The organism is Mycobacterium sp. SMC-21 (assembly GCF_045310825.1).
GTDB lineage: Bacteria > Actinomycetota > Actinomycetes > Mycobacteriales > Mycobacteriaceae > Mycobacterium.
In genome coordinates this window covers 56,445-114,115 of sequence record NZ_JBJIAO010000013.1, presented here as the reverse complement: position 1 = coordinate 114,115, position 57,671 = coordinate 56,445, and the positions used below count along the sequence as shown (strand labels likewise).

Below are 57,671 nucleotides of genomic sequence, written 5' to 3'. Positions count from 1 at the left end.
CGATCGATGATCGCGTGCGCGTCGGCCAATTCGGCTGCGGTCAATGCCATCAGTTACACGCTCCTATCGGCAGGGCGGCCACGGCGCGCCCGGCGGCGTCCAGCCGCACATCGATCGATACCCCGAACGCCGGATCGCGGTCCGGTCGGTCACTGCGGTGGTGGCAGCCACGGGATTCCGCACGGACGGCTGCCGCGGCAGCAACCGCCGACGCCGTCACGGTCAGGGCCGCATCCTCGACGGCCGCCCGGTCCGACATGGCCATACCGCGGGCGCCGGCGAGCAACTCGCTCAGCCGGTCCAGTCCAGCGGCGTCGCGCACCACCGAGGCGTACCTGGTCATGTCGCGTTGCAGGGCATGCCGATCCAACGCGGGCCGCTTGCCCAGATCCGGCTCCGGCACGCGGTTTCCACCGGCATCGCGGGCCTGCTCGGCCGCCGCACGACCGGCGCGGCCGCCAACCACCAGTCCTTCCAGCAGGCTGTTGGAGGCCAGGCGATTACCGCCGTGCATACCGGTGCGTCCGACCTCACCGGCGGCGTACAGGCCGGCCATCTCGGTGCGGCCGTACACGTCGGTGACCACACCCCCGCAGCTGTAATGGGCGCCCGGCACCACCGGAATCGGTTGGCGCGCAGGGTCGATGCCGGCCGCCAGGCATGCGGCCGTGACCGTCGGGAATCGGGCGGCGACGTCGGGGACGCCACGGGCATCGAGGAAGACGTAGTCGTCGCCGGTGGCCGCGAGGCGGGCATCGATGGCGGCGGCCACGACGTCGCGCGGGGCCAGGTCGCCCATCGGGTGCACGCCGTCGGTCACCGAGTCGCCGCGAAGGTCACGCAGGATGGCCCCTTCGCCGCGCAAGGCCTCGGTGATCAGCGGGCACCGGCCGCCGGCCGCGCCGGTGTACAGCATGGTCGGGTGAAACTGGACGAATTCGATGTCGCGGACCGGCAATCCGGCGCGCAGCGCCAGGGCGATGCCGTCGCCCGTCGAACCGTCCGGGTTGGTCGTCGCGGTGTACAGCTGCCCCAGGCCACCGGTCGCCAGGATCACCGACGGCGCCGTCAGCACGCCAGGTCCGTCCGGGCTCAGCACCAGCAGGCCGCTGACCGCTCCGTCGTGGTGCAACACCTGCAGCGCAACATGATTGGGCCGGATGTCGAGCGTCTGGGTGGCGGCGGCCAGGGCACGCTGCACCTCGGCGCCGGTGGCATCGCCACCGGCGTGGATGATGCGGCGGCGGCTGTGTCCACCCTCGCGGGTCAGGGACCAGGCCCCCGGCCCGACTTCGTCGAAAGCCGCACCGGCACCGACCAATTCACGCACGGCGGCATAGCCGTCGGCGACGATCGAGGTGACCGCGTCGACATCGCACAAGCCGGCTCCGGCCGCGACGGTGTCCGCGACGTGCGCCTGCACCGAGTCATCGGTGTCGGGGATGACGACCGCGATGCCCCCCTGGGCGTAAGCGGTGGCCGTCTCGCCGGACTTGCCGACGACCACGACGCGGCTGCCGGCCAGTTGGGCGGCACGCGCCGCCGCCAGGCCCGCGACCCCCGTACCGACGACGATGACGTCGGCGCGCTGGCGCCAGTAGCCACGGCCGCCGCAGGCGACCGAACGGCCCGCGTGGGCGCTCACGCTATTCCCCGCCGCCGGGCTGCCCGATCCCGATCATGCGCTGCACGCTCAACCGAGCTGCGGCCGCGACATCTTCGTCGACGTGAACTTCGTCAGCACCGTCCCGCAGGCAGCGCAGCAGCGCGGCCGGCGTGATCATCTTCATGTACGGGCAGGAGGCCCGATCGTTGACGGCGAGGAACTCGGTTTCCGGTGCGGCACGGCGCAACTGGTGCAGCATGCCGATCTCGGTGGCGACCAGGACCTGCTTGGCGTGGGTCTCGCGGGCGGCGTCGAGCATGCCGCCGGTCGACAGGATCTTCACGCGGTCGTCGGGTACGGCACCCTCGCCGGCCAGATAGAGAGCCGAAGTGGCGCAACCGCATTCGGGGTGCACGAAGAGTTCGGCGTCGGGATGCGAGCGGGCCTGGTCGGCGAGTTCGTCACCGTTGATGCCGGCGTGTACGTGGCATTCGCCGGCCCAGATGTGCAGGTTGTCCCGGCCCGTCATGCGGCGCACGTGCGCGCCGAGGAACTGGTCCGGGCAGAACAGCACGGTCTTGTCCGCGGGGATCGAGGCGACGACCTCGACCGCGTTGGACGAGGTGCAGCAAATGTCGGTGAGGGCTTTGACGGCCGCGGTGGTGTTCACGTAGGACACCACGACGGCGTCCGGGTAGTCGGCCTTCCAGGCCCGCAGGTCGTCGGCGGTGATCGAGTCGGCCAGCGAGCAGCCCGCCCGCTGGTCCGGGATCAGCACGGTCTTGGAGGGCGAGAGGATTTTCGCGGTCTCGGCCATGAAGTGCACACCGCAGAACACGATGGTGTCCTCGGCGGCGTCCGCGGCGATGCGCGACAGTGCCAGCGAGTCGCCCACGTGGTCGGCGATGTCCTGAATCTCGGGCAGCTGGTAGTTGTGCGCGAGGATTGTGGCGTTGCGCTCCTTGGCGAGGCGACGCACTTCGTCTGCCCACTGCCCGTCGGCGACCACGTCGCCGAAACCTTCGAACTCCGCCGCACGGTCCAGAACCGTCATGGCCGTCTCCTTTGAACCTGGCCAGGTTTTCGACTTATGATCGAAAACATGCCACATACTAGCACTGCACACGGAATGTTCACCTTCGTGTACCGCGTGCGACAGCAGCCGGCCTGACGGTCACCCGCCCTACCAGCAAAGACGGCGCCGGATGACCGGGCCGATCCTCATTCGGCGTCGATCTCGGGACGATTCCGATAGTTCTGCCAGGTCTGCCGGGTCTGGGTCGCGATGGCGTCGTTCGCAGCTCCGCTGCCGTCCCATAGTCCCCGGGCGGAAACCAGCACGATGGGCCAGAAGTACGCCGCGACATCGCGCACCTGGCGGATCGGGATGCCCGTGGCCACGGCGGCGTAGTGCAGCCAGTAGTCGTCCGCGCGGGGGCACACGTGGGCGAACGCTTCGCCCCGATCCCGCAGCGCCCCAAGCAGTTCCGGCGGATAGGCCACACCGGATACACCTGTCGCGAACACCGTCTCGGAGGCTTCGGTCGTGGTGCACATCGGCCACGTTCGGTACGGACCGTCGCTGCGCATGCGCGCGCGGAAAGCGGTGACCTCGCCGGGCCGGTGCGCTGCGAGCAGCTCCGCGAGCCAGGTGGGCGGGTAGTAGACGTCGTCGTCCGCCGTGACAAGGGTGCGGCCGGGTTCGTCCGGCAGTACCTCGTTGGTATACGGGAAGTACTTCTTGTGCGGCCCGTAGTCGCGGCAATGACGAATTTCCAGCCCACGTGCCTGCAACCGCTTCAATGTCGCCGGCGGATCGACGCACGCGTCGCGGTCATCGAGCCACAGAATCAGCCGACGCGGCTTGACGGTGCCGGTGCCGATGGTCTCGATCGTTTGCCATACGGTGGCAATCCGCTTGCCATAACTCGTCAATGACACATTGGCGGCACCGGTGCCGACGACCGGCTCAACGGACCTGTGGTTTCTGGCGAGCAGGCGCGGGCCGAGTGTGCCCAGCTCGGCGAGGGTGCAAACCCACCCCAGCGGGTCTCTTGGCTGAATGCCGACATTGCGCATGGCCCACCGGCCTTCCCCCGCACGACGAACACGAAGCTTTGCTGCAATCGAGCGTGAGTCTACTGGCTGGGCGGAGATTCTTCTTTTCGAAGATCACGCACCTTGACTCGCCGGGATTGCCGTTTCGCCCGGCCGCCTCTCCCCGTGCGCCACTTTTGATCTCCCACGTTTTCGACTTAAAATCGAAAACGTGACGGATGTGGGTACTGCGCATGAAGTGCTCGCCGTCGTCTTCCAGGTGCGCGACCTGGACAGCAAGAGGCCGCAGCTCAGCGTGCTGCTCTGGGAGCGCGCCATGGAGCCGCAACGCGGCGCGTGGTCCCTGCCCGGCGGTCAGCTGCGGCACGACGAAGACATGGTCAGTTCCGTCCGGCGTCAGCTCGCCGAGAAGGTCGACCTGCGCGAACTGACGCACCTCGAGCAGCTCGCGGTCTTCTCCGAGCCCAAGCGCGTGCCCGGGCCGCGCACCATCGCGTCGACCTTCCTGGGCCTGGTGCCCTCCCCCGCCACACCGGAACTGCCGGGCGACACGCGCTGGCATCCAGTGTCAGCGCTGCCACCCATGGCCTTCGACCACGGCCCGATGATCACGCACGCGCACGCCCGGCTGGTCGCCAAGATGTCGTACACCAACATCGGATTCGCCTTGGCGCCAAAGGAATTCACCCTCACCACCCTGCGGGACATCTACGCCGCCACGCTGGGCCACCAGGTCGACCCGACCAATCTGCAGCGCGTGCTGGCCCGCCGCGGCGTCATCACCCCGACCGGCACGACGGCCCGTTCCGGCCGCAGCGGCGGCCGACCGGCCGCGCTGTACCGGTTCACCGACTCGACATACCGCGTCACCGACGAGTTCGCCGCGCTACGCCCACCTAGTTAGTCGCCCTACGCACCGTGACGTAGGTCACTTTCCGGCCACATTTCGCGAGCCGGAATTGGTTTTTAAGGGTTCCTTAAGACATGATTTCCCGATGACCATGGGCAATGCAGCCAGGGCGTTCGACGCCGAGTGGATCGGCCAGCCGTACCACGAGGAACTCCAGTCCGGCATCCGCCCGCTGCGGCCCAGCGACGACGCGTTCTACGTGCCGCCCGTCGGCTTCGAACTCACCGCACCCGGCACCGTCCTGCGGTCCCGCGACGTCGAGCTCGGATTCATGGGCGTCATCCCCCAGGGCGTCACCGCCACCCAGCTGCTGTACCGCAGCACCGACCTGAGCGGCAGCGCGCAGGCCGCCGTGACCACCGTCCTGCTGCCCGTCGGCCACAACGCCGACACGCGCTGCCCCATCGTGTCGTACCAGTGCGCCATCGACGCCGTCTCCGACGCCTGCTTCCCGTCCTACGCCCTCCGCCGCCGCGCCCGCGCCCTCGGCTCGGTCGCGCAGCTCGAGTACATGCTCGTCGCCGCGGTCCTGGCGCAGGGCTGGGCGGTGTCCATCCCGGACCACGAAGGCACCGACGGCATCTGGGGCGCGCCGCACGAGCCCGGGTACCACATCCTCGACGGCCTGCGCGCCGCCATCAACACCGAATCACTCGGCCTGCACGCCGACGCGCCGATCGGCCTGTGGGGCTACTCGGGCGGTGGCCTCGCCAGCGCCTGGGCCGCGGAGGAATACGCCAACTACGCGCCCGAGCTCAACGTCGTCGGCGCTGCCCTCGGCTCGCCGGTCGGTGACCTGGCCGAGGTGTTCCGCCAGCTCAACGGCACTTCCAAAGCCGGCCTGCCCGCCACGGTGATCGCCGCCCTCATGCACATCTACCCCGGCCTCCAGCGCGTCATCCATGAGCACGCGACCGAGGCCGGCAAGGCCATGCTGCGCAACATCGAGGGCATGACCACCGGCGAGGCGGTGCTGCGGCACGCCGGACTCGACTTCGACACCTTGCTGAAGTCGCCGCTGCAGGAGGTGCTCGACACTCCGGAGGTGCAGCACGTCTTCGAGAGCATCAAGCTCGGCAAGACCGCGCCCACCCCGCCGCTGCTGATCATGCAGGCCGTGTACGACCAGATCATCTCCGTCGGCAACATCGACGAGCTGACCGACACCTACGTCATGGGCGGCTCGCACGTGACCTACCACCGCGACATCCTCAGCGAGCACATCGCGCTGCACCCGCTGGCCGCGCCGATGACGCTGAACTGGCTCGCCGAACGGTTCGACGGCAAGCCGCTGGGCCCGACGGTGCGTACCTCGTGGCCGGCCCTGCTGAACCCGGCGACCTACCTCGGCCTGCTCAAGCTGGGCGTCGTCAGCACGAAGGTTCTGCTGGGACTTCCGATTGGGCGTCGGTAGCCACCGGAGCGGCGGCGGCCGGTAGCCGGACCGGCGCCGGCTCCACCGGCGGCCAGGCGCCCAGATCGTCGCGCTTGGTCGCCAGCGTGCAGAACAGGTAGACCAGCGCGGCGATGCCGGCCGGGAAGATCAGCGTCGTGGCGATGACCCACGGCGAGTGGCCGAAGAACACCGGCGGCGCCTCGACGAGGTAACCCACCCGATGCTCGGGAGACAACGGCGCGCCCGCGAGATCCGGTGTCCCGTAACGCCAATGCGCGACGACAGCGCCCACGCCCGTGAGCGCGCCCGCGGCAGCCACATTGCCGAGCGCCAGCGCGCCGGCCAGCAGCGGCCCGCGATGCGCGCGCCACTGCCACACCAATGTCGCGGCCACGACGGCGATCACCGTCAGCAGACCGACCGCCAACGCACCGCCCAGGAACACCCGGTCCGATTCGTCACCGAAGTAGCCGTGAATGCGCTGACCTTTCTTGGTCAGCGCAACGACGGCGTCGACCGGCGGCGCGAGAAAGGCCCACACCACGCCGCCGAGCGCACCGGTCAGCGCCAGGCCGATGACGACCCGCAGCGCCGCGGCGCGATGCGAAAGCGTTGGCGCCGAGGCTGTTTCAGCGGGCTGAGTCACCGTTGAGTTTCCAGGTCCTTCGAGTCCACCACCCCGTGCCGCGAGCACTTGGCCCACCAACCGTCGGGGCGCACCTGCACCACCATGCGTCGGCCGCATTCGGCGCACCAGCGGGGCGCCTCCAGACCGAGCTGAGCCGTGGTCGGCATGACGGCGCCGTCGACGGCATCCGCCGCGACCCCGGTGTACACGTTGAACTTGCCGGCACTGACGGGTGCGGGCAATTCTCTGGTCATCACGTCTAGTTCTACAGGGTGGCGTTCAGAGCCTTGATCGGCATCTGCAGATCGTCCAGCAGTTCCAGGTCCGACTCGGCCGGGCGACCCAGCGTCGTCAGGTAGTTGCCGACGATGACGGCGTTGATGCCGCCCAGGATGCCCTGCTTGGCGCCCAGGTCGCCGAGGGTGATCTCGCGGCCGCCGGCGAAGCGCAGCATGGTGCGCGGCATGGCCAGACGGAACGCGGCGACGGCGCGCAGCGCGTCGGCGGCCGGCAGCACCTCGAGGTCACCGAACGGGGTGCCCGGGCGCGGGTTCAGGAAGTTCAGCGGGACCTCGTGCGGGTTCAGCTCCGCGAGGTTCGCGGCGAACTCGGCACGCTGCTCCAGCGTCTCGCCCATGCCGAGGATGCCGCCGCAGCAGACCTCCATGCCGGCTTCGCGGACCATCTCCAGCGTCTTCCAGCGCTCTTCCCAGGTGTGGGTCGTGACGACGTTGGGGAAGTACGACTTCGAGGTCTCCAGGTTGTGGTTGTAGCGGTGCACACCCATGGCCTTGAGGCGGTCGACCTGCTCCTGATCGAGCATGCCCAGCGAGCACGCGATCTGGATGTCGACCTCGTTGCGGATGGCCTCGATGCCGGCGGCCACCTGGGCCAGCAGCCGCTCGTCGGGCCCGCGCACCGCGGCGACGATGCAGAACTCGGTGGCACCGGTCTTGGCGGTCTGCTTCGCGGCTTCGACGAGGCTCGGGACGTCCAGCCAGGCGCTGCGCACCGGGGAGGCGAACAGACCCGACTGCGAGCAGAAGTGGCAGTCCTCCGGGCAACCGCCGGTCTTGAGGCTGATGATGCCCTCGACCTCGACCTCGGGGCCACACCACTTCATGCGCACCTCGTGCGCGAGGGCCAGCAGGTCCTCCAGTCGGTCGTCGGGCAGCTGCAGAACCTCGAGCACCTGCTCCTGGCTCAGGCCTTCGCCACGCTCGAGCACCTGCTCGCGGGCTACACCCAAAACATCGGTCGCGGCCTGAGTCATCGGCACTCCTTACTTCAGGCCGACTGCGGCCTACAACTTGAACGGTGTTTAGGATACAGACGTGCAACTGCACCGAAGCGACGTGGTGGCCAAGGCCGCCGAAATCCTGGACAACTACGGGATCGCCGACCTGACCATGCGCAGGCTGGCTCGTGAACTGAGCGTCAGCCCTGGCGCTCTGTACTGGCATTTCGCCGACAAGCAGGAGCTGCTGGGCGCCGTCGCCGACCGCCTGCTGGCCACCGCGGCGACCGTTCCGGCCGGCGGCGAATGGCCGGACCGCATCGTCGGCCTGTGTTCGGCGCTGCGCGACGCACTGCTGTCGGCGACCGACGGCGCAGAGCTGGTCTCGGCCAGTTTCTCCGCCGGTCGATCAGCCGAGCTGAGCCGCATCGTGGCGGCCCTCACCGACGCCTGTGTCGAATCGGGGCTCACGGCGCACGACGCCGACCTCGCCGCGCGCACCATCGTCTACTACGTGCTGGGCTTCACCGCCGACGAGCAGTCCCGCATCCAGTGGGACGCGGCGGGTGCCACGGTGGCCGACAGCGACACGGTGTGGTCCGAAAATGCCGGTGGCCGTTTCACTTTCGGCCTCGGCCTGCTCGTCGACGGGCTCGCGGCCCACGCCATCAGCCGCCGCGGCTGAGGCGGGCTGTCGGGGTCACTCCCACTCCCGGACCGCAACGAATCCCGTTGGAAAGTACGTGATTTCAATCGACGGGCGATCCACCGGGGGTCACTGAACTCAGGGACGTCTGACGCACACAAACTGTCCCTGGCTTCAGCCAAAGTGGCGGCAACCGCCTCGTGCTTGACGTCACGCACGTTTCCGGCCGGCATGGGCACGTCAGCCGAGCAGAATCTCCGTGCGGGTGTCACCGTTCCACAGCCGCAGTCGGGTCGCGGTGGCGCTGATCTCGGCCGGCCGGCCGGCGACACCGAGCGCCCGGGCAAGCCGGTCCGGCGGGATGCGACGCGCCAGGGTGACGTGCGGTGTCCAGTCACCCGGCTCGGTGTGCGGCATGGGGCCCGGCCGTAGATACGGCGCGGCGAGCGCACAGACCTCGGCGTGCAGGTCGAGCAGGTCAGCGCTGGGCACCACGAGACGGGCCAGAACTCCGGCGGAGCGGCCGAACACCAGCGTGGCGCCGAGACGGGCCCGGAACGGGAACCTCCCGGCGACACCGGCCAACGCCGGCACCACCGCTTCGTCGATCCGCTGGGCGACACACAACGTGGCGTGCGGACGGGCGGCGGGCGGCTGAGCGGCGATCCCCACCGCATGCAGGTCGTCCCACGCGCGCCTGATCACGGCCTCGGTGTCGAGGTCGAACAGCAGCTCGACCGAGTGCACCATGTCAGCCGACCAGGCTCGAAACCCATTGTGGATCAAACGCTTTCGCGCTCACGGCAGCGAACTCCCCGGGCGCCAACCGGCCTGCGCCGGCGGGCAGCACGGCGCGCACCGGCGCGATGTCCTCGAGCGCACCCCGGTTGGACGATTCCGCGAGCCCCGGCTCCTGCGGCCAACTGCCGATCACCAGTCCGGCGCACGCGATGCCGTGTGCGGCAAGCGACTCGACGGTCAGACCGGTGTGGTTGAGGGTGCCCAGGCCCGGTGCGACGACGACCAGGACCGCGGCCCCCAGTTCGACGGCCAGGTCGCGCAACGTCGTGCCGTCGGCACCGAGTTGGACGAGCAGTCCCCCGGCGCCCTCGACGAGGGTCAGCTGACGGGGCCGGTCGACGTTGCGGACCAGAGCGACCAGCTCGTCGCGCGTCGGCAGCTCCATGCCGGCCAATTCGGCGGCCGCGACGGGCGCGAGCGGTTCGGGATAGCGCCAGCCCGGCACGAGCGACGTGACGTCGGCCAGGCGACCCACCTCGGCCAGATCGTCATCGCCGTGGCCGGCGGCCGGCGAGATGCCGGTCTGCACCGCCTTGCACACCGCGACGTCCAGACCGGCCTGGCGGGCGGCACTGGCCAGCGCCGCGGTGGCGATGGTCTTGCCGACGCCGGTGTCGGTCCCGGCGACCAGCAGCAGCGTCACGACTGCACCAGCGCGAGCACCTCGCCGAGCACCCGCCCGGCCAAATCCAGTTCGGTGTCGTCGAGCGATGCGCGCGCCGTCAGGCGCAGGCGCGAGGTGCCGGCCGGCACCGACGGGGGCCGGAAGCAGCCGACCCGGACCCCGCGGTCCAGGCATGCCGACGCCGCGGCCAGCGCGACCTCGGGGTCACCCAGGATCACCGAGACGACGGCCGAATCGGGCGTGTGAACGGCGCCGCCGAACCGGGCCAGCGTCGCGGCGTGCGTCAGCACGGCCTGCGCCCGCCAGGGCTCGGCGATGAGGACGTGCAGCGCGGCCTGGGCGGCGCCGACGGCGGCCGGAGCCAGACCGGTGTCGAAGATGAACGTGCGCGCGGCATCGATGAGGTGCGCCCGCACCGCGGCGGGCCCGAGCACCGCGCCACCCTGGCTGCCCAGCGACTTGGACAGCGTCGTCGTCACCACGATGTCGGGCTCGCCGGCCAGGCCGACCTCGTGCACCAGGCCGCGGCCGCCCGTGCCGCGCACGCCGAGACCGTGGGCCTCGTCGACGATCAGCAGCGCGCCGTGCCGTCGGCAGACCTCATGCAGGGCACGCAAGGGTGCGAGGGCACCGTCGGTGGAGAACACCGAATCGGTGATCACGACGGCCCGCTCCTCGGACCGGCTCACCAGCGCGGTCTCGACGGCGCCGACGTCGTTGTGCGGGGACACCACCACACGGGCTCGGGACAGCCGACAGGCGTCCACGAGTGAGGCGTGGCTGTAGGCGTCGGAGACGACCAGTGCGCCCGGCCCCGACAGCGCCGCCACCGCCGCGATGTTGGCGGTGTAGCCGGACGAGAACACCAGCGCCGACTCGGCGCCCATGAAGCCGGCCAGCTCGGCCTCGAACTCCTCGTGCAGTTCGGTGTTGCCGGTGACCAGGCGCGATCCGCCGGAACCCGCGCCCCAGGTGTGCAGCGCCGTCACGCCGCCCGCGATGACGTCGGGATGCTGCGTCAGACCGAGATAGTCGTTGGACGCCAGGTCCAGTTCGGTGGCCACCGCGGGCCGGACCCGCAGCGACCGGCGCAGCCCCGCGGCCCGGCGCTGGCGTTCGACCTCGGCGAGCCAGGCCAGCGGCGAGTGATCGGTCATCGGCGCGCTCTCCTGACTCCAGTGCAATTGAACGGTGTTCAGGTTAACGCACGGGCAACGGCGACCACAGCAGAGGTGACCTGGTCGATCTCGTCGGACGTGCAGATGAACGGCGGCATCACGTACAGCAGCTTGCCGAAGGGCCGCAGCCACACACCGTGCTCGATCGCGGTGACCGTGGCCAGCGGCATGTTCACCGGCTCGCGCATCTCGACGACGCCGATGGCGCCCAACACGCGCACGTCGGCGACAGACGGCAGGTCGGCGGCCGGTGCCAGACCGCGCCGCAGCCCGTCCGCGATGGTCGCCACGCGCGTCTTCCAGTCCTCGCTCAACAGCAGCTCGACCGCCGCCACCGACACCGCGCACGCCAACGCGTTGGCCATGAACGTCGGCCCGTGCATGAGTGCGCCCGGCTCGCCCGCGCTGATCACCCGCGCGATCTCGGCGGTGCACAGCGTCGCTGCCAGCGTCACATAACCACCGGTCAGCGCCTTGCCGACACACATGATGTCGGGGCTGACGCCCGCGTGGTCCGCGGCGAACAGCTCACCCGTCCGCCCGAAACCGGTCGCGATCTCGTCGAAGATCAGCAGCACGTCGTGCCGGGTGCAGATGTCGCGCAACGCCGTCAGGTACCGCGGGTCGTGGAACCGCATGCCGCCGGCGCCCTGGACGACGGGCTCGACGATGACGGCTGCGAGCTCATCCACATGGGCGGCCAGCTGGGCCTCGAAGGCCTCGACGTAGGCCGGGTCGAATTCCGTGGGCACCCGCGGCGCGAAGATCTGCGGCATCAGGACATCGGTCCAGATCGAGTGCATGCCGCCGTCGGGGTCGCAGACGCTCATCGGGGTGAAGGTGTCGCCGTGGTAGCCCCCGCGCCACGTCATCAGCTTGTGCCGGCCGGGACGGCCGCGGCTGCGCTGGTACTGCAGCGCCATCTTCGCGGCGACCTCGACGGAGACCGAACCGGAGTCCGAGAAGAACACCGTGTCGAGACCGGCCGGGGTGATCTCGACGAGCAGCTGCGCCAGGCGCGCCGCGGGCTCATGGGTGAGGCCGCCGAACATGACGTGGTTCATGCGGCTCAACTGCCGGGTGATCGCGGCGTCGAGCACCGGATGCCCGTGCCCGTGCACCGCCGTCCACCACGAGCTCATCGCGTCGATGACCTGCACCGGCCGGCCCTCGTGGATGAGGGTCAGCATGATGCCGTGCGCCTCGGTGGCAACCACCGCCGGCAAAGCCTCGGCGCCGATGGTGCTGTACGGATGCCAGATGTGGGCGGTGTCGATCGCCGAGATTTCGGCAGGGTTCAGCGCTGGCACGAGGACCGAGCCTAATCGCCCGCCGAGCACGTCGAAACGGGCGTGCTCAGCACGCGGGCGACTCGCCATTACATGAACGTGGCCTGGATCTTGGGTAGATTGACATCCGACCATGACGACTCTTGCAGCACCGCGGCCGGCGTCGCAGCCCGGGTCGGGCAACGCCGCGCGCGTCACCGACAGCGGTGCGGACGCCACGGCGGGCAATGCGCCGAGCGCGTTCTACCGCCACGACCTGGACGGCCTGCGCGGCATCGCCATCGCCATGGTCGCGGCCTTTCACGTGTGGTTCGGCCGCGTCTCCGGCGGTGTCGACGTCTTCCTCGCGCTGTCCGGCTTCTTCTTCGGCGGCAAACTCCTGCGGATCGCGCTGACCCCGGACGCGCCGCTGTCCCCCGGTCCGCAGCTGCGCCGCCTGGTCCGTCGCCTGCTGCCGGCACTGATCGTCGTGCTCGCCGCGGGCGCCGTGCTGACCATCGCGATCCAGCCCCAGACCCGCTGGGAGACGTTCGCCGACCAGAGCCTGGCCAGCCTGGGCTACTACCAGAACTGGGAACTCGCCGAGACCGCGTCGAACTACCTGCGCGCCGGCGAATCCGTCAGCCCGCTGCAGCACCTCTGGTCGATGTCGGTGCAGGGCCAGTTCTACGTCGCGTTCCTGGCGCTGATCTTCGGCTTCGCCTACCTGTTCCGGCGCCGGCTCGGCGACCGGCTCCGGCCGGCCTTCATCGCGCTGCTCAGCGTGCTGACCGTCGCGTCGTTCGTCTACGCGATCTTCGCGCACCAGGCCGACCAGGTCAGCGCCTACTACGACAGCTTCGCCCGGGCCTGGGAGCTGCTGCTCGGCGCTCTCGTCGGCGCGCTGGTGCCGTCCGTCCGGTGGCCGATGTGGCTGCGCAACGTGGTGTCGGCCGTCGCGCTGGCGGCCATCCTGTCGTGCGGCGCCCTGATCGACGGCGTGCGGGAATTCCCCGGCCCGTGGGCGCTGGTTCCGGTCGGCGCGACCATGCTTTTCATCCTCAGTGCCGCAAATCACACCGAGCGGCTGCCGGCGCCGAACCGGCTCCTGGCCACCGGCCCGTTCCTGTCGCTGGGCACCATGGCGTACTCGCTGTATCTCTGGCACTGGCCGCTGCTGATCTTCTGGCTGGCCTACAGCGGCCACAGCCGGGCCCATTTCGTCGACGGCACCGCCGTGCTACTCGTCTCCGGGGTGCTGGCGTGGCTCACCACCCGCTACGTGGAGAACCCGCTGCGCCGGCCGTCGACGGCGGGTTCACCCGGACTCGCCGGGCTGCGGCGGCCCACCGCGGTGCTGGGGACGCTTGTCGCGGTGATGGGTGTGACGCTCACCGCGACGGCCTTCACCTGGCGCGAACACATGAACATCGAGCGGGCCAACGGCAAGGAACTCGCCACGCTCAACCCCGTCGACTACCCGGGAGCGCGCTCGCTGCTGCGGCACCTGAAGGTGCCCAAACTGCCCTTCCGCCCGACGGTGCTCGAGGCCAAGGACGACGTGCCGGCCACAACCGCAGACAGCTGTATCGCCGACTTCGACGACCTGTCGATCCGCAACTGCTCGTACGGCGACACCGCGGCCACCCGCACCGTGGCGCTGGCCGGCGGCTCGCACGCCGAACACTGGATCACGGCACTGGACCTGCTCGGCAAGCGGTATCACTTCAAGGTCGTCACCTATCTGAAGATGGGCTGCCCACTGTCGACCGAGCAGAACCCACTGGTGATGGGCGACAACCGGCCATACCCGAAGTGCTACGAGTGGAACGAACTCGTCATGCCGAAGCTGGTGGCCGACCACCCGAGCTTCGTCTTCACCACCTCGACACGCCCCTGGAACATCAAGTCCGGTGACGTGATGCCCGGCACGTACATCGGTATCTGGCAGCGCCTGTCCGATGCGAACATCCCGATTCTGGCCATGCGTGACACTCCGTGGCTGGTCCGGGACGGTAAGCCGTTCTTCCCGGCCGACTGCCTTGCCAGCGGCGGCAATTCGACGTCCTGCGGCATCGCCCGCTCCGAGGTACTGTCCGACCACAACCCGACCCTCGATTTCGTCGCGCAGTTCCCACTGTTGAAACCGCTCGACATGAGTGACGCGGTGTGCCGCCCTGACATCTGCCGCGCTGTGGAGGGAAATGTGTTGCTGTACCACGACTCTCATCACCTGTCCGCCACCTACATGCGCACCATGACCGCCGAACTCGGCCGCCAGGTCGGGGCTGCCACCGGCTGGTGGTGAGCTGCCTTCATGGTTGTTGGCGTCTGGCCGGGTAGCGCCTATCCCCTCGGTGCGACCTACGACGGTTCCGGCACCAATTTCTCGGTGTTCTCGGAGGTCGCCGAGCGCGTCGAGCTGTGCCTGATCGCGAAGGACGGCACCGAGGAACGCGTCAACCTCGACGAGGTCGACAGCTACGTGTGGCACTGCTACCTGCCGGCCGTGACGCCCGGGCAGCGCTACGGATTCCGGGTGTACGGGCCGTGGGACCCCGCGAACGGACACCGCTGCGATCCGAGCAAGCTGCTGCTCGACCCCTACGGCAAGTCCTTCCACGGCGACTTCGACTTCGGCCAGGCGCTGTACTCGTACGATCTGGCCGAGCCGTCGGCCACCGGCGAACCCGCAGGCGTTGATTCGCTGGGGCACACCATGACCAGCGTGGTGATCAACCCGTTCTTCAACTGGGACAACGACCGGCTGCCGCGGACGCCGTACCACGAGACGGTGATCTACGAGGCCCACGTCAAGGGCATGACGCAGACGCACCCGGCGATCCCCGAGGAACTGCGCGGCACCTACGCGGGACTCGCCCACCCGGCGATCATCGAGCATCTGCGGTCGCTCGGCGTCACCGCCATCGAGCTGATGCCGGTGCACCAGTTCCTGCACGACCACCGGCTACTGGACCTCGGGCTGCGAAACTACTGGGGCTACAACACGTTCGGCTTCTTCGCGCCGCACTACCAGTACTCGTGGAACCAGCATGCCGGCAGCGCCGTCGCCGAGTTCAAGACCATGGTGAAGTCGTTCCACGAAGCCGGCATCGAAGTCATTCTCGACGTGGTCTACAACCACACCGCCGAAGGCAACCACCTCGGCCCCACGCTGAACTTCCGCGGCATCGACAACGCCGCCTACTACCGGCTCGATGACGACGACCTCTCGCTCTACAAGGACTTCACCGGCACCGGCAACAGCCTCAACGCCCGCCACCCCCACACCCTGCAGCTGATCATGGATTCGCTGCGGTACTGGGTACTGGAGATGCACGTCGACGGCTTCCGATTCGACCTCGCCTCCACGCTGGCCCGGGAGTTCTACGACGTGGACCGCCTCTCGGCGTTTTTCGATCTCGTGCAACAGGATCCGGTGATCAGCCAGGTAAAACTGATCGCCGAGCCGTGGGATGTCGGCGAGGGCGGCTACCAGGTCGGCAACTTCCCAGGTTTGTGGACCGAGTGGAACGGGAAATACCGCGACACTGTGCGCGACTATTGGCGGGGCGAGCCCGCGACCCTGGGCGAGTTCGCCTCGCGGCTGACCGGTTCCTCGGACCTGTACGAGGCGACCGGCCGGCGGCCGAGCGCGAGCATCAACTTCGTCACCTGCCACGACGGCTTCACGCTGACCGACCTGGTGTCCTACAACGAGAAGCACAACGAGGCCAACGGCGAGGACAACCGGGACGGCGAGAGCCACAACCGCTCCTGGAACTGCGGCGTCGAAGGCCCGACCGACGACCCCGAGATCCTCGAGCTCCGGGAGCGGCAGCGCCGCAACATCTTCGCGACGCTGATGCTGTCGCAGGGCACCCCGATGATCAGTCACGGCGACGAGATCGGGCGCACCCAGCAGGGCAACAACAACGTCTACTGCCAGGACAACCCACTGTCGTGGATGGACTGGACCATGTGCGAGACCAACGCGGCACTGCTGGAATTCACCCGCACCGTGGTGGCGTTCCGGCGCAAGCACCCGGTGTTCCGGCGCCGCCGGTTCCTGGCCGGGCAACCGGTGCGCAGCACCGGGCAGGTGCGCGACATCGCCTGGCTGACCCCCGCGGGCGACGAGATGACGCTCGAGGACTGGGATTCCGGCTTCGGCAAGAGCATCACGGTGTTCCTCAACGGCGACGCGATACCCGAACCCAACGCCCGCGGTGAACGGGTCACCGACGACTCGTTCCTGCTGTGCTTCAACGCCCACGACGAGGCACTCGATTTCGTGGTTCCCGGCGCGGACTACGGAGCGAGCTGGGCGGCGGCGCTGGACACCGCGGACCCACACGGCCACACCGAACTGGTGGCCGCCGCCGGTGAGACGATCTCCCTGCAGGCCCGTTCACTACTGGTGTTGCGTAAGACGGCGTGATGACAGTGCCGGTCTCGCCCGTAGTCGCCACGTACCGGCTGCAGATGCGCAGCGACGGAATGACTTTCGACGAGGCGGTGGCGCTACTGCCCTACCTCGACGATCTCGGCGTCTCGCACCTGTATCTCTCGCCGGTCCTGACCGCCGTGACCGGCTCGACGCACGGCTACGACGTCACCGACCCCACCGCGGTGTCGGCGGAACTCGGCGGGCCAGAGGGCTTTTCCCGGCTGTCCGCCGCGGCGCGGGCGCGCGGCATGGGGCTCGTCATCGACATCGTGCCGAACCACGTCGGCGTCGAACAGCCCGAGCAGAATCCATGGTGGTGGGACGTCCTGACCCACGGCCAGGCATCGCGCTTCGCCCGGTACTTCGACATCGACTGGGACCTGGACCCCGACGGCCGAATCGTGTTGCCGGTGCTGGGTTCCGACTCTGACGTCGACGATCTCGCCGTCGACGGTGACGTGCTGCGGCTGGGTGACCGGACCTGGCCGATCCGTCCCGGCACCGGCGCGGGCACATCCGCCGAGGTCTATTCCAGGCAGGCCTACCGGCTGACGGGCTGGCAGTCCGGCTCCTGTGGCTACCGGCGGTTCTTCTCCATCACCTCGCTGGCGGCGGTGCGCCAAGAGGACCTCGACGTGTTCGACGCCAGCCACGCCGAGATCGGGCGCTGGTTCCGCGAGCACCTGGTGGACGGGCTGCGGGTCGACCACATCGACGGGTTGACCGATCCCGCAGGCTATCTCGCCCGGCTGCGCGAACTGGCCGGAGACGACGCCTGGATCGTCGCCGAGAAGATCCTGGCCGCCGACGAGCCGCTGGACCCCGGCCTGCCCATCGCGGGCACCACCGGCTATGACGCGCTTCGGGAGATCGGCGGACTCTTCGTCGACCCCGACGGGGCCGCCACGCTCACCGAGCTGGCCCGCGAAACCCGTTCCGATGCCGGGGAACTCAAGATCAAGGTCGCCACCGAGACGCTGGCGAGCGAACTGGCCCGGCTGCATCGCGCGATCGTGCGGGCAGCCGGGGCCGACGATCCGGCCCTACCGACTGCCATCGCCCAACTGGTCAGCCGCGTCGGCGTGTATCGCACCGACTATCGGGTGCTGTCCGCGGTCCTGCCCGAGGCCATCAACGAAACCATCGAAGCGGCACCAGAACTGGCATCGGCTCTGCAACTGGTCGTCACCGCACTCGAGCAGCCCGAACCGGCGGCGCGGTTGCAGCAGTTGTGCGGTGCGACAACGGCCAAGGCGATCGAGGACACCCTGTTCTACCGCGACGCTCGGCTGGTGTCGCTGAACGAGGTCGGTGGCACACCGGAACGATTCGGGATGAGCACGGCCGAGTTTCACCAGCGCGCCGCCGCGCGCGCCCGCGACTGGCCGACGACCATGGTGACGCTGTCCACCCACGACACCAAACGCGGCGAGGATGTGCGGGCCCGCATCACGGTGCTGTCCCAGTGCGCGGAGCCATGGGCCCAGCGCGTGAACCGCTGGAACACGGTGTGCGTGCCGCCGGACGAGGGCACCGGATTGTTCCTGTGGCAGAACATCATCGGCGTGTGGCCTGCCGCCGGCGAAGTCGGAGACACCGTCCGCGCGCGGCTGCACTCCTATGCCGAGAAGGCGATCCGCGAAGCCGAGCTGCACACCAATTGGGAACAGCCGGACCGGGAGTTCGAAGATGCTGTCCACGACTGGATCGATGCGCTGATCGACGGGCCGATAGCGGGCGAGGTCACCACGTTCGTCGGCCAGCTGGACGAGGCCGCGCGTTGCGACGCCGTCGCGCAGAAGCTGCTCGCGCTGACGGTGCCGGGCGTCCCCGACATCTACCAGGGCACCGAACTCTTCGACGACAGCCTGGTGGACCCCGACAATCGCCGTCCGGTGGATTTCGCTCTCCGACGGAGTGAGCTCGACACCTTGCACCACCCCAAGATTCGGGTCGTCGCGGCAGCGTTGCGGTCACGCCGGGAGCGGCCGGCGACGTACCTGTCGGGCGAGTACACGCCCGTCACCGCCGACGGTCCCGCCGCCGACCACGTGATCGCGTTCCAGCGGGGTACCGATGTCCTGGTTGTCGTCCCCCGCTGGACACTGAAGCTCGACGAATCCGACTGCACCGAAACCACTCTCGCACTGCCCGCCGGCGACTGGACCGACCGGCTGACCGGCCGCACCTGGTCGGGCACCGTCACCGCCGACGCACTGTTCGCCGAACTGCCGGGCGTACTTCTGGAGAAAGCCCGTGGCTGACCACGAATTCTCGGTCTGGGCGCCCACGCCCGACAACGTGACTCTCGACGCCGACGGGGGTCGCTACCCCATGACCCGCTCCGAGGACGGGTGGTGGCGCGTCACCGTCGACGTGCCGGCCGACGCCCGGTACGGCTTCGTCGTCGACGACTCCGAACCGCTGCCCGACCCCCGCTCGCCGCGGCAACCCGATGGCGTACACGGACTTTCACAGCTGTGGACGTCCGCGCCGCCGGCCCCCTGGCCCGGCCGCACCATCGACGGCACGGTGATCTACGAACTGCACGTCGGCACGTTCACCCCGGCCGGCACGTTCGACGCCGCCATTGAACGGCTGGACCACCTCGTCGACCTCGGCGTGGACTTCGTCGAACTCATGCCGGTCAACGCCTTCAGCGGCAGTCACGGCTGGGGCTACGACGGCGTGCTGTGGTACGCCGTGCACGAACCCTATGGCGGCCCTTCGGGTCTCGTGCGCTTCGTCGACGCCTGCCACCAGCGGGGCCTGGGCGTGCTGCTCGACGCGGTGTTCAATCACCTCGGCCCATCGGGGAATTACCTACCCAAGTTCGGGCCGTACCTGACCGTGGGCCGGACGCCGTGGGGCGAGGCGATCAACATCGCCGCCGCCGACTCCGATCCGGTGCGCCGGTACATCATCGACTGCGCCCTGCGCTGGATGCGGGACTTCGGCATCGACGGCCTGCGGCTGGATGCGGTACACGCGCTGGTCGACACCACAGCCGTTCACCTGCTGGAAGAGCTGGCCGCCGAAACCGATGCGCTGGCAACCGAACTCGGCCGCCCACTGGCACTGATCGCCGAAAGCGACCTCAACGACCCGCGGCTGATCACCCCGCGGGACCAGGGCGGCTACGGACTCGCCGCCCAGTGGGACGACGACATCCACCACGCCATCCACACCGCGGTGTCCGGAGAACGACAGGGCTACTACGCCGATTTCGGGTCGATGCAGACGCTCGCCACCACCCTGTCCCGCGGCTTCTTCCACGCCGGCACCTACTCGTCGTTCCGGCGCCGGCGCCACGGCCGGGCGCTGGACACCACGAGCATTCCGGCCACCCGGCTGCTGGCCTACACCTGCACGCACGACCAGGTGGGCAACCGGGCGATCGGTGACCGCCCGTCGCAGAACCTCGACTTCGGGCAGCTGGCGGTCAAGGCCGCGCTGGTCCTCGGATCGCCCTATACGGCAATGCTTTTCATGGGCGAGGAGTGGGGCGCGTCGACACCGTTCCAGTTCTTCAGTTCACATCCCGAACCCGAACTCGCGCGCGCGACGGCCGAGGGTCGCAAGGCCGAGTTCGCCGATCACGGCTGGGCCGCCGACGACATCCCCGATCCGCAGGATCCGGCGACGTTTCAGCGTTCCAAACTCGACTGGGACGAGGTCGGCACGGGCGAGCACGCCCGCCTGCTGCAGCTCTACCGCGACCTGATCACGTTGCGGCGCAACGAACCCGACTTCGCCGACCCGTGGCTGGACCACCTGCGCGTCGAGTTCGACGAGGCCGACCGCTGGATCGTGATGCATCGTGGTGCGTTCGCCGTGGCGTGCAACCTCGGCGAACAGCCCGTCGCCGTACCCGTCACCGGCGAGTCGGTCCTGTCCTCGGCCGAGCCTCAGATCGGGACAACCGCCACGACACTGCCCGGCCACAGCTTCGCGGTCCTCCGTCGACGCCCCTAGGTCAGGTAACGGTAAGCCGGTGACCCCGGCTCCAACGGCTCCACGTGGATGCCCGAATTGTGCATCCGCTCGAGCAGTCCGTCGAAGTTGGCGGCCGACCCGAGTTCGATGCCGACGAGCGCCGCGCCGGTCTCCCGGTTGTTGCGCTTGACGTATTCGAACAGGGTGATGTCGTCGTTGGGCCCGAGCACCTCGTCCAGGAACCGCCGTAGCGCGCCGGGCTCCTGCGGGAAGTCCACGAGGAAGTAGTGCTTGAGCCCCAGGTGCACCAGTGACCGCTCGAGCACCTCGCCGTAGCGCGAGACGTCGTTGTTGCCACCGGAGATCAGGCACACGACCGTCGAGCCGGCCTCGACACCGTTCTCCATCAACGCCGCCACGGACAGCGCGCCCGCGGGCTCGGCGATGATGCCCTCGTTCTGGTACAGGTCGAGCATCGCGGTGCACACCGCGCCTTCGTCGACGGTCGTCACCGACACCATGTCGCCGGCCGCGGCGAGCGCCGCGTAGGTCAGCTCCCCGGCCCGGGCCACCGCCGCGCCGTCGACGAACTGGTCGACGTGCTCCAGCGTGACCGGCTCGCCCTTGGCCAGCGCCGCGATCATCGACGCCGCACCGGCGGGCTCGGCGCCGAGCACGGCGGTCGCCTTGGTGTGCGCGGTCAGGTAGGTGGTGATGCCGCTGATGCAGCCGCCACCCCCGACCGGCACGATCACCAGGTCGGGCTCGCCGTCCAGTTGCTCGAGGATCTCCACGGCGATGGTGCCCTGCCCGGCCATGGTGCGCAGGTCGTCGTACGGCGGGACCAGCGTGGCCCCCGTCCGGGCGACGTCCTCGAGCGCGGCTTCGGCGGCCAGGTCGTAGGTGGCGCCGCCGACGATCAGCTCGATGAAGTCACCGCCGTGGTAGCGGATGCGGTCCCGCTTCTGTTTGGGGGTCTTGGCCGGGACGTAGACGCGGCCGTGCACACCCATCGAGCGGCAGGCCAGCGCGAAACCCTGGGCGTGGTTGCCCGCCGACGAGCACACCACGCCGGCGGCCTTCTCCTCGTCGGAGAGCTGCATCAGCAGGTTGTAGGCACCGCGCAGCTTGTACGAGCGCACCGCCTGCAGGTCCTCACGCTTGAGGTACACCTGGGCGCCGGTCAGCGCCGACAGCCGATCGCTGTACTGCAGCGGGGTGCGGGTGACCACCGAGGAAATTCGCCGGGCAGCCGCATCGATGTCGGCCGCGGCAAGCGGCGACGTCCTGTGGGTTCCCTGGCTCAGCTCGGCAGACACCGTCTAATGGTGTCATCTCGGTGCAAAACTGAGCGCATGGACCCCACTCCAGAACCCTTGCCGCCGGCGGTCAGGACCTTCGTCGAGCGCACCCACCGCCTGACGAGCAGCGCGGAACACCACGTGCCGTCCTGGCTGCGGCCCGGCGCGCCCGAGAACCGGCTGCCGGTGATCGCCGCCATCCTCGGCGCGGTCCTGCTGCAATGGTCCGTCCCCGAGCAGTACACGGTGGTGCCCCGCTGGCCGCTGATCGGCCTGGAGCTCCTGCTCGTGGTCGTGCTGCTGATCATCAACCCGGTGCGGATGTCGCGTGAGACCACCGTCGGCAAGTGGGCGATGTGGCTGCTGACGGCGGCCATCACCGCCGACAACACGACGTCGGCGATCGTCCTCGACGTCCACATCCTGTCCGGTCAGGTCTCCAACAATGCCGGGCTGTTGTTGGGCAGCGGCGCGGCGATCTTCATCACCAACGTCATCGTGTTCGGCATCTGGTTCTGGGAGCTGGACCGCGGTGGGCCGTTCGCCCGGCGGTCCGGCGACGACCCGTACCCGGACTTCCAGTTTCCCCAGATGAGCGATCCGCAGAACGCCGAACCTGGTTGGCGCCCAACATTTGTCGACTACCTGTACGTGAGCTACACCAACGTCGTGGCGTTCTCGCCCACCGACACCATGCCGCTGTCCCGGTGGGCCAAGATGATGATGACGCTGCAGTCGCTGGTCTCGATCTCGACGACCGCGCTCGTCATCGCGCGTGCGGTCAACGTGCTCAAGTAGGGCCCCGGCACGGTGCATTCAGCCGCAGTCGCGGTGCGGCTCCAGCAGTTCGGCCTGCCCCACCTCGGGGCGGGTGGTCGGCAGCCAGTGCCGCGTCGACTCGAGCGACCGTTCGATGAGTTCACCCGAGCGGGAGAAGTCGATCGGCGACACCCGCACCGGACACAACGGCGGCACCACATGCAGTTCGACCAATGCCTCGAACCGCTCGACGTCCGTCGCCAGCCGCCGGTTGATCGCCAGCGTGAACGCGTGCATCGCCATCGCCAGCGCCGCCCGGGGCGGTTGTGGCATGGCGCACGAGTAACCCGTCGGCAGCACCCACACCTCGGTCGCGCCCAGTTCCACCGCATAGGACAGCGGTGTGTTGTTCACCACGCCACCGTCGACCAGATCGCGTCCGCCGATCCGCACCGGCGGCAGGACCGCCGGGATGGCGGCGCTGGCGACGATCGCGTCTACGGCGTCGCCCGACGACAGGAGGACGTCCTGCCCGGAGAGCACGTCGGTGGCCACCACGTGCAGCGGCGTCGGCGCGTCCTGCAGCCGGCGGAACCGCAGATTCTGCCGCAGCAGGGTGCGGATCCCGATGTCGGAGACCAGATGCGGCCGGCGCCCGAGGAACCCCAGCAGTCCCATACTCGGGCTGGTCGGGAACACTTTGCGGCGCGACAGCGTCCGCCAGAGGTCGGCCAGCGCCAGGGCACCGTCGTGGTCGGACCGCCCGGCGATCCAGCCGCCGTTGAGGGCACCGACGGAGGTGCCGACGATCAGATCCGGCTTGATGCCGGCCTCGGCGAGCCCCAGCAGCATGCCGACCTGGATGGACCCCAGGCTGCCACCGCCGGACAGCACGAACGCCGTCGTCATGGTCCCTCTCCGTCCTCCGGCGCGGGTCGTAACGGAAGCCGCACGACGAACGTGGTGTCGCCCGGTTGTGAGGCCACGAACAGCTCCCCGCGGTGCCGGTCGACGACGATCTGCCGGGCCAGGTGCAGGCCCAGGCCGGTCCCTTCGCCGAGCGGTTTCGTGGTGAAGAACGGGTCGAAAATGCGCCCGCGGATGTCGGCCGGAATCCCGCTGCCGGTGTCACTGATCTCAATCCGGACCGCATCGTCCTCGAATCGGCTGCGCACCGTGAGTCTGCCCGAGCCGGCCGGCCGCATGGCGGCGATGGCGTTCTCGATGAGGTGCGTCCACACCTGATTGAGTTCGGCTGGATAGCAGAGCAATTCGGGTATCGACGGGCCGAAGTCCGTGATCACCTCGACCGCTGTGCCCGCGCCGATCCGCCCGGCGAACATCCGCAGGGTACTGGTCAGAAGCGCGTCGACGTCGGCGAACTGGAACGGCGCGCTGTTCAGCTGGGTGTACTGCTTGACGTCGGCGACCAGGCCGGAAATCCGTTGGGCCGCCTCATGAATCTGATGCGTCAACAGTTCGGTTTCGACCCGATGCCGCAGCCACGCCACCGCACGCGGCAACCAGTCCGGTCGTTGGCCGGCCGGCACCAGCTGTTCGAGCCAGTCGCAATCCAGTCCGGCCTCGACGAACGTCGGCGCCATGTCCCAGGCGTCCGTTATGCCCTGGCTGGACAACCAGTCCCCGACCTCGTCCTCGAGGTCGCTGGCCTGCATCGCCGACAGCGGCCGGGCCGACACAGCAGCGACCTTCGCGATCACGTCGGTCTGCGCACCGACCAGGAAAGCCGTTGCCGCGCTGCCGAATTCGCCGTTCATCAGGGGTACCAGGAGAGCATCCAGCCGGCTGCGCAGGTCGGTTGCGGCGCGGACGACGGCCGCCACCGGGTTGTTGAGTTCGTGCGTCAGTCCGGCCGACAGCTGTCCGAGCGCCAGCATCCGGTCCCGTTCGTCGGCGACGCGGTGCTGCTTCTCCGCGGTCTCCGCCAGTCCATCGATGAGATGAACAGCCATCGGAAACTGGGTCTTGACGAAATCGCCGAATTCGTCGGCGGGCATGACGAAGAAGCGCGTCCGCCGGGTGGCCCGCACCGAGAACCGGTTCCGGCCGTGCCCGACGGGGCTGAACGCCGACCGGGCACCGAAGTAGACGCCGGGCTGCGACGTTCGGTCGATCTCCAGTTCCCGGCCGCCGGCGCGCTTCGAGAGCACCAACTCGCCGTCGATCAGGACCCGCAGCGGCGTGACGGGGTCGCCTTCGGTGATGACCGGGCCCGGGCCGAAGACCTCGACATGACCGGCGCGACAGAGCTGCGCCAACTGCTCGTCCGACAACGACTCGAAAAGGAACAGTGCCTTCAGTTCCTCGGGTAGGCACTCCTGCAGGTCATCACCGACGTCTGTCACGCCGACACACTAAGCCCGCCGTGCCGATGTGCCGCGGTCATTCGGGTCAATCCCATCCGCGTCATTCGCGGTCCCGCACCGGAGGCGTCGACGCCCCGTGGCGCCCATCACGGAATTGCTCACCCCACCGGAACATCCGCTAGAGTGAACAGCGCCAGGCCGCAGTAACCCCGGGCCCCAAATTTCGCCGCCACGAGCGGCCTACCGCCGAGAGGCGTTCTGCGGTCTGGCTTTAACTTCTCCAGCGCCTTCGGCCGACAGTGTCGGCGACAGCGTCAATCCAGCGAATCGGTGCGCCACAAACCGGCTGCGGCATGCAGCTCGTTGGCGATCCGGGTGAACGTCACCGCACGGTCGGTCAGCTCTGCGGCGCGCTCCGGCGCCGTCGTCGTCGCGTCCTCGGCCAGGCTCGTGCAGCCGGCCGCACTGACGCGGCAATAGGCTGCCGCGCGCTCCAGCGCGACGGCGAAATCGCCCTCGAAGACGCCGCGCAGGATCCGGTCGGCGAGCTCACGGATCTCGGTCGGTCCGACGGGCGTCTCCGCACCGGCGACGACGGGGTCGATCGAATGCAGCACCTCCGTGCCACGGCCGAACATCAGGCTGGCCGAGTAGGGGTCGGTGCGGATCGACAGCCGCAGCAGATAGACGCGCCACAGCGCACCGGGCAGGCTGCGTGCCCCGGCACCCGCCCACAACTCGGCGATGGTCTCGATGCCGTGCTCGTCGGTGTACGCCACGAGCCGGGAGACCACGTCAGGGTCCGGATAGCTGCGCACACGTTCCAGCAGCGCCGCCGCCGTCTCGTGGGCGACGCGACTGTCCTGGACGGGATCCTCGACGTCGTGGAACGCCTCGAAGCCGCGGCCCAGGAACTTGGTCGGCTTGTGTACCCGCCGACGGTCGTCAGTCATGCACTATTTCTTTCCCGCCGCGGTGCGCACCGTCAGCGCCATCCGTCGGCGTCTTTGGCGGCCTGCAGCAGCACCTCACACAGTTCTTTCAATTCCGTGGGTCCGGCGCCTTCGGCAACTGCGGTCGCAACGTCCTCGGCCGCACACCGTACCTGATAAACGCGGTCGGAGAGCGCCGCCGCTTCCTCTGCGCTGAGCACCACCGAGTCCTCGGCCAGGTTGGTGCCCTTGACCATCGCCCGCTGCTCGTAGGCCCGCTGCCGGCATGACTGACGGCAGTACTGGCGACGACGGCCCATGCCCGCGTCGGCCACCTCCCGGCCACACCACCGGCACGGCTGGGCCTTCGAGCGCTTCATGTCCGCCTCACGATCGTGACTGTATCCGGCGGGCGGCCGAACCCCGGTATCATGGACAATCGAGTCGGGAACTTCACGGCGCTGGCCTGCGTTGATTCCCTGTCGCTATACCAAGGGAGTGATTTTCGATGGCTGATCGTGTCCTGCGAGGCAGTCGCCTCGGAGCTGTGAGCTACGAGACCGACCGCAACCATGACCTGGCACCGCGGCAGGTGGCCCGCTACCGCACCGACAACGGCGAGGAATTCGAAGTTCCGTTCGCCGACGACGCGGAGATCCCCGGTACCTGGGCGTGCAAGAACGGCATGGAAGGCACCCTGATCGAGGGTGACGTTCCTGAGCCCAAGAAGGTCAAGCCGCCGCGTACCCACTGGGACATGCTGCTCGAGCGTCGTTCCATCGAGGAGCTCGAAGAGCTGCTCAAGGAGCGCCTGGAGCTGATCAAGACCCGCCGCCGCGGCTGATCGCGCCAACAGAAAAGCCCCGCCGTGAGGCGGGGCTTTCTTTGTCTGCGTGACTAGCGGACGACGCCGCGGGCCCGGTCCAGCCGGCCGCGGATACCCCACTTCGCCACCTGCGACATGGCCTCGCGGATGTTCGACCCGCTCATCTTCGACACACCCAGTTCGCGCTCGGTGAACGTGATGGGCACCTCGACGACGGTGAAGCCCGCGTTGATGGCGCGCCACGTCAGGTCGATCTGGAAGCAGTAGCCCTTCGAATCGACGTCGTCGAGGCCGATCTTCTCCAGCACGTCGTGCCGGTAGGCACGGTAACCGGCCGTGATGTCGTGGATCTTGACGCCCAGCAGCACCCGGGCGTAGGTGTTCGCGGTGCGCGACAGGACGAGCCGGCGATGCGGCCAGTTGCGGATGGCGCCGCCCGGGACGTAGCGCGAGCCGATGGCCAGGTCGGCGCCGGCGTCGACGGCGTCCAGCAGGCGGTACAGCTCCTCGGGCGCATGGCTGCCGTCGGCATCCATCTCGACCAGCACGCTGTAGCCGCGGCCCAGACCCCATGCGAATCCGGCGAGATACGCGGCGCCCAGACCGCCCTTACCTGCGCGGTGCATGACGTGCACGCGGTCGGGATCGGCCAGCGCCAGCTCGTCGGCCAGCTGACCGGTGCCGTCGGGGCTGTCGTCGTCGACGACGAGAACGTGGACGTCCGGGCGGGCGGCATGCACCCGGCCGACGATCAACGGCAGGTTCTCGCGCTCGTTGTAGGTCGGAATGATGACCAGCGTGCGCTGACTCGGACGGTCGTCGCCCATGGTCATTACCCCTGTTCGCTCTCGGTGTCGGTGTCGGTGTCAGGCGCAGCCGGGCTGCCGTCCTGATCTGCCGCGGCCGCCTGGCGGCGGCGCACGAGGTTCCTATTGTGCAGCATGGCTGCCAGAAGAGCCGAAACGCCGACCCCGATGAGGACGCCGTTGATGACCGGTCCCCATCTCGTGGCGAGCGTGAGATCGGTCTTCAACCGCACCTGACGGTCCAGGTAACCGGGCTGGAAGAACTCGGTGCGCTCGAGGACCTGGCCGTTTGGCGCGACGACCGCACTGATGCCGGTGGTGCCCGCGACGACGACGTACCGATCGTGTTCGACGGCGCGCAGCCGGGCGAACGCCAGCTGCTGCACGCTCATCGGTTCGTCGAACGTCGCGTTGTTGGCGGGCACTGCCAGCAACTGCGCGCCGCCCAGGACCGACTGCCGGGCGGCACGGTCGAAGATGACCTCCCAGCACGTCGTCACCCCGATCGGCACGCCCGCGGCGGTGACGACGCCGGTGCCGTGGCCCGGTACGAAGTAGCCGGCCCGGTCGGCGTACGGCGACAGCAGCCGGAAGAAGCTGCGCCACGGCAGATACTCGCCGAACGGCTGGACGATGGCCTTGTCGTGGCGCTCCCCCGGCCCGTCGGTCCCGTTCCACACGATCACCGAGTTGGTGGTCACCGGGTGCTCCGGGGTGTACTCCGGCGCCGCCAGCACGGTGCCCACCAGAATCGGGGCGTGGATGGCCGCGGACGCCGCCGAGATCAGTTCCGCGGCGTCGGCGTTGACCAGCGGGTCGATGTCCGACGAGTTCTCCGGCCAGATCACCACCGTCGGTTGCGGCGCGCGGCCGGCGCGGACGTCCTCGGCCAGCTGTTTGGTTTCGCGCACGTGGTTGTCGAGCACCGCGCGGCGCTGGGCGTTGAAGTCCAGGCCGAGACGCGGCACGTTGCCCTGGACGGCGGCGACGTTGATCGCCGGATCATCACCCGCGCCGGCGCCGGCCTTGCGGACGTGCGGCCAGGCCAGCACGGTGAGCAGCAGGACCACGGCGATGCAAATGCCCGGGATGAAGACCTCCGGCGGCGCCGCGGCACCCGTGCGGTGATCGTGACGCCAGTGCCTGACCGCCTCGAGCACGATGGCCGTCGCACTGAAACCGATGAGCGCCACCGCGAACGACACCAGCGGCGCACCGCCCAGCTGCGCGAGCGGCAGCAGCGGGCTGTCGGTCTGGCCGAAGGCCACGACGCCCCACGGGAAGCCACCGAACGGCACCGTCGACTTGAGCCATTCGGCCGCCACCCACAGCGCGGCGAACCACAGCGGCCAGGCCGGCAGGCGCCGCACGATGACCGCGGTCAGGCCGAACACCCCGGTGAAGAACGCCTCCAGCGCCGACAGCATCAGCCATGGCACCGGGCCGACGAAGTTGCTGATCCACGGCAGCAGCAGCACGTAGAACACCAGGCCGGCCAGCATGGCGTAGCCGAAACCGCCTGCGGGCGTGGTGCGTTCGTCGATCAGAACCCAGGCCAGCAATGCCAGAGCGACGAACGACAGGTACCAGAGGTCGAACGGCGGGAAGCTCGCGCACAGCAACAGACCGGCCACTACGGCCGCGGCGAGCCGGATCAATCGGGGCTCGAAGAACCGCCTCACGCCGGTGACGATGCGCGCGCCGCGACCCGGGCCGTGCGCCGGCTCCGGTTCTCCGGGGGCCTCCGGCTGCGCCTCGGTTTCCCGCGGCACCTCGGTGTCTTCGGTGTCTTCGGCGCCTTCGCTCTTTGCTGTGCCTTCCATGCTCTCAGCCATGGATCAGCTCACCGCGGTGGACGGTCTGCAGGCAGGTCGGCAGCTCGTCGTCGGGTCCGAGCGGCGGTAGCGCCGGTACCCGCGACCGTGGATCGGTGGACCAGCGCTGCACGGCGTCGGCCGGTGCGGTGACGTCGAGGGCGTCGGCGCCGCCGGGCACCTGCCACACGGCGTACGACGCGACGGCACCGGGCACCAGCGTCCCCGTCAGCCCGTCGCGGACGCCGGCGGCCCGCCAGGCGCCGCGGCTGGCCGCCAGGAACGCCGACCGCGCCGAGATGGCACTGCCCGCCGTGCGGTGGCTGATGGCCGCGCGCACCGATTCCCACGGATTGATGCTGGTGACAGGACTGTCCGAACCGAACGCGAGGGGCACGCCTTGCGATGCTAACAGCGCAAACGGGTTCAAACCCTGTGCTCGATCGACACCGAGACGCTGGGCGTACATGCCGTCGGCGCCGCCCCACAGCGCATCGAAATTGGGCTGCATGCTGGCGACGACGCCCCAGGAACCGAGCTTGCGCGCTTGTTCGGCGTCCACCATCTCGAGGTGCTCCAGCCGGTGCCCGCAGCGCGCGACCGCAGGCGCCCCGAACGCCGCCACGGTCCGGTCCAGGGCCTCGATGACGGTCGCGACCGCGGCGTCACCGATGACGTGGAAGCCCGCGGTGATGCCGGTCTCGGTGCAGGCCAGCAGATGTGCGGTGACGGCGTCGGTGTCCAGGTAGGTGTTGCCGCAGCAGCCGGGTGCATCGGTGTAGGGCTGCTGCAGCCAGGCGGTGCGCGAGCCCAGCGCACCGTCGATGAAGAGGTCACCGGCCAGACCATGGGCACCGGTGGCGGCCATCAGGTCGCGGGCGGCGGCAGCGTCGGCGACGGCCTCGCCCCAGTAGCCGACGATGTCGACGCCGTGTTCGGTGGCGCGCAGGTCGGCCCAGTCGTCGAGACCGCCGATCTCGGGGCCCGCGCACTCGTGCACCGCGACGATGCCGTTGCGGGCGGCGAGGTCGAGCGCGGCGCGCTGGGCGTCGCGGCGTTGCGCCGCGCTGAGCAGGTCGCGGGCCGCGGCCCGGACGCGGTGGTGGGCGTCGGCCGTCAGCGGTCCCTGCGCGGAGAAGCCCGCGGTGTCGGCGAGGCCGGGCACCAGCTGCCGCAGGCCGGTGGTCGCGACGGCCGAGTGCACGTCGACCCGGGCCAGGTAGGCGGGTCGCGCGCCGAGCAGGCCGTCGAGGTCCGCGGTGGTCGGGGTGACGCGCTCGGGCCACCCGGATTCGTCCCAGCCGTGGCCCCAGATGACGCCGTCCGGGTGCTGCGCGGCGTGTTCTGCCAGCAAGGTCAGCAGATGCGGCAGCGACGTCGCGGTGCGCAGGTCGAGCCCGACCACGGTGAGTCCCGTGGCGGTCAGGTGCACGTGGCTGTCGACGAACGCGGGCGCCACGAACGCGCCCTCGAGATCGACGACGGTGGCGTCCGGATGCAGCGCCCGGCCGACGTCGTCGGAACCGAGCCAGGCCACCACGCCGTCACGGATCGCGATGGCGGTGGCGTCGGGCGCCGCGGGGCTGTGAATACGACCGCCCAGCAGCAGCGTCGTCGCAAAGGTGGTCACGAAGGTGACAGGTTAGTCCGTTCAGCCGGCGTGCCGGTGCACTGCGACCGGTGAGCTGTCGATGACCTCGATCACTTCGCCGTCGATGTATTCGCCGCGGCCGCGGTAGCGCTCATCGTGGTTGATGTAGATCACCTGCGTCGGGAAGTCCATCGGCGTGAGCCGACGGCCGAACACGGCGTTCGCGACCGGCCGCACGGCGCGCCGGGTGAACGGCACCAGCATGAGTGCCCCGAGCACCGAGCTGGCGAGCCCGGGGACGACGACCAGAACTGTGCCGAGGGCGACCAGCAGACTGTCGGTGGCCAGCGTCGGGTCGGCCGATCGCGCGCTCAGCGCTTCGGACAGCCTGCTGAAATGCCGGGTGATCTGCGTACCGGCGATGGCCAGGCCGGCGGCAAAAGTGGCCAACAGCGCCAGCAACGTCCAAGCCACACCGATGGTCGAGGCCAGGGCTGCCAGCACCGCGACCTCGACCAAGGCATAAACCAGAAATAGTCGCATCGCCATGCCCTGGACAACGCCGGAACGCCGGAATTGGTTCCTAGCCGCCGGGAAGCGGCTCGACCTCGATGGCCGCGTGCACCTTTTCCACACCGCCGCGGATGATGGCCTGCGGAATCCACCACCAGGCGTGCCACCAGTAGCGCCTGGTCACCATGTCGAAGACGCGCTTGGTCTCGGACTTCGGCAGGTTGCGGGCGATGGCATCGACCGGTTCGCCCTTGACCTTCCCCAGCGCGCCGCACTTCTGGATGGTCACGCGCGGCGTGTTCTTGATCCGCTTGGTCTTCCACGAGCCGTCGTCGGTGCTGATCAGCAGCTTGCCCTCGTGTGGCACGCCCCAGACCGGTGTCGGCTTGGGCCGGCCGTCCTTCGTGAAGGTGGTCAGCAGCAGGTACTTCTCGCGGTACACGTCTTCGAACGTCGGAGCCATGTCTCTAGAAGACCACGGTTTCGTTGCCGTGGCGCAGGATCCGGTCCTGGCAGTGCCACAGAACCGCCCGGGACAGCACCGCCCGCTCCACATCGGCGCCGAGGCGCACCAACTCCTCGACGCTGTGCGTGTGGTCGACGCGTACGACGTCCTGCTCGATGATCGGGCCCTCGTCGAGGTCCTCGGTCACGTAGTGCGCGGTGGCGCCGACGAGCTTCACGCCACGCTCCTTGGCCCGCCGGTACGGCGTGGCGCCGACGAACGCCGGCAGGAAGGAATGGTGGATGTTGATCAGCGGACAGCCGATGGCCTCGAGGAACTCGGGCGTGATGATCTGCATGTAGCGGGCCAGCACCACCAGGTCGACGTTGCCCTTGAGCAGCTCCAGCTGACGCTGTTCGGCCTGCTCCCGGATATCGCGACTGGCCGGGATGTGAACGAACGGCACGCCGAACGCCCGGACCTGCTCGGCGAGGTCGGCGTGATTGGAGATCACCATCACCACGGTCATGTCGAGTTCGCCGCGGCGGTTGCGCCACAGCAGATCGAGCAGGCAGTGGTCGGCGGTCGACGCCATGATCGCCACGCGCTTGGGTCTGGAGGCGTCGGTGAACCGGTAGTCCATGTCGAATTCGTCTGCCACTGCCTGGAATTCGCGCTCCAGATCGGGCTGGGCTGCGGCCAGCCCGGGCAGATGGAAGACGGTGCGCTGCAGGAAGACGCCGTCTTCCGGAGCCGTCGAGTGCTGGTCCAGCGAGATGATGTTGGCGCCCGAGCGGGTCAGGAACGTCGACACCGCGGCGATGACGCCGCGACGGTCCGGGCAGTTCAGCAGTAGCCGGCCGATGTCCTTGTGGCGCGGCAGCTTTGGCGCGCCGGCGGGGAATTGAGTCACTACGCGGCCCGGAGCTCCAGCGCGACATTGTTCTCCATGCCGCCGCGCAGCTTGGAGAAGAAGTTGAAGGCCTTGCCGATCAACCCGTAGCGCTTGCCGATGCCGTCGTAGACGGCGCCCAGCTGCGACTTGTCCAAGATGGCCGCCGTGGCCTCGACGGCCTCGCTCTTCGGGTTGCCGCGCATGTCGCACTTGGCGACCGTCACGCGCGGGGTGTTCCGGATGCGCTTCACCTTCCAGGCCTTGGCCTCGGAGATGACCAGCAGCCGGTCACCGTCCGGTACCGCCCAGACCGCGGTGGGCTTGGGCCGGCCGTCCTTGGTGAAGGTGGTCAGCAGGATGTAATTCGCGGTGGCGACATCGGCGAAGGTGAGGGCCATGGCGATCAGGTTAGTCCGGCGTGGTGCGCCCAGCGCTCTGAGCTGGTCTCGCCGGCTGCTAAACGCGTGGCGGGCCACAGCTGTCACACGCGGCCACGGGTTAGGCCCAATACCGTTCAGTTAAGACTACATGGGTGTAGTTTGTAGGTATGCCTCGTGCGGGTTGGCGTAAGCCTGAGTCGGATCGTCGGTTGTCGGATTTGGTGTCGGTGGGTGTGTTGACGCGGGTGTTTCCGCCGGCGTTGGTTGATGAGGTGATTGAGGCCTCGGGTCGCATGCAGGTGCGTCATCGGGCGTTGCCGTCTCGGGTGATGGCGTATTTCGCGATCGGGATGGGCTTGTATTCCGATGGCTCGTATGAGGATGTGTTGTCGCAGCTCACTGATGGTTTGGCGTGGGCGTCGGGGTGGCGTGAGCAGTATCGGTTGCCGGGGAAGTCCGCGATTTTCCAGGCGCGGGAGCGGTTGGGTTCGGAGCCGTTGGCGCAGTTGTTCGCCCGGGTGGCCAGGCCGGTGGGCGCGGCCGATGGCCCGGGGGTGTGGCTGGCGGGGCGCCGGTTGGTCGCGGTGGACGGGACGTGCCTGGATGTGGCTGATACCCCGGGCAATGACGCGTTTTTCGGCCGTCCGGGGGTGAACAAGGGTGAGAAGTCGGCGTTCCCGCAGGCCCGGTTGCTCGCGTTCGCCGAGTGCGGCACGCACGCGATCTTCGCCGCGACGATCGGAACCTACGGTCAGGCAGAGTCGGTGTTGATCGAGGATCTGTTGCCGCACCTGAGGCCCGGGATGCTGCTGCTGGCCGACCGGGGATTCTTCTCTTATGCGTTGTGGCGCAAGGCTTGTGCCGCTGGCGGTGATTTACTGTGGCGGGTGCGCACCGATGCCTACGGTCCGGCGCCGGCACACGTTGAAGACCTGCCAGACGGTTCCTGGCTGGCTCACCTGCGCGCATCCAAGGACCGTGTCCACGAGCCGATGCTGGCCCGGATCATCGACTACACGATTGATGACGGCCGCGCGAACGCCACCATGTACCGGTTGGTGACCACACTGCTCGACCCCGCCGAGGCGCCCGCGCACGAGCTGGCCGCCGCGTATACCCAGCGGTGGGAAATCGAGAGCGTCTTCGATGAACTCAAAACCCATCAGCGCGGCCCAAAAGTGGTGTTGCGGTCCAAATCCCCGGACCTGGTCCTTCAGGAGATCTGGGGATACCTGTGCTGCCACTACGCCATTCGTTCCCTGATGAGCCAGGTCGCCGACCACGCCGGTCATGACCCGGACCGCGTCAGTTTCGTTGCCGCACTGCGCATCGTGCGCCAGTCCGTCGCCCAGCAGGGCGCTTTTTCCCCCTAACCACCCGCGCGCAGCGGACCGGCACTGGCAGGCATTCGTCCGCCGAGTCCTCGATCGACTCAACCCCGACCGACGCCGCCGATCCGCACCACGGGTCATCAAACGCAAAATGCCCAAATGGCACGTCAAACGCGCCGCGCATCGACACTGGCCACAACCCCAGCACGCCCCCGACATCACCGTCGCTCGTTGTTAACTGAACGGTATTGGGGTTAGGCCAGTCCCGAATGCAACCACACGGCGATTCCACGGCCGATTTTCCGCCACCCAGTTGCGTTCGATCACTGCGTCAATGTCGATCGCCGCTCTTGTCGGTGGCCAGTCGTAGCGTCCGGTACAAACCGATCAGGAGGCCGGCCGAATGAAAATCCTCGTAGCGACAGCCCTTACTCAAGGTGTTCGCGGAAACGATTACAACTACTGCGTCCCAGGGGAACTCGTGTGGGTTCAGGACCCATGCGACCGTGACCGTCTCGACCCTGAAGGCGGATGCGGATGCGGCCGGGGTTTTGCCGGTCTTGCATCACATCGCGCCACCACCACTGCTCAGGTCGTGGATGCGGACATGACCCGAGAAGAACTGGTCCTCGCAATGCGGACCAGCCTCACGGACGGCGGATGGCCGCCCCACTGGGCTGAAGAGATCGCCGACGAGAACCTCGCCATGGCTGCAGCATTTGCGACCGGGACAGTCATCGAACGTCGACTCGAGGAGTTCTGGCCGCGGACTGCGTGATCACCCGGCCTTCCCCCACACCGAGGAATACGTGACCGCTGACACACAACCCGCGCAAGCGCTACGTCTCGTCGTGCGGCAGGTGCGGCGCGGTCGGGATCGGCGGCTGTGGAATCACCGGGTAGTCACCGGTGTATCCGACACGCTGCGCCGCGATCGCCAGGACCTTGCCCCGCACCGCATACCAGCCACCGATCAGCAACGGGAACAGCAAGATGATGGCGATCAGATTCCAGTAGTTCTCGTAGCACATCAGCGCGGTGACGGCGACGAGGAACAGCAGCGTCGCGTAGCTGGTGTACGGCGTACCGGGCAACCGGAAGCTGGGTCGCTGCAGGATGCCCTTGGCTGCCCAGCGGTACAGCTGAATCTGGCAGGCGACGATCATGCCCCACGTGAAGATGATGCCCAGCGCCGACAGGTCGAGGGCGATGTTGAACGCATCCTCGGGTACGAACAGGTTGAGGATGACGCCCAGCAGCGTGAGCGCGGCGGTCAGCGCGATCCCGCCGAACGGCACGCCGTTGCGGTTCATCTTCGCGGTGAACCCGGGGCCGCTGCCGTTCATCGCCATCGAGCGCAGCACGCGGCCGGTCGAGTACAAGCCGGCGTTGAGGCTGGACATCGCGGCGGTGAGCACCACCATGTTCATGATGCCACCGGCGGCGGGAACGCCGATCTTGGAAAAGAATGTCACGAAGGGACTTTCGCCCTTGTGGTAGGCCGTGTAGGGCAGCAGCAGCGCCAGCACCACCAACGAACCGACATAGAAGATTCCGATACGCGCGACCACGGAGTTGATCGCCCGCGGCATCACCTTGGCGGGCTCTGCGGTCTCCCCTGCGGCGATGCCGACGAGTTCGACTGCGGCGTAAGCGAAGATGACGCCGGAGGTGACGATCACCAACGAGAACAGGCCGGTCGGGAAGAGTCCGCCGTTGTCGGCGATCACACCGAATCCGGTTGTCTGGCCCGCTATTTCGAAGCGGCCGCCGAGGAATACGACACCGACCACCAGGAACGTGACCAGCGCGGCGACCTTGATGATCGAGGCCCAGAATTCCATTTCACCGAACAGCTTCACCGAGATCATGTTGAGGGTCACCACGATCCCCAGCGCGATGAGTGCGATCAACCATTGCGGTATCGCCTTGAACATGCCCCAGTAGTGCATGTACAGCGCAACCGCGGTGACATCGACGATCGCGGTGGCCGCCCAGTTGAAGAAGTAGAGCCATCCGGTGACGAAAGCTGTTTTCTCACCGAAGAATTCGCGCGCGTATGACACGAATGAGCCGGAGGAGGGCCGGTGCAGCACAAGTTCACCGAGGGCCCGCAGGATGAAGAAGACGAAGACGCCACAGAAGGCATACACCAGGAACAGGCCCGGGCCGGCCGAGTGCAGTCGGCTGCCCGCGCCCATGAACAAACCAGTGCCGATGGCGCCACCGATGGCGATCATCTGGATCTGACGCGGCTTGAGGGCCTTGTGATATCCCTCTTCTTCGTGCGCCAGCGCCGAATTGTCGTAACTCGTTGATTCAGTGGTCATTCGGTTCCCGTCGGCGTCGGATGGACCCAGTTGCGCGGGGTTACATCGATGTCGTCCGCACGAGAGGTCGGCCCGATACCGCCCTCAGACTCCTGCGCTCAGCCCCACACAAAAACCCTAAGTCGGATGCTCCGCACGCGTCGGCTCAGACGGTAAACACTGTGTGAACCATGAATTTCAGCGACGCGACCGTGCCGGCCACCGTCGGCGGCGGGGCCGCGGCGGCGCAACGTCTCGCATTATCTTCGCGACGATGGCGACAAACTCGGCGCACGAGCCATAGCGCGCAGACGGATCTTTCGCGAGTGCTTTTGCGAACACCGAATTCAACGCGGTGGGCAACCAGGAGCGGCGTGAGGTGAGCGTCGGCACCTCGTCGTGCAGGTGGGCGTACGTGATGGCGAACGTGGTGGGGCGTGGATACGGCGGCAGACCGGTCAACCACTCGAACATGGTGCACGCCAACGCATATACATCCGTTTGCGGCAACAACTGTTGAGCGGTGAGGAGTTCCGGCGCCGCGTAGGCAATCGACCCACGGACCCGGCCATTGCGGGCCAGCGGTTTTGCCTCGTCCAACAACTGTGCGATGCCGAAGTCGGTCAGGAACGCCGAGCGCCGATCGGAGCTCAGTAATATGTTGGCGGGCTTGACATCCCGATGTATCACGTCCATTTGATGCGCATAGTCCAGGGCCGAGCCGATCTGCGCCGATACCCGAACGACCGCATCCACATCCGGCTCCTCGTCCGGTCCGGGAATCAACACCGTCGACTCGGGGCCATCGACGTACTGCATGGACAGCCACAGCCGGGAGGGTTGCGCACCATCTTCGTCTGCCCCACCGCCGCCGGCCCGCAGCTCTCCGTGCTCGTACATCGCCACGATATGCGGGTGCCGCAGCCGGGAGGCGATGCTGAACTCCCGCTCGAGCCGCCAGGCCACCCGGTCATCGGCATCCCGGTTGTGAAATATCTTCAGCGCCACCGGAACCGACTCGGCGGGCCGGCGAGCCCGATACACGTCAGCGCTGCTGCCGGTGCCGACGCGGCTTTCGATGACGTAACCGGCGACCACCGCACCGATCTCGAACACCGGGCCAGGATAACTGCGAGCGCCGGATTTCTCCCGGCCAAGGAGCTCCCAGCTAGCCCTCCAACTCCCCCTCGGTCTCCAGCAGTACCTGCTTGAGCCCGTCGAGGGTCTCGGACTCCGGCTCGGCCCACATGCCGCGGCCCGCCGCCTCCAGGAGCCGCTCAGCCATGCCGTGCAGCGCCCACGGATTGGACTCGCTCATGAACTTGCGGTTCTCGGGGTCCAGCACGTAGCTCTGCGTCAGCTGCTCGTACATCCAGTCGGCCATGACGCCCGCGGTGGCGTCGTACCCGAAGAGGTAGTCGACGGTGGCCGCCATCTCGAAGGCGCCCTTGTAGCCGTGCCGGCGCATGGCCGTCATCCAGCGCGGGTTGACGACGCGGGCCCGGAACACGCGCGTGGTCTCTTCCGAGAGCGTGCGGGTGCGGACGGCGTCGGGCCGGGTGTTGTCGCCGATGTAGGCGGCGGGGTCCTTGCCGGTCAGCGCGCGGACGGTCGCGACCATGCCGCCGTGGTACTGGAAGTAGTCGTCGGAGTCGGCGATGTCGTGCTCGCGGGTGTCGGTGTTCTTGGCCGCCACCGAGATTCGCCGGTAGGCCCGGTTCATGTCGTCGGTGGCCGGGGCGCCGTCGAGGCCGCGACCGTACGCGAAGCCACCCCACGCGGTGTACACCTGGGCCAGATCGGCGTCGTCGCGCCAGTTGCGGCTGTCGATGAGCTGCAGCAGGCCGGCACCGTAGGTGCCCGGCTTCGAACCGAAAATCCTTGTGGTGGCGCGCCTCTGGTCGCCGTGGTCGGCGATGTCGACCTGCGAGTGGGCGCGGACGTAGTTGTCCTCGGCCGGCTCGTCGAGCCCGGCGACCAGCTGGACGGCGTCGTCGAGCATGGTCACCACGTGCGGGAAGGCATCCCGGAAGAAGCCGGAGATGCGGACCGTGACGTCGATGCGCGGGCGGCCCAGTTCGGCCAACGCGATCGGCTCCAGTCCGACCACGCGCCGTGACGCGTCGTCCCAGATGGGCCGAACACCCAGCAGCGCAAGCACTTCGGCGATGTCGTCACCCGCGGTGCGCATGGCCGAGGTGCCCCACACCGAGAGCCCGACGGACTCGGGCCAGCGCCCGTAGTCGGTGCGGTACCGCTCCAGCAGCGAATCCGCCATCGCCACACCGGTTTCCCACGCCAGCTTCGACGGGACGGCCTTGGGGTCGACCGAGTAGAAGTTGCGTCCCGTGGGCAGCACGTTCACCAGGCCGCGCAGCGGCGATCCTGACGGCCCGGCCGCGATGAAGCCGCCGCCGAGGGCGTGCAGGATCTGGTCGATCTCGCGGCTGGTCGCGCGCAGCCGCGGCACCACCTCGGTGGCGGCGAACCGCAGCACCTTGGCGACCTCGGCGTTGTCGGTGATGCCGTCGACGGTGGCAGCGTCCCAGCCCGACTTCTGCAGTGCCGCAACCAGTTCGCGGGCCCGGCCTTCGGCGGCGTCGACGGCATCCCGCTCGGCAGAGCCGTCTTCAGCGAGCCCCAGGGCTTCACGCAGCCCCGGCACGGACTGCTCGCCGCCGAACAGCTGGCGGGCCCGCAGGATGGCCAGCACCAGGTCCAGTTCGGCCTCGCCGTCGGGCGCCTGGCCCAGGATGTGCAGGCCGTCGCGGATCTGGACGTCCTTGATCTCGCACAGCCAGCCGTCGACGTGCAGCAGCATGTCGTCGAACACGTCCTCGTCCGGCCGGTCCTCGAGCCCGAGGTCGTGGTCCATCTTGGCGGCGCGCATCAGGGTCCAGATCTGCTGACGGATGGCCGGCAGCTTGCCGGGATCGAGCGCCGAGATGGTCGAGTGCTCGTCGAGCAGTTGTTCCAGGCGGGCGATATCGCCGTAGGTCTCGGCGCGGGCCATCGGCGGGATCAGATGGTCGACCAGGACGGCATGCGCGCGGCGCTTGGCCTGCGTGCCCTCACCCGGATCGTTGACCAGGAAGGGATAGACCAGCGGCAGGTCGCCGAGCGCGGCGTCGGTGCCACATGCGGCGGACATGCCGAGGGTCTTGCCGGGCAGCCATTCCAGGTTGCCGTGCTTGCCCAGGTGGATCATCACGTCGGCACCGAAGTGCTTGTTGATCCAGTGGTAGGCGGCCAGGTAGTGGTGGCTCGGCGGCAGGTCGGGGTCGTGGTAGATCGCGACGGGGTTCTCACCGAAGCCGCGGGGCGGCTGGACGATGAGCACGATGTTGTCGGAAACCATTGCGGCGATGACGATCTCACCGTCGGGGTCCTGTGAGCGGTCGACGAACAGGTCGCCCGGCGCCTCGCCCCAGTGTTCGGTGACGGCATCGGTGAGTTCGGCGGGCAGCGTGGCGAACCAGGCCCGGTAGTCCTTGGCAGAGACGCGCACCGGGTTGGCTTCGAGCGCTTCGGTGCTGAGCCAGTCGGGGTCCTGGCCGCCGCGCTCGATCATCGCGTGGATGAGGGCGTCACCATCTTCGGCGTCGACGCCGGGGATGTCACCGATGCGGTAGCCGGCGTCGCGCATGGCCCGCAGCAGCGCGACGGCGCTGGCCGGCGTGTCGAGGCCGACGGCGTTGCCGATGCGGGCGTGCTTGGTCGGGTACGCCGAGAACACCAGCGCGACGCGCTTGTCGGCCGGGGCGATGTGCTTCAGCCGGGCATGCCGGACGGCCAGCCGCGCGACGCGCTCGCAGCGCTCGGGGTCAGCGACATACGAGATCAGGCCTTCGCTGTCGATCTCCTTGAACGAGAACGGCACGGTGATGATCCGGCCGTCGAACTCCGGCACCGCCACCTGTGACGCCACGTCGAGCGGCGTCAGGCCGTCGTCGTTCTCGTCCCACTGGGCACGCGAGCTGGTCAGGCACAGACCCTGCAGGATCGGGATGTCGAGCGCCGCCAGGTGCGCGACGTTCCAGTTGTCGTCATCGCCGCCGGCGCTCGCGAGGGCCGGCGTCGCGCCGCCGGCCGCCAGCACCGTCGTGATGAGCGCGTCGGCGGTGCCCAGCAGCTCGATGAGCTCGGGCTCGGCGGTGCGCAGCGAAGCGCAGAAGATCGGCAGCGGACGGCCGCCGGCCTGCTCGATGGCGCCGCACAGCGCGTCGATGTAGGCAGTGTTGCCGGCCAGCTGCTGGGCGCGGTAGTAGAGCACCGCAATGGTCGGTCCCGCCGCATCCGTCTGGCGGTCCAGCAGCCCCCAGCTCGGCGTGGATTCGGGCTCACCGAAGCCGAACCCGGTCATCAGCGCCGTGTCCGACAGGAACGAATGGAGATTCACCAGGTTGCTGACGCCGCCGTGCGCCAGGTAGATGTGCGCCTGCAGCGCGACACCGGCCGGGACAGTCGAGTGGCTCATCAGGTCGGCGTCGGGCGTCTGCTCCCCCGACAGCACCACGGTCGGGATACCGCTGGCGACGACGGCATCGATGTCGTCCTGCCAGGTCCGATAGCCGCCCAGCACCCGGACGATCGCCAGATCCGAACCCGCGAGGAGGTCCGCCAGTTCCCCGTCGATCAACCGGGACGGGTTGGCCCACCGGTACTCGGCGCCGCTGGCGCGGGCCGTGATCAGATCGGTGTCGGACGTCGAGAGCAGCAGTACGGTCGGCACCGACTATTCGTACCCCACCGGCGATGCCGGCTGCTCCGCGGTGTCGGACGGCGCCGCGACCAGCTGGTTTCGGCCCCCGGCTTTGGCGTCGTAGACGGCCCGGTCCGCGCGGGCCAGCAGTTCGCGGGCGAAACCGCCCGCCGCGGCCCAATCCGACCGGGACATCCCGGCGAATCCGGCCGAGGCGGTCAGCGTCGTGGGCGTACCCGCTACCGGGCCCAGCCCGGCGATGCCGCTGCGCAGTTCTTCGGCGCGCCGCCTGCCGGCGCCGTCGCTGTTGTCGGGACCGCGCCACAGCGCCGCGAACTCCTCGCCGCCGACGCGAGCCACGACGACGTCCTCACCTGCGGTCGCGAGCCGCAGGTACGTGCCGATTGCCCGCAACGCATCGTCGCCCGCCGGGTGGCCGTACCGGTCGTTGAAGCCCTTGAAGTCGTCGACGTCGAGCACCATCACCGCCGCGTACCGGGTCTCCACGGCCGCGTCGAGTCCGTCAAGCGCCTCGTCGAAGGACCGCCGGTTCGCCAATCCGGTCAGCGGGTCGGTTCTGGTGAGTTCGTCGAGCTTGCGCTCATCGAGCCACGCCAGCCGCACCGATCGCTCGAGCTTGTAGGAGAACCGCATGGTCACGGCGACCATGAAGATCGACGTGCCCACGGTGAGCAACCTGTTGCTGGTCCACGGGAACACCCACAGCTCCAGCGCCGACACGAACAGCAGGATCGCCAGCACCGAAGGGGCCAGCAGCCGGAACCGGATCTTCACCACGCACAGGCTCAGCAGCACCGCCGTGGGCATCAGGTACGGGACGACGTCGTAGCCCTGCGGCAGCTGGACCACCCGCTCGTACATCTGGGCACTGGTGATGACGCCGACGGCCGCGATGTACGTGGGAGCGGAGAACCGGTAGAGCCGCGGCACCAACGCGGTCAGGGCAGCCAGCGTCGCCATCGGCATGATCCCGTAGACCAGCGTGTACACACCGAGTGCCTGCGATTCGGGCGGCATCTTGAGCACGGTCTTGTACGACGACAGCATCGCGAGGCACACCGCGTCCAAGCCCAGCATGATCGCGGCCCGCGAGATGCGCCCCTGCCGGTCGTACACCTTCCGGAACTCTGCTTCCTGCTCGTGCGTGGGCGCGGGCTGCAGTTCGGCTACAGCCGGGGCCGGGGCCGTCGAGCGACGGGGGCCGCGGTGCCTGTCGCGGCTCGGCATGACGGGCAGCTGCGGGTCCGCGACGGCGAGCCGGTCCCGGCCCTCACGCTTGGCCCGGTACAGGGCGGAGTCCGCGCGGCGGAGCAGTTCGACGGCGTTGATGGTGGCCGCGCCGGGTTCCGGATCGTGCGCCAGGCCGGCCGACGCGGTGACGACGCGCCCGTCGGCGTCGTGAGCGATCGCGAGTGCGGAGATTCCGGACCGGATCTCCTCGGCGCGGGTGGCCATCGTGGCCGGGTCGGCCGCACACCACACCGCGACGAACTCCTCACCACCGAGGCGGGCGCAGAACTCGTCCACACCGGTCAAGGAGTCGCCCAGATAGGCGCCGACCCGCCGCAGGCAGTCATCACCGGCCAGGTGACCGTTGCGGTCGTTGAAGCCCTTGAAGTCGTCGACGTCGAGCACCATCACGGCCAGGCTGCCGCCGGTGCGCTGCGCGGCCCGCGCCACCTCCGTGAGCTGCTCGTCGAAGTAGCGCCGGTTCGGCACTCCGGTCAGCGCGTCGGTGCGGGTGAGGCGAGCCAGCGTGCGGGCCCGCAGCCAGCCGGTTCGGGTCGACCGTTCGAGCTCGTAGGCAGCGCTGAGCGCCACGGTCACCATCCCGATCAAGGCGACGATGTCGAACATTTCGTTGCTCGTGGGCTCGAACGCCGAGAGCTCGGTCGCCACGATGCCGGCGAGCCCGGCGAGAATCGCCGGGGCCAGCAGCACGAAGCGGATCTGCACGACGATGAGGCTCATCAAGATCGCCACGGGCATGGCCAGCGGCACGACGTCCAGCCCGTGCCGGATGCACGCGATGCGCAGCACCATGAAGCAGGCGACGTCGATATACACCGATGCGATGTAGAGCAACGAGGACCACCGCTGCAGTGGGCTGTGGTCTCCACTGAGCCAGCGCAGCACCATGGGCACGACGACGGCCACCAACAAAGAACGGCCCAGTGGCATCACTTCGGGCGGCACCCGCAGCAGCGTGTGATGAAAAGCGATACCCGCGGTGATGACGATCAGCAGGACGGCCCACATCTCGTGGCGGGCCTTGCGGCCCGACTGACCGAAGGTCAGTTGGAACTCGGACTCAAGGGGTTCGCTGAATCGAACCCCGTTGACCATCGCCGACCACATGGACTGCGCCTCCCCTGTCGCGACGGGCCACTTGGCCAGCAGCCTAACGTCACGGCCTGCGCCGATCAGACCGAACCGGGGTGCGGAAAAAGCAACGGCGGGCGGGTTGCTGTGCAACCCGCCCGCCGGCGGTCTCATCTACCTCGCTGTGGTCAGCGCTGGTTGGTCTCCCACCGCTGGTACCACGTCTTGCCCTGGTAGGGCAGGCCCGCGGCCACGATGAGAGCGAAGACGCCACCAACGTACAGAGCGAAATCGGACATTGCGTCCCTCCTTAGGTCATCCGAATGCGATGTAGCAAGCGGAAGTTCGCGTTCAACGGTACGGGCCGATGCCCTGATTACAAGGGACTTGTAAGGCACGGAACAGCCCGGAAACGGCAGTGGCCCACTTCACAATTTGCGGCACAACGTAACGTGGACAAGGTGATTCGCAGCCGTGACGACGACGCCTGCCCGGGCGCCCTGCAGGTGCACCAGGCGGCCGACGGTGACCTGGCCCGCATCCGCCTGGCCGGCGGCATGATCACTGCTGCACAGCTGGAGGCGCTGGCCCTCGCGGCGCCCGAATTCGGCTCGCCGGCAATGGAACTGACCTCGCGCGGCAACATCCAGGTGCGCGGAATCCACGATGCCGCGGGGCTGGCCGCGGCGGTCCAGGCGGCGGGCCTGCTGCCCTCGGCCACTCACGAACGCGTCCGCAACATCGTGGCGTCCCCGCTGTCGGGCCGCAGCGGCGGGCTGGGCGACGTCCGCGCCGTCGTGCGCGACCTCGATTCCGGCCTGCAAAACCGCCCTGACCTGGCCGAACTGCCCGGCAGGTTCTGGTTCGGCGTCGACGACGGCCGCGGTGACATCTCGGGCCTGGCGCCCGACGTGAGCACCCATCTGGTCTCTGCCGAGACGGCCGCCGTACTGGTGGCGGGCCGCGACACCGGGGTGCGGATCGCCGCCACGCAGGCCTCGGAGACCCTGCTGAACCTGGCCCACAGCTTCCAGAACATTCGCGGGAATCGTTGGCGAACAAGCGAATTGGAGCACGCTGACGTCCTCCTGGACGCGGCCGGGCTGAACCCGACCGAGCCGGCGGGCGCGACCTGGGCGCCCGTCGACGTTCCGCCGGTCGGCTGGATCACCCAGGACGACGGCCGGATCACATTGGGTGCCGCCGTCCCGTTGGGTGTGCTGCGGGCCCGCACCGCCGAGTTTGTGGCCGCCATCACCGCTCCCGTGGTGGTCACACCATGGCGCTCGTTACTCATCTGTGACCTCGAAGAGGGCATCGCCGACACCTCCCTGCGGGTGCTGGCGCCCATGGGCCTGATCTTCGACGAGCACTCCCCCTGGCTGTCGATCAGCTCCTGCACCGGCAGCCCCGGGTGCGCCAAGTCACTGACCGACGTGCGCAGTGACGCGGCCGCCGCGGCGGAGTCGGGCGAGCCCGGCGGCCGCCGGCATTTCGTCGGCTGCGAGCGCGCGTGCGGCAGCCCGTCCGTCGGTGAGGTGCTGGTGGCGACCAACTCGGGGTACGAACCGCGCCACCCGTAGGGTTATCGCGTGCTCGACTACGTCCGCGACGCTGCGGAGATCTACCGACAGTCGTTCGCGACCATCCGCGCCGAGGCGGATCTGGCGCGATTTCCCGACGACGTCTCGCGCGTCGTCGTCCGTCTGATCCACACCTGCGGCCAGGTCGACGTCACCGAGCACGTCGCCTACACCGACGACGTGGTGACCCGCACGCATGCCGCGCTGGCCGCCGGGGCGCCGATCCTGTGCGATTCGTCGATGGTGGCTGCGGGCATCACGCGCTCACGCCTGCCCGCGAACAACGACGTGGTGTCGCTGGTCGCCGACCCGGGCGCACCCGCGATGGCCGCGAAACTCGGCAGCACCCGGTCCGCGGCGGCCGTCGATCTGTGGGCCGACCGGCTCGGGGGCGCCGTGCTGGCCATCGGCAACGCGCCGACGGCCTTGTTCCGGTTGCTCGAGCTGCTGGACGAGGGCGCGCCGGTGCCCGCCGCGGTGCTGGGCGGCCCCGTGGGCTTCGTCGGCTCGGCGCAGTCGAAGGACGAACTGATCGCGCGACCGCGCGGCATGGACTATCTGGTGGTGACGGGGCGGCGTGGCGGTAGTGCCATGGCTGCCGCCGCGGTGAACGCGATTGCGAGTGAACGCGAGTGAGGCTCGCCGAACGAGCAGAAGGTGGACGATGACAACGGGAACTCTCTTCGGCGTCGGCCTCGGTCCGGGCGACCCGGAATTGGTGACGGTCAAGGCCGCGCGTGTGATCGGCGAGGCCGACGTGGTGGCGTACCACAGTGCGCGCCACGGCCACAGCATCGCGCGCCGCATCGCCGAGCCGTATCTGCGCCCCGGCCAGATCGAGGAGCACCTCGTCTACCCGGTGACGACCGAGACCACGTCGCATCCGGGCGGGTACGACGGCGCCATCGAGGACTTCTACGCCGAGGCCGCCGAGCGCATCGCCACCCACCTGGCCGCGGGCCGCAACGTGGCGCTGCTGGCCGAGGGCGACCCGCTGTTCTACAGCTCCTACATGCACATGCACACGCGGCTCACCGAACGGTTCCACGCCGTCATCGTGCCGGGCGTGACGTCCGTCAGTGCCGCGTCGGCGGCCATCTCGACGCCGCTGGTGCAGGGCGAGCAGGTGCTCACCATCCTGCCCGGCACGCTGCCGGCCGGCGAGCTGCAACGCCGCCTCGCCGACACCGACGCCGCCGTCGTGATGAAGTTGGGCCGCTCGTACCCGGCTGTGCGGCAGGCGCTTTCATCGGCCGGACGGCTGGATGAGGCGTTCTACGTCGAGCGCGCGAGCACCGAGGCGCAGCGGGTGCTGCCGGCCGCCGACGTCGACGAGACGACGGTGCCGTACTTCTCCATCGCGATCCTTCCGGGCGGACAACGTGCGGCCCGCACCGGCGGCAGTGTTGTCGTGGTCGGCCTGGGCCCGGGCGATCCGGAGTGGACGACGACGCAGACCCGCCGCGAGCTGGCGGCCGCCACCGACCTGATCGGCTACGGACCGTACCTGGACCGCGTCCCGGATCGTCCCGGCCAGCAGCGGCACCCGAGCGACAACACCGACGAACGTGCCCGCGCCGAACTGGCCTGCAGGCTGGCCCAGCAGGGCCGGACCGTCGCCGTGGTGTCCTCCGGTGACCCCGGCGTGTTCGCGATGGCGACCGCGGTGCTCGAGGAGGCCCAGCAGTGGCCGGGCGTCCAGGTCCGGGTGGTCCCGGCGATGACCGCCGCGCAGGCCGTGGCCAGCCGCGTCGGTGCCCCGCTCGGCCATGACTACGTGGTGATCTCGCTGTCCGACCGGCTCAAGCCCTGGGACATCATCGCCCAGCGCGTCACCGCGGCCGCCCGCGCCGACTTCGTGCTCGCGATCTACAACCCGGCCTCGAAGACCCGCACCTGGCAGGTGGCCGCGATGCAGGATCTGCTGCTGGAGTACCGCGACCCGAACACGCCGGTGATCATCGGTCGCGACGTGGCCGGGCCGAACGAAACCGTGCGCGTGGTGCGCCTGGCCGACCTCAAGCCGGCCGAGATCGACATGCGCTGCCTGCTGATCGTCGGCTCGTCGCAGACGGTGTGGCACAGCACCCCCGAGGGCGACCGGGTGTTCACCCCGCGGTATTACCCCCACTGATTCGATTGGGCCACTAGGGTTTCCGGACATGAGCGAAAGCCCTCGAGTCACGCGCCTGGTCATGTACAAGCACGGCATGGCGCTGGTCGAACGCAGTGGCCCGGTCGACGGTGATTTCGCCCTGACGTTCCGCCACGCCCAGATGAAGGACGTGCTCAAGTCGCTGTCGGTGGTGGGTACGGGTACCGACCTGGCGGTCGGCGCGGTCTCGTTCGACACCCCCACCGACCCGCACAGCCAACTGGGTGGCCGTGGGGTGCAGATCGAGTCCGGCAATGCGCTGCGCGGACTGTTCGACGGCCTGCGCGGCCGCACCGTCGAAGTCGACTGCGGCGCCATGCGCCATCGGGGCGAGGTGATCGGCGTCGACGAATCGGCGAAGTACCGCCAGGTGCTGGTCCTGCGCACAGACGCGGGGTCGGTCAGCCTGATCGAACTGGCCGACGTCGCTGCCGTCACGCTGGCGGAGGAACCATCGCGCGACAACCTCGAGTACCTGCTGGACCGGTCGCGCGCGCTGACCGCGGGCCAGAATTGTCAACTGGGCGTACAGGTTCGGGGCAGCGGGACCGTCCAGGTGTCCTACGTGGTGCCGGCGCCGCTGTGGCGGCTGTCGTACCGTCTGGTGCGCGATGGTGACGGCCTGGTGTTGACCGCGATGGGCATCGTGCACAACCCGGTCGACGAGGACCTCACCGACATCGCGTTGACGCTGACCACCGGCGAACCGGTCTCCTTCGACATCGACCTGTACGAGAGCAAGCACGCGTATCGGGAGGTTGTCGAGGAAAGCCGCCGCGGTGCGGTGCCCGTGGCCGCCGCCGCGAAAACCCGGTCGCCGGCCGAGGTATCGGCGGCGATGGCGATGCCCGCACCTGCCGGCGCCGGGTTTTTCGATGCGTATGCCGACGCCGTCGACGATGTCGAAACCGCCGACCGCGGTGAGTATTTCGAGTACCGGCTGAGTACCCCGGTGTCACTCAAACGCGGCGGCGCGTCGATGATTCCCCTGGCGGTACAGGCCGTGGACGGCGTCCGGCGCGAACTGGTCTGGACCGGCCATGACCGCTCCCCCGAGATCGTCCTCGTCTTCACCAACACCGCGGGCATCGTGCTCGAGGAAGGCCCCGCCGTCATCTACGAGCAGGACGCCTACGCCGGCGAAGCGATGGTGCCCTTCACCGCCCGCGACGCGAAGGTGCGGCTGCCGTTCGCGAAAGACCTTGCGGTGCGGTGCCGGCACACCTCGACCGTCAGCGACGTCACCGCCCGCGTGCGCCTGGCCCGCGCCGCGCTGGTCCACGAGCAGCGGCGCGAGCGACTCCATACCCTGCGGGTCGAGAACGACCATGCCGAACCGGTCGAGGTGATCTTCGAGATCGTCCGTTTTCAGGGACACCGCGTGGAAGCGCGGGACAACGTCACCGCGATCGCCGACGACGGGACCAACCACCGGATCACGGTCACCGCGGCCGGCCACGGCGCCGTCGAAGCCACGGTGCTGGAAAGCTGGCCGCTGTCCAGCGAGATCGACTACGAGCACCTCGCGCCGGGTCAGCTCGAGGAGTGGCTGGCCGACCGGTCCCTCGACGCCGCCACCATCACCGCGCTCGGCGATGTCCTGGACAAGTGGGCGACCGCCGAGCGGCTGGAGTCGGGCGCCGAGCAGGTCGAGGCCGCGCGCTCGGGTGACTACGAAGCGCAGAGCCGAATCTCCGAGCAGCTCAACGTCCTCGGCACCGACGGCCCCGAAGGCGAGCTACGGCGCCGGCTCATCGTGGACCTCGAGGCGCTGCGGGACCGCAGCACCGCGCAGGGCGAGAAGGTCCGTCAGCTCCGCGACGACGCGGAAGCGCACCGGCGGGCCGCCTGGGACGAACTCCAGCGGCTCATCGACGCGCCCTGACCCACGCTTCGGCTTCGTCGACGCTGGCGGCTGTCGCCACGCCGCCGGGCAGCGCCGGCCGGTCCACCATGATCACCGGAACATTCAGCGCCGCAGCGGCATCCAGCTTCGCGCGCGTCATGCCGCCACCGCTGTTCTTCGTGACCAGGGCATCGATGCGGTGGTCACGCAGCAGCGCCAGCTCGTTGTCGTAGTCGTACGGGCCGCGGGACAACAGGATGTGGTGCTGCGGCGGCAGCGTATCGGCGTCCGGCGGCGTGACGGCACGGATCAGGAACCAGGCGTCCGACGCGCGGAAGGCCGTCGTGCCCGAACGTCCCGTGGTGAGGAAGACCCGTTGGTAGCCACGGTCTTTGACGGTCTGCGCGGCCTGCCGGTCATCGGCGACGACGATGGCGTCACCGTGCGGCCACGCCGGCCGCGCCAGGACCAGATGCGGCAGCCGCAGGCTTGCGCAGGCCTGGGCGGCGTTGGCGGTGATGGTGGCGGCGAACGGGTGCGTGGCGTCGACGACGGCGGTGATCTCGTTGTCCTGCAGGTAGGTCCGCAGGCCGTCGACGCCACCGAAGCCACCGATCCGCACCGGGCCGACCGGCAGCGCCGGGTCGGGGACGCGACCGGCCAGGGAACTGATCAGCTCGATGCCGGGGTGCAGCCGCTTGGCCAATGCCCGCGCCTCCGACGTCCCGCCCAGGAGCAGCAGCTTCACCGGTCACCTTCCCAGTGCCCGCGACACGGACGTTCCGCCCGCGACACGCCGTCGGCGGCGTGCCGAACGTCTACCTCGCGGGTTGTTGCCAGTGGCGGCTCCGCCATCAATGTGTCGCCCCGCGGCGCCGGCCGCTCGAATACAGGTAGCTGTCGGTGAACCCCTGGGCACCCAGCGCGTCGCCGACGAAGATCACCGCGGTCTTGGTGATGCCCGCCGCTTTGGTCCGCTCGGCCAGCTCGGAAAGGGTGCAGGTGATGACCTGCTCGCTCGGCCAACTGACGAAAGCCACCACCGCGCAGGGGGTTTCGGGGCAGTACCCACCCTCGAGCAGCTGGGGAACGATGTTGTCGATCTGCGCAGCCGCCAGGTGCAGCACCAACGTGGCACCGGGCTTGGACAGGGTCACCAAATCCTCGCCGTGCGGCATCGCGGTCGACAGCGTCGCGACCCGGGACAGGGTGACGGTCTGGGCCACGCCGGGCACCGTCAGCTCTCGCCCGAGTGCCGCGGCGGCAGCGGCGAAAGCCGGTACACCGGGCACGATTTCGTAGTCGATACCGAGCTCGTCCAGACGGCGGCACTGTTCGGCCGCCGCGCTGTAGATCGACGGATCCCCCGAGTGCAGGCGCGCCACGTCGAGTCCGGCTTCGTGTGCGGCGACCAACTCGCCGATGATCTGCTCCAGGTTGAGCGGACCGGTGTCGACGATGCGCGCGTCGGGCGGGCATTCCGCCAGCAGGTCGTCGGGCATGATCGAGCCGGCGTACAGACACACCCGACACGACCGCAGCAGCCGCTGCCCGCGCACGGTGATGAGATCGGCGGCGCCGGGTCCCGCGCCGATGAAGTACACCGTCATTTCTTGACCACCGTCCACTGGGTTATCGGCAATGCCGGGCGCCAACCGGTGAAGCCACCGAGCGGTTCGCCGTGATAGTGCTGGAAGCGGCGCAGTTCGCCGCCCAGTTCCGAATAGAGCTGCACCACAAAGGCTTCCGACTCTGCCGTCACCGCGTTGGCGACCAGCCGGCCGCCGGATTCGAGCGCGTCGAAGCAGGCGTCGAACAGCCCCGGTTGGGTGAGGCCACCACCGATGAAGATGGTGTCCGGGCCGGCCACATCCTGGAATCCTTCCGGCGCCGCGCCGCGCACGTCCACGGTGACGCCGAACTTGGTGACGTTATTGACGATCCGCTCGCGGCGCACCTCGTCGCGCTCGAACGCGACGGCCCGGCCGCCCGACGCGCGACACCATTCGATCGCGATGCTGCCCGACCCCGAGCCGATGTCCCACAGCACGCGGCCGGGGCGCGGCTGCAACGCGGTCAGCGCCAGCGCCCGAATGGTCTGTTTGGTGATCTGCCCGTCGTGATCGAAGGCCGTGTCCGCCACGACCGTCCCGATGCGCAGGTCGGGTGCGTACCGCACGGCAATGACATTGAGCGCGTCGACGTGCGGGTCACTGGCGTCCCACTCCCCTGCCGTCATCGTGGTGATGCGTTCGGCCGGGCCGCCGAGCTGTTCCAAAACCGTGAACTCCGATTGGCCACGACGGGTTTCGGTGAGCAGCCGGGCCAACGCTCGCGGCGTGTCGGCTCCTTTGGACAACACCACCGCGCGACCACCGGGGCGGATGGCGGTGTGCGGTGCGGCGTTGACGAGGCTGATCACCTCGGTGTCTTGCACACTCCAGCCCAGTCGCGCGCACGCCAGCGTCACCGAGGACACGTGCGGCAGCACCGTCACACGGTCCCGGCCGAACAGCCGGATCAGCGTGGCGCCGATGCCGTGCAGCATCGGGTCGCCGGACGCCACGACGTGCACGTCCCCCAGCCCGTCGAACAACGTGGGCAGGGCCGCCAGCATCGGCGACGGCCAGGCCCGCCGCTCGGCGGTGACGTCGGCGTCCAGCAGGTCCAGCTGTCGCGGACCGCCGAAAATCACTGTCGCGCTGTGTAGTTCGCCCCGGGCGGCCTGGCCCAGTCCGGCCATCCCGTCGGCGCCGATGCCGACGACGGTGATCTTGCCTTCGTTCCCGGTCATCGGTGCCCTCTGCTCTTCGCGCAAGCGCTCATCGCGGCATCTTCCGCCAGATGGCGTTCGGCACAAAACGAGTCGCGAAGATCAGCGGGCGGATACCCCACGGCACCCAGACCGCGGCCTTGCCCTTGCGCAGCGCCGTCGCGGCAGCTTCGGCGACCTGCGCGGGCGTGCTCGACATCGGTGCCGGGTCCATGCCCTCGGTCATCCGGCCGATCACGAAGCCGGGTCGCACGATGAGCAACTGGATGCCGGTGCCGTGCAGCGCGTCGGCCAGCCCGCACGCGAAGCCGTCCAGGCCCGCCTTGGCCGAACCGTAGACGTAGTTGGCCCGGCGGACCCGTGCGCCGGCGATCGACGAGAACACCACCAGCCGTCCCCGGCCGGCGGCGCGCATGCGCTGCGTCAGCAGCGTCAGCAGGTTCACCTGGGCCACGTAGTCGGTGTGGACGACGGCCACCGCGTGCGCGGCATCGTCCTCGGCCCGGGCCTGGTCACCGAGGACGCCGAAGGCCAGGACCGCGGTACCGATGGGCCCGTGCCCGGCTTCGATCGCGCTGACCAGCGCGGCATGCGAGGTCAGGTCGTCGGCGTCGAACTCGCAGGTGTGGACCTCCGCGGCGCCGGCCGTGCGCACCGCCTGCACCTCGTCCACCAGTTGATCGGCCCGGCGCGCGGCCAGCACCACCGTGTTGCCCGGCGCCAGCCGGACGGCCAGTTCCAGGCCGATCTCACTGCGGCCGCCGAAGACGACGACCACCTCGCCGCCGGTATCCGCCGTGTCGTTCACGGCTGCGATTATCACCTGCGCTACTTTTGGTGATGATGGCGAAGGCAACGACACGGCTCACCAGTGACGCGCTGGCATTCCTCACCGAGCGTCATCTGGCGATGCTGACCACCCTGCGGTCGGACAATTCCCCGCACGTGGTGGCGGTCGGTTTCACCTTCGACCCGAAGACCCACATCGCGCGCGTCATCACCACCGGCGGTTCCCAGAAGGCCCTCAACGCCGCCCAGCGCGGTGTCGCCGTGCTGAGTCAGGTCGACGGTGCCCGGTGGCTGTCCCTCGAAGGCAAGTCGACCGTCAGCAACGACGCCGACGACGTCCGCGACGCCGAACTGCGCTACGCCCAGCGCTACCGCACGCCGCGGGTGAACCCGCGGCGCGTGGTGATCGAGGTCCGCATCGAACGCGTCCTCGGCTCCAGCGAGCTGCTGGACCGCGGCGAGGCGTAGTCCGCTTTTCAGTCTCGGCTCCGGAGACCTGCCGATTGTGGTGACGGTCCGACGCCCAGCGCAATCGCTCTGATTTCAACGGTTCCGGGTGACACGTGTGCAGGTGCCGCAGCGGATGCGGCACCGCCGGCGCGACGTGGTGTCGTGCCGTTGAGCGTCAGTGACGCTGTATCACCTTGCGGGACTGTCACTTTCGCCACCCTCGTCTCCGCTCTCCGCCGGGTAGAGCGTCGGATGCCAGTAGTGGTTGGTTCTTGGCTGGCCCACATCTAAGAGTGGTGGTGGGGTCCAGTGGATGCGGCCGTCGGGGCCCATGGTGGTGGTCCAGCCGCCGGTGTCGGCCAGGCGATTGTGGGGCCCGCAGGCCAGGGTGAGGTTGGTGATGTCGGTGGGTCCGTCATCGCGCCAGTTGGTGTTGACGTGATGGGCCTGAGAGCGCGATGCGGGGGCGGTGCAGTTGGGTTTGGTGCAGCCCAGGTCGCGGGCGAACAAAGCGAAACGTTGGGCGACAGTGGCGGTACGACGTGCTCGGCCCATGTACAGCGGTTGTTCGGTGTGGTCGTCAAAGACGACGAGGTAGTGGTCGGCTCCGGCGGCGGCCATCTGAACCAGGTCTTTGACCGGGAGTTTCGTGCCGGTGTGCGTGAGCGCCATGCCGGTGCGCTTCTCGAGGTCGGTGACGGTACAGGTGCCGATCACCGCGACAGGAAATCCGTTGTGTTCGCCGAGCATGCCGGTCTTCAGGATCATGCGGCCGACCATCTTGTACGCGTCATGGCGGCGCTGGGCGGCGGTACGGGTGTCGTTGTCGATCTGTTCCTGGGTCGGTGTACCCGAGATGCAGGGCACGGCGTCGGCGGGGTTGCACATGCCGGGGGCGGCCCATTTGTCGTAGATCGCATCCCAGTAAGCACGGGTCTCGGCGTCGATGGTGCCGCTGACCTCGGAGGTGCCATCGGAGCGCTGCTTGCCATGGTTGATGGCGCGTTTCGGGTCGGGTTCAGAGTCGTCAGGCTCGGGCCCGTCCTGATCCAGCCGATACAACAGATCAGCAGCGACTTTGCGGAGGTCCTCGGGGGTTTTGATTCGGGCATCGGCCACCAGATCCGCCTCACACTGGGCGAGAGTGACCGGGTCGGCCGCCCACAACGGCAACTTCCCGAAAAACCAGGTGATCACCTGCACATGCTCACCGTTGATCGCACCCTCACCGAGCGCGGCGGCGACCAGCTCCCACACCGGACCCAACGGCTCCCCGGTGATCGCTGACCGCGGGCCCAGATTATCCGTATCGCGGACCCGGCGGCGGGCCTCCTCCCGACTGATCCGCAACCGCACATGCAACACCTCAGGCCAATCCTTGGCCCCGATCCCCTTGGCCGCGGCCTGGGTCTGTGCCGCCGCCAGAATCTGGTGATCGACCGCCTCGGCCGCGCACTTAAGGGTTTCGCGGCGCGACTGCACCTCCAACAGCGTCCGCACGTCCAGGCCGGTGTAGTCGAGATTGTTGACCGCCACGACCGCGTCCTCGAGCGCCGCGTAGGCGGTCAGGACAGCGGCACGACCGGAAGGCATATTCGAACAATAGTTCGACTCGCCGACAATTCGGTGTGACGAAAGAGACCCTAGTTGCCCAGCGTGACCAGCGCAAACAAAGTGACCAAAGTTTTTTGGCGCACGACGACTCAGGACAAGAGCAACCTGATTGTTCGGCCAGCACTCGGTCGGCGAGATGTCCGCAGACGCGACACCGAGACTGCAGCCATCAGCAAAACCGACCACCAGACGGCCACGGTCCACAACTGCGACAACTATTCGTCATAAGATGCTCAGCGTCCCCAGACCGGCAGGAGCATCGATGGCACGCGGCACTCCGCTGGAAGACAGCGCACGCGCAGGCTCACCGCCCACCGACCGCGTCGTCAGCATCATCGAACTCCTGGCGCAGCAGTCCGAACCGAGTTCGGTGGCCTCCATCGCGTCCCGACTCGACCTCAACCGAGCGACCGTCACCTCGATCCTGCTGGCGCTGGAGCGCGCGGGTTGGGTTGTGCGCCTTGCCGATCGGAGTTACACGCTCGGACCGGGCATGCTCGGTGTCGCCGAGGCCGTGCGCAATGCCCTGCCCCTGCCGGACAACCACACCGAGGTCCTGCAGGACCTGGCACATGCCACCAAGTGTGGCGTGTCGCTGGCCATGGTCGGCACCACCGAGATGACGTTCGTCAGCGTGGTGCGCGGCGTCGGCCACATCCCGGGCGGTGTGAGTGTCGGCGTCCGCCTACCGTTGACGCCGCCGGCCGGTGCGACGGTGATCGCGCGCCGCGACGCGGCGAGCCAACAACAGTGGCTGGCCGGGGCAGCACAGGAGCAGCGCGCCGAGTTCGGCAACCTGCTCGACCAACTCCGCAGGGACGGCGTCGCGATATTCAATTTCGGCGATTCCAGCCCCGAGGTGCTGGGCGTACTGGGCGATGTCGCCGAACTGCTCTCCGAGCACCCCCGGCGCAGTGCGCTCCGGCAGCGCGTTTTCGAGACACTGGTCAGCCTCGGCGGTAAGCCTTACAGCACAGCGCAGCTCGAGTCCCCCGAGCCATTGGCCGTGAGCTATCTGAGCACCGCCGTGGACAACGCGGCCGGCCATCCCGCCTACGAGATACAGCTCGGGCCGCTGGATCCGTCGGTGAGCGCCGCCGATCGCGCGCGGTACATCCACGAATTGCGCTCGGCCGCAGCAAAGCTCAGCCAGCACTAGTCATCACCACTGCGCCACCCGCCGGTCAACCGGCGGGCACTTTCGCGACCCACTCACCGGAAATCAATGCTTGCGCGGCTGTCGCCGGGATGCTTACCATCTGCCCGTCGCCAATTATTTGGCACTCAACTGACAACTATTCGTCACTATATCGGGAGCATGTATGGACACAGCGACGACGCTGCATCGCATTGGTAGCTCGGCCGGATCGGGTCACGCCCGGTTCATCGGCCGCGTAGGCGCACTGGCCGTTGCCCTCGGCATCGGCATCGCCGTCGCGAACAGTCCTGCCATCTGCCTCGCCGACACCGGCACCAGCACCGGCACCTCCGCGTCGTCGACCGACAAACCGTCGCCGGCCACCAAGCCGAAGGCGGAGAAGCCCACCAAGAAGGCGAAAAAGCCCAAGCGCCAGAAGGATTCGGCGGCCAAGAGCGATCGGGACGCAGCCTCCGCCACGACACCGGACCAGCCCGGGGACACCGAGACCCCGAAGCCCGGCGACAGCGACACCGCCGAACAGAAGCCGGCCACGACGAAGCCCGGGTCCGGCAACCCGGCCGAAACCGCGAAGCCGACGATCAAGAAATCCCGGCAGAACCAACTTCGCAACGCGATACCCAAACCTGCCGTGTCGGTCCCCCAGCCGACCGCCGCGACGAGCCAGACCAAACCCAAGACGAACCCGGCACCCACCTCGACCGCGGCGGTCACCGCCGCGAAACCAGCTGCCGCGCAGGCACCTTCAGTGGATTCCGCCGCCAACACCGTCTCGACGGCCCTGTCCGCCGCCGCGACCGAGATCAACACCCTCACGGCGACAACGCATCCCGTCTCCACGGCGGCCACCGGCGGCAACTTCGTCACGCACGTGGTGTCGAGCCTGCTGGGCGCAATCGGGTTGGTCCCGCACGCCGGAACCAGCCCCGCCGCTCCGCCGCAGGCGCCGGTGTTGTGGACCCTGTTCAGCTGGATTCGCCGCGAGATCGGCAACACCTTCTTCAACTCCTCGCCGCTCATCAACTACAAGCAGACCGAGACCAGCCAGACTTTCGGTGGTGTCATCAAGGGTGACTTGAAAGCCACCGACGCCAACGGCGACAAGCTCACCTACACCGTCGACAAGGGCCCGACGAAGGGCAGCGTGACGGTCCGTCCGGACGGCACCTTCACGTACACCCCAAGCGACGCACTGGCATTCAGCGGCGGCACCGACTCGTTCACGGTCACCGTCGACGACCGGCCCGGCAATCCGTTCCACATCAACCTGCTGAAGCTGTTCCAGCCGA

Annotated in this window: 50 protein-coding genes (2 of these 50 cut by a window edge); 18 read left to right on the top strand and 32 right to left on the bottom strand. The window is 68.6% G+C overall.

The annotated features are described in order from the left end of the window. From nadC to ACJH6H_RS15340, 4 genes are all read right to left on the bottom strand, one after another. Window positions 1-50, bottom strand: partial view of a carboxylating nicotinate-nucleotide diphosphorylase gene (gene nadC / locus ACJH6H_RS15355; protein WP_212813948.1) — the start only. Its footprint begins 808 nt before the window's first position; the window shows 50 of its 858 coding nt (coding positions 1-50); it begins with the start codon at window positions 48-50; its stop codon lies beyond the left edge, outside the window. Next, on the bottom strand, window positions 50-1,645 hold the full coding sequence (locus tag ACJH6H_RS15350) for an L-aspartate oxidase (protein ID WP_212813946.1): 1,596 nt from the start codon (window positions 1,643-1,645) through the stop codon (window positions 50-52). Before ACJH6H_RS15350 ends, nadC begins: the two co-directional genes overlap by 1 nt. Before the next feature lies 1 nt (window position 1,646). After that, window positions 1,647-2,660 (bottom strand): quinolinate synthase NadA, encoded by a 1,014-nt coding sequence (gene nadA / locus ACJH6H_RS15345; protein ID WP_212813944.1) that lies wholly within the window; start codon window positions 2,658-2,660, stop codon window positions 1,647-1,649. A gap of 167 nt (window positions 2,661-2,827) precedes the next feature. Beyond that, a complete protein-coding gene (locus ACJH6H_RS15340) occupies window positions 2,828-3,685 on the bottom strand; it encodes a hypothetical protein (protein WP_406775215.1) in 858 nt (285 codons plus the stop codon). A gap of 190 nt (window positions 3,686-3,875) precedes the next feature. Here ACJH6H_RS15340 and ACJH6H_RS15335 point away from each other — a divergent pair, with 190 nt between their 5' ends. Both ACJH6H_RS15335 and ACJH6H_RS15330 read left to right on the top strand, forming a co-directional pair. Next, window positions 3,876-4,568 (top strand): NrtR DNA-binding winged helix domain-containing protein, encoded by a 693-nt coding sequence (locus ACJH6H_RS15335; protein WP_305798837.1) that lies wholly within the window; start codon window positions 3,876-3,878, stop codon window positions 4,566-4,568. A 91-nt stretch (window positions 4,569-4,659) separates the two neighbouring features. After that, on the top strand, window positions 4,660-5,988 hold the full coding sequence (locus ACJH6H_RS15330) for a lipase family protein (protein WP_406775214.1): 1,329 nt from the start codon (window positions 4,660-4,662) through the stop codon (window positions 5,986-5,988). Here the strand turns inward: ACJH6H_RS15330 and ACJH6H_RS15325 are convergent. From ACJH6H_RS15325 to bioB, 3 genes are read right to left on the bottom strand one after another with little or no spacing between them, the layout of a single operon-like run. Beyond that, a complete protein-coding gene (locus ACJH6H_RS15325) occupies window positions 5,945-6,616 on the bottom strand; it encodes a DUF2567 domain-containing protein (protein ID WP_212813938.1) in 672 nt (223 codons plus the stop codon). The two genes, ACJH6H_RS15330 and ACJH6H_RS15325, sit on opposite strands and share 44 nt — an antisense overlap. After that, window positions 6,613-6,852, bottom strand: coding sequence for a hypothetical protein (locus ACJH6H_RS15320; protein ID WP_020103208.1), 240 nt, complete (start codon window positions 6,850-6,852; stop codon window positions 6,613-6,615). The genes ACJH6H_RS15325 and ACJH6H_RS15320 overlap by 4 nt, the downstream gene beginning before the upstream one ends. Window positions 6,853-6,863: 11 nt before the next feature. Next, window positions 6,864-7,871 (bottom strand): biotin synthase BioB, encoded by a 1,008-nt coding sequence (gene bioB, locus ACJH6H_RS15315; RefSeq protein WP_020103207.1) that lies wholly within the window; start codon window positions 7,869-7,871, stop codon window positions 6,864-6,866. 61 nt (window positions 7,872-7,932) lie between these two features. Between bioB and ACJH6H_RS15310 the strand changes: the two genes are divergently transcribed. Further along, window positions 7,933-8,520 carry a TetR family transcriptional regulator gene (locus tag ACJH6H_RS15310; RefSeq protein WP_406775213.1) on the top strand — a complete coding sequence of 196 codons (588 nt, stop codon included), beginning with the start codon at window positions 7,933-7,935 and terminating at the stop codon, window positions 8,518-8,520. Window positions 8,521-8,721: 201 nt separating this feature from the next. On the opposite strand, the gene ACJH6H_RS15305 is transcribed toward ACJH6H_RS15310, so the two are convergent. Genes ACJH6H_RS15305 through ACJH6H_RS15290 form a run of 4 tightly spaced genes read right to left on the bottom strand, consistent with a single transcriptional unit; the run spans window position 8,722 to window position 12,395 of the window. Further along, window positions 8,722-9,231, bottom strand: coding sequence for a 2'-5' RNA ligase family protein (locus ACJH6H_RS15305; RefSeq protein ID WP_406775212.1), 510 nt, complete (start codon window positions 9,229-9,231; stop codon window positions 8,722-8,724). Between the two features lies 1 nt (window position 9,232). Next, window positions 9,233-9,925 (bottom strand): dethiobiotin synthase, encoded by a 693-nt coding sequence (gene bioD / locus ACJH6H_RS15300; protein ID WP_406775211.1) that lies wholly within the window; start codon window positions 9,923-9,925, stop codon window positions 9,233-9,235. After that, window positions 9,922-11,064 carry an 8-amino-7-oxononanoate synthase gene (locus ACJH6H_RS15295; protein WP_406775210.1) on the bottom strand — a complete coding sequence of 381 codons (1,143 nt, stop codon included), beginning with the start codon at window positions 11,062-11,064 and terminating at the stop codon, window positions 9,922-9,924. Before ACJH6H_RS15295 ends, bioD begins: the two co-directional genes overlap by 4 nt. A gap of 38 nt (window positions 11,065-11,102) precedes the next feature. After that, entirely contained in the window at window positions 11,103-12,395 is a 1,293-nt protein-coding gene (locus tag ACJH6H_RS15290) for an adenosylmethionine--8-amino-7-oxononanoate transaminase (protein ID WP_406775209.1), read from the bottom strand. A gap of 112 nt (window positions 12,396-12,507) precedes the next feature. On the opposite strand from ACJH6H_RS15290, the gene ACJH6H_RS15285 reads away from it, so the two are divergent. The 4 genes from ACJH6H_RS15285 to treZ are packed head-to-tail and all read left to right on the top strand — an operon-like array spanning window position 12,508 to window position 20,778. Continuing rightward, entirely contained in the window at window positions 12,508-14,661 is a 2,154-nt protein-coding gene (locus tag ACJH6H_RS15285) for an acyltransferase family protein (protein WP_346416722.1), read from the top strand. 9 nt (window positions 14,662-14,670) lie between these two features. Further along, complete coding sequence (gene glgX / locus ACJH6H_RS15280) at window positions 14,671-16,794, top strand: glycogen debranching protein GlgX (RefSeq protein WP_406775208.1); 2,124 nt, start codon at window positions 14,671-14,673, stop codon at window positions 16,792-16,794. Further along, on the top strand, window positions 16,794-19,067 hold the full coding sequence (gene treY, locus ACJH6H_RS15275) for a malto-oligosyltrehalose synthase (protein WP_406775207.1): 2,274 nt from the start codon (window positions 16,794-16,796) through the stop codon (window positions 19,065-19,067). The genes glgX and treY overlap by 1 nt, the downstream gene beginning before the upstream one ends. Then, on the top strand, window positions 19,060-20,778 hold the full coding sequence (gene treZ, locus ACJH6H_RS15270) for a malto-oligosyltrehalose trehalohydrolase (protein WP_406775206.1): 1,719 nt from the start codon (window positions 19,060-19,062) through the stop codon (window positions 20,776-20,778). The genes treY and treZ overlap by 8 nt, the downstream gene beginning before the upstream one ends. Here treZ and ilvA read toward each other — a convergent pair. Continuing rightward, window positions 20,775-22,058, bottom strand: a complete 1,284-nt coding sequence (gene ilvA / locus ACJH6H_RS15265) for a threonine ammonia-lyase IlvA (RefSeq protein ID WP_212813916.1) — start codon at window positions 22,056-22,058, stop codon at window positions 20,775-20,777. The genes treZ and ilvA overlap by 4 nt on opposite strands. 36 nt (window positions 22,059-22,094) lie before the next feature. On the opposite strand from ilvA, the gene ACJH6H_RS15260 reads away from it, so the two are divergent. Beyond that, entirely contained in the window at window positions 22,095-22,838 is a 744-nt protein-coding gene (locus ACJH6H_RS15260) for a hypothetical protein (RefSeq protein ID WP_244872863.1), read from the top strand. 18 nt (window positions 22,839-22,856) lie between these two features. Here ACJH6H_RS15260 and ACJH6H_RS15255 read toward each other — a convergent pair whose 3' ends face one another. From ACJH6H_RS15255 to ACJH6H_RS15240, 4 genes are all read right to left on the bottom strand, one after another. After that, the gene (locus tag ACJH6H_RS15255) at window positions 22,857-23,708 is read right to left on the bottom strand and encodes a patatin-like phospholipase family protein (RefSeq protein ID WP_406775205.1); all 852 of its coding nucleotides are present in this window, start codon (window positions 23,706-23,708) and stop codon (window positions 22,857-22,859) included. Beyond that, the gene (locus ACJH6H_RS15250) at window positions 23,705-25,165 is read right to left on the bottom strand and encodes an ATP-binding protein (RefSeq protein WP_406775204.1); all 1,461 of its coding nucleotides are present in this window, start codon (window positions 25,163-25,165) and stop codon (window positions 23,705-23,707) included. Before ACJH6H_RS15250 ends, ACJH6H_RS15255 begins: the two co-directional genes overlap by 4 nt. A 275-nt stretch (window positions 25,166-25,440) precedes the next feature. Next, entirely contained in the window at window positions 25,441-26,079 is a 639-nt protein-coding gene (locus ACJH6H_RS15245; protein WP_318986294.1) for a DNA-directed RNA polymerase subunit beta, read from the bottom strand. Window positions 26,080-26,111: 32 nt separating this feature from the next. Continuing rightward, the gene (locus ACJH6H_RS15240) at window positions 26,112-26,438 is read right to left on the bottom strand and encodes a hypothetical protein (protein WP_029119937.1); all 327 of its coding nucleotides are present in this window, start codon (window positions 26,436-26,438) and stop codon (window positions 26,112-26,114) included. 128 nt (window positions 26,439-26,566) lie between these two features. On the opposite strand from ACJH6H_RS15240, the gene rbpA reads away from it, so the two are divergent. Further along, the gene (gene rbpA, locus ACJH6H_RS15235; RefSeq protein WP_155898818.1) at window positions 26,567-26,902 is read left to right on the top strand and encodes an RNA polymerase-binding protein RbpA; all 336 of its coding nucleotides are present in this window, start codon (window positions 26,567-26,569) and stop codon (window positions 26,900-26,902) included. Between the two features lie 53 nt (window positions 26,903-26,955). On the opposite strand, the gene ACJH6H_RS15230 is transcribed toward rbpA, so the two are convergent. Genes ACJH6H_RS15230 through ACJH6H_RS15200 form a run of 7 tightly spaced genes read right to left on the bottom strand, consistent with a single transcriptional unit; the run spans window position 26,956 to window position 33,346 of the window. After that, entirely contained in the window at window positions 26,956-27,717 is a 762-nt protein-coding gene (locus ACJH6H_RS15230; RefSeq protein ID WP_020103190.1) for a polyprenol monophosphomannose synthase, read from the bottom strand. Further along, window positions 27,717-29,525 carry an apolipoprotein N-acyltransferase gene (gene lnt, locus ACJH6H_RS15225; protein ID WP_406775203.1) on the bottom strand — a complete coding sequence of 603 codons (1,809 nt, stop codon included), beginning with the start codon at window positions 29,523-29,525 and terminating at the stop codon, window positions 27,717-27,719. Before lnt ends, ACJH6H_RS15230 begins: the two co-directional genes overlap by 1 nt. Next, window positions 29,518-31,134: an amidohydrolase gene (locus ACJH6H_RS15220; protein WP_406775202.1), complete on the bottom strand. Its 1,617-nt coding sequence runs from the start codon at window positions 31,132-31,134 to the stop codon at window positions 29,518-29,520. The genes lnt and ACJH6H_RS15220 overlap by 8 nt, the downstream gene beginning before the upstream one ends. A 21-nt stretch (window positions 31,135-31,155) precedes the next feature. Beyond that, window positions 31,156-31,644: an FxsA family protein gene (locus ACJH6H_RS15215; protein ID WP_318986291.1), complete on the bottom strand. Its 489-nt coding sequence runs from the start codon at window positions 31,642-31,644 to the stop codon at window positions 31,156-31,158. A 34-nt stretch (window positions 31,645-31,678) separates the two neighbouring features. Beyond that, window positions 31,679-32,071 (bottom strand): PPOX class F420-dependent oxidoreductase, encoded by a 393-nt coding sequence (locus ACJH6H_RS15210; protein ID WP_406775201.1) that lies wholly within the window; start codon window positions 32,069-32,071, stop codon window positions 31,679-31,681. A gap of 4 nt (window positions 32,072-32,075) precedes the next feature. After that, window positions 32,076-32,966, bottom strand: a complete 891-nt coding sequence (purU, locus tag ACJH6H_RS15205; protein ID WP_318986290.1) for a formyltetrahydrofolate deformylase — start codon at window positions 32,964-32,966, stop codon at window positions 32,076-32,078. After that, the gene (locus ACJH6H_RS15200; protein ID WP_406775200.1) at window positions 32,966-33,346 is read right to left on the bottom strand and encodes a PPOX class F420-dependent oxidoreductase; all 381 of its coding nucleotides are present in this window, start codon (window positions 33,344-33,346) and stop codon (window positions 32,966-32,968) included. The genes purU and ACJH6H_RS15200 overlap by 1 nt, the downstream gene beginning before the upstream one ends. 149 nt (window positions 33,347-33,495) lie before the next feature. Here ACJH6H_RS15200 and ACJH6H_RS15195 point away from each other — a divergent pair, with 149 nt between their 5' ends. Together ACJH6H_RS15195 and ACJH6H_RS15190 are read left to right on the top strand one after the other, a co-directional pair. Next, window positions 33,496-34,701 carry an IS4 family transposase gene (locus ACJH6H_RS15195; protein ID WP_267323378.1) on the top strand — a complete coding sequence of 402 codons (1,206 nt, stop codon included), beginning with the start codon at window positions 33,496-33,498 and terminating at the stop codon, window positions 34,699-34,701. Window positions 34,702-35,266: 565 nt separating this feature from the next. After that, a complete protein-coding gene (locus ACJH6H_RS15190; RefSeq protein ID WP_318986288.1) occupies window positions 35,267-35,437 on the top strand; it encodes a hypothetical protein in 171 nt (56 codons plus the stop codon). Window positions 35,438-35,498: 61 nt separating this feature from the next. Here ACJH6H_RS15190 and ACJH6H_RS15185 read toward each other — a convergent pair whose 3' ends face one another. From ACJH6H_RS15185 to ACJH6H_RS15170, 4 genes are all read right to left on the bottom strand, one after another. After that, entirely contained in the window at window positions 35,499-36,989 is a 1,491-nt protein-coding gene (locus tag ACJH6H_RS15185) for an amino acid permease (RefSeq protein ID WP_406775199.1), read from the bottom strand. Between the two features lie 177 nt (window positions 36,990-37,166). Further along, on the bottom strand, window positions 37,167-38,084 hold the full coding sequence (locus ACJH6H_RS15180; protein ID WP_406775198.1) for a serine/threonine-protein kinase: 918 nt from the start codon (window positions 38,082-38,084) through the stop codon (window positions 37,167-37,169). Window positions 38,085-38,136: 52 nt separating this feature from the next. Then, window positions 38,137-41,700: a cobaltochelatase subunit CobN gene (gene cobN / locus ACJH6H_RS15175; RefSeq protein WP_406775197.1), complete on the bottom strand. Its 3,564-nt coding sequence runs from the start codon at window positions 41,698-41,700 to the stop codon at window positions 38,137-38,139. 3 nt (window positions 41,701-41,703) lie between these two features. Next, window positions 41,704-44,187 carry a diguanylate cyclase gene (locus ACJH6H_RS15170; RefSeq protein WP_406775196.1) on the bottom strand — a complete coding sequence of 828 codons (2,484 nt, stop codon included), beginning with the start codon at window positions 44,185-44,187 and terminating at the stop codon, window positions 41,704-41,706. A 287-nt stretch (window positions 44,188-44,474) separates the two neighbouring features. On the opposite strand from ACJH6H_RS15170, the gene cobG reads away from it, so the two are divergent. From cobG to ACJH6H_RS15150, 4 genes are read left to right on the top strand one after another with little or no spacing between them, the layout of a single operon-like run. Continuing rightward, on the top strand, window positions 44,475-45,596 hold the full coding sequence (gene cobG / locus ACJH6H_RS15165; protein WP_318986178.1) for a precorrin-3B synthase: 1,122 nt from the start codon (window positions 44,475-44,477) through the stop codon (window positions 45,594-45,596). 9 nt (window positions 45,597-45,605) lie between these two features. Beyond that, window positions 45,606-46,232: a precorrin-8X methylmutase gene (locus ACJH6H_RS15160; RefSeq protein ID WP_212813894.1), complete on the top strand. Its 627-nt coding sequence runs from the start codon at window positions 45,606-45,608 to the stop codon at window positions 46,230-46,232. Between the two features lie 28 nt (window positions 46,233-46,260). Continuing rightward, window positions 46,261-47,730 carry a precorrin-2 C(20)-methyltransferase gene (locus ACJH6H_RS15155; RefSeq protein WP_406775195.1) on the top strand — a complete coding sequence of 490 codons (1,470 nt, stop codon included), beginning with the start codon at window positions 46,261-46,263 and terminating at the stop codon, window positions 47,728-47,730. A gap of 28 nt (window positions 47,731-47,758) precedes the next feature. Further along, window positions 47,759-49,636 carry a hypothetical protein gene (locus ACJH6H_RS15150; protein ID WP_406775194.1) on the top strand — a complete coding sequence of 626 codons (1,878 nt, stop codon included), beginning with the start codon at window positions 47,759-47,761 and terminating at the stop codon, window positions 49,634-49,636. Here the strand turns inward: ACJH6H_RS15150 and ACJH6H_RS15145 are convergent. The 4 genes from ACJH6H_RS15145 to ACJH6H_RS15130 form a co-directional block, all read right to left on the bottom strand. Beyond that, window positions 49,620-50,345 carry a cobalt-precorrin-6A reductase gene (locus ACJH6H_RS15145; RefSeq protein WP_406775193.1) on the bottom strand — a complete coding sequence of 242 codons (726 nt, stop codon included), beginning with the start codon at window positions 50,343-50,345 and terminating at the stop codon, window positions 49,620-49,622. The two genes, ACJH6H_RS15150 and ACJH6H_RS15145, sit on opposite strands and share 17 nt — an antisense overlap. 106 nt (window positions 50,346-50,451) lie before the next feature. Next, window positions 50,452-51,207 carry a precorrin-4 C(11)-methyltransferase gene (gene cobM, locus ACJH6H_RS15140; RefSeq protein WP_406775192.1) on the bottom strand — a complete coding sequence of 252 codons (756 nt, stop codon included), beginning with the start codon at window positions 51,205-51,207 and terminating at the stop codon, window positions 50,452-50,454. Continuing rightward, entirely contained in the window at window positions 51,204-52,391 is a 1,188-nt protein-coding gene (gene cbiE, locus ACJH6H_RS15135; RefSeq protein ID WP_406775191.1) for a precorrin-6y C5,15-methyltransferase (decarboxylating) subunit CbiE, read from the bottom strand. The genes cobM and cbiE overlap by 4 nt, the downstream gene beginning before the upstream one ends. 28 nt (window positions 52,392-52,419) lie before the next feature. Continuing rightward, window positions 52,420-53,178 carry an SDR family NAD(P)-dependent oxidoreductase gene (locus ACJH6H_RS15130; protein ID WP_212813883.1) on the bottom strand — a complete coding sequence of 253 codons (759 nt, stop codon included), beginning with the start codon at window positions 53,176-53,178 and terminating at the stop codon, window positions 52,420-52,422. 32 nt (window positions 53,179-53,210) lie between these two features. On the opposite strand from ACJH6H_RS15130, the gene ACJH6H_RS15125 reads away from it, so the two are divergent. Then, window positions 53,211-53,627, top strand: coding sequence for a F420-dependent biliverdin reductase (locus ACJH6H_RS15125; protein ID WP_020103170.1), 417 nt, complete (start codon window positions 53,211-53,213; stop codon window positions 53,625-53,627). 171 nt (window positions 53,628-53,798) lie between these two features. Here the strand turns inward: ACJH6H_RS15125 and ACJH6H_RS15120 are convergent, their stop codons facing one another. Continuing rightward, complete coding sequence (locus ACJH6H_RS15120; RefSeq protein WP_318986172.1) at window positions 53,799-55,202, bottom strand: DUF222 domain-containing protein; 1,404 nt, start codon at window positions 55,200-55,202, stop codon at window positions 53,799-53,801. A gap of 283 nt (window positions 55,203-55,485) precedes the next feature. Here ACJH6H_RS15120 and ACJH6H_RS15115 point away from each other — a divergent pair, with 283 nt between their 5' ends. Together ACJH6H_RS15115 and ACJH6H_RS15110 are read left to right on the top strand one after the other, a co-directional pair. Beyond that, on the top strand, window positions 55,486-56,382 hold the full coding sequence (locus tag ACJH6H_RS15115; RefSeq protein ID WP_406775190.1) for an IclR family transcriptional regulator: 897 nt from the start codon (window positions 55,486-55,488) through the stop codon (window positions 56,380-56,382). A 163-nt stretch (window positions 56,383-56,545) separates the two neighbouring features. Continuing rightward, a protein-coding gene (locus tag ACJH6H_RS15110) for an Ig-like domain-containing protein (RefSeq protein ID WP_318986170.1) crosses the window boundary here: on the top strand, window positions 56,546-57,671 show its beginning. 1,364 nt of this gene lie beyond the right edge of the window; the window shows 1,126 of its 2,490 coding nt (coding positions 1-1,126); the start codon lies at window positions 56,546-56,548; its stop codon lies beyond the right edge, outside the window.

Coding starts and splice junctions, on each gene's coding strand:
- nadA (WP_212813944.1), bottom strand. CDS start 2,660: ATGACGGTTCTGGACCGTGCGGCGGAGTTCGAAGGTTTCGGCGACGTG.
- ACJH6H_RS15340 (WP_406775215.1), bottom strand. CDS start 3,685: ATGCGCAATGTCGGCATTCAGCCAAGAGACCCGCTGGGGTGGGTTTGC.
- ACJH6H_RS15330 (WP_406775214.1), top strand. CDS start 4,660: ATGACCATGGGCAATGCAGCCAGGGCGTTCGACGCCGAGTGGATCGGC.
- ACJH6H_RS15320 (WP_020103208.1), bottom strand. CDS start 6,852: ATGACCAGAGAATTGCCCGCACCCGTCAGTGCCGGCAAGTTCAACGTG.
- bioB (WP_020103207.1), bottom strand. CDS start 7,871: ATGACTCAGGCCGCGACCGATGTTTTGGGTGTAGCCCGCGAGCAGGTG.
- ACJH6H_RS15305 (WP_406775212.1), bottom strand. CDS start 9,231: ATGGTGCACTCGGTCGAGCTGCTGTTCGACCTCGACACCGAGGCCGTG.
- ACJH6H_RS15295 (WP_406775210.1), bottom strand. CDS start 11,064: ATGACCGATCACTCGCCGCTGGCCTGGCTCGCCGAGGTCGAACGCCAG.
- ACJH6H_RS15285 (WP_346416722.1), top strand. CDS start 12,508: ATGACGACTCTTGCAGCACCGCGGCCGGCGTCGCAGCCCGGGTCGGGC.
- glgX (WP_406775208.1), top strand. CDS start 14,671: ATGGTTGTTGGCGTCTGGCCGGGTAGCGCCTATCCCCTCGGTGCGACC.
- treY (WP_406775207.1), top strand. CDS start 16,794: ATGACAGTGCCGGTCTCGCCCGTAGTCGCCACGTACCGGCTGCAGATG.
- ACJH6H_RS15260 (WP_244872863.1), top strand. CDS start 22,095: ATGGACCCCACTCCAGAACCCTTGCCGCCGGCGGTCAGGACCTTCGTC.
- ACJH6H_RS15255 (WP_406775205.1), bottom strand. CDS start 23,708: ATGACGACGGCGTTCGTGCTGTCCGGCGGTGGCAGCCTGGGGTCCATC.
- ACJH6H_RS15245 (WP_318986294.1), bottom strand. CDS start 26,079: ATGACTGACGACCGTCGGCGGGTACACAAGCCGACCAAGTTCCTGGGC.
- ACJH6H_RS15240 (WP_029119937.1), bottom strand. CDS start 26,438: ATGAAGCGCTCGAAGGCCCAGCCGTGCCGGTGGTGTGGCCGGGAGGTG.
- rbpA (WP_155898818.1), top strand. CDS start 26,567: ATGGCTGATCGTGTCCTGCGAGGCAGTCGCCTCGGAGCTGTGAGCTAC.
- ACJH6H_RS15230 (WP_020103190.1), bottom strand. CDS start 27,717: ATGACCATGGGCGACGACCGTCCGAGTCAGCGCACGCTGGTCATCATT.
- lnt (WP_406775203.1), bottom strand. CDS start 29,525: ATGGCTGAGAGCATGGAAGGCACAGCAAAGAGCGAAGGCGCCGAAGAC.
- ACJH6H_RS15215 (WP_318986291.1), bottom strand. CDS start 31,644: ATGGCGATGCGACTATTTCTGGTTTATGCCTTGGTCGAGGTCGCGGTG.
- ACJH6H_RS15210 (WP_406775201.1), bottom strand. CDS start 32,071: ATGGCTCCGACGTTCGAAGACGTGTACCGCGAGAAGTACCTGCTGCTG.
- ACJH6H_RS15200 (WP_406775200.1), bottom strand. CDS start 33,346: ATGGCCCTCACCTTCGCCGATGTCGCCACCGCGAATTACATCCTGCTG.
- ACJH6H_RS15195 (WP_267323378.1), top strand. CDS start 33,496: ATGCCTCGTGCGGGTTGGCGTAAGCCTGAGTCGGATCGTCGGTTGTCG.
- ACJH6H_RS15190 (WP_318986288.1), top strand. CDS start 35,267: ATGACCCGAGAAGAACTGGTCCTCGCAATGCGGACCAGCCTCACGGAC.
- ACJH6H_RS15185 (WP_406775199.1), bottom strand. CDS start 36,989: ATGACCACTGAATCAACGAGTTACGACAATTCGGCGCTGGCGCACGAA.
- ACJH6H_RS15170 (WP_406775196.1), bottom strand. CDS start 44,187: ATGAGACCGCCGGCGGGCGGGTTGCACAGCAACCCGCCCGCCGTTGCT.
- ACJH6H_RS15155 (WP_406775195.1), top strand. CDS start 46,261: ATGACAACGGGAACTCTCTTCGGCGTCGGCCTCGGTCCGGGCGACCCG.
- ACJH6H_RS15150 (WP_406775194.1), top strand. CDS start 47,759: ATGAGCGAAAGCCCTCGAGTCACGCGCCTGGTCATGTACAAGCACGGC.
- cobM (WP_406775192.1), bottom strand. CDS start 51,207: ATGACGGTGTACTTCATCGGCGCGGGACCCGGCGCCGCCGATCTCATC.
- cbiE (WP_406775191.1), bottom strand. CDS start 52,391: ATGACCGGGAACGAAGGCAAGATCACCGTCGTCGGCATCGGCGCCGAC.
- ACJH6H_RS15125 (WP_020103170.1), top strand. CDS start 53,211: ATGATGGCGAAGGCAACGACACGGCTCACCAGTGACGCGCTGGCATTC.
- ACJH6H_RS15120 (WP_318986172.1), bottom strand. CDS start 55,202: ATGCCTTCCGGTCGTGCCGCTGTCCTGACCGCCTACGCGGCGCTCGAG.
- ACJH6H_RS15115 (WP_406775190.1), top strand. CDS start 55,486: ATGGCACGCGGCACTCCGCTGGAAGACAGCGCACGCGCAGGCTCACCG.